This is a genomic window from Micromonospora nigra, assembly GCF_900091585.1.
GTDB classification, from domain to species: Bacteria; Actinomycetota; Actinomycetes; order Mycobacteriales; family Micromonosporaceae; genus Micromonospora; species Micromonospora nigra.
On record NZ_FMHT01000003.1, the window covers coordinates 805,394 to 863,064 of the forward strand.

Below are 57,671 nucleotides of genomic sequence, written 5' to 3' on the forward strand. Positions count from 1 at the left end.
CCGGCCCCGTCTTCGGTCCAGTCGTAGAGCATCTTCTCGTCGCTGGTCCGGCGGCGCAGCACGCCCCACCTGGCGAGCAGGGCAGCCGCGTCGCGCAGCAGGCGACGCTGCGGTTTCTGCTCCGGGTCGTAGCCGGTGACGGTGACCCCGGGCGCGGAGGTCAAGTCCCGGACCATGTCGGACAGCCGCTGCAGCGTCACCGTCCCGGAGATCTCCTCGCAGCATGCGGCTAGGCAGCAGACGAGCGAGAGCAGCCGTCGGCCAGGTGCGTCCGCAGGGCGGGGTGGGGCCGTAACGGTCCCGGCGATCGGAACCCGGATCAGGCGTACGGCCCGGCCGACCCGCTGGATCCGGTACCCGGCCCGACGGGCGTGCTCGGTGATCTGCCGCTGGTGGCGCAGGACATGTCGGTGCAGGACCCGGTTCGTGGCCGGAGTAACCAGCGGCTGGGCGAGCAGGCCGAGGAACGCCTGCTGCGCCTCCCGCACGGACGCGGAGGTAGATGTGTTCACGGCCGGCTCCCGGCTGGGGTGATGTGCAGGACGATGTCGGGGTGTACCAGCCGGCCGTCCGGCGTGTGCACGACCGCGGCCGGCGCACCGTCCTCCGGCGGGTCGGCGCGCAGGAGCCACCGGGCGTCCCCGGTGGTCGCAGATCGCCGGCCGGTGCCGTCCGGTTGGGCGGCGGCAACCGCGCCGAGCAGGACCAGCAGCATTTGCAGCTCGTCGAGGGTCAGATCCCGCCACTGCGACAGCCGCTGCCCGGAGCGGGCGAGAATTGCCGATTCGGTGATCGCGGCCTGCGCGGCAGCCCGTGCGGCCCGTTCGCGGGCAGCGCGTTTCGCGCCGGTCCGGTCGGGAATCCGCGCTGCGATCCCGGTCGTTGCTTTCGGGCCCTGCTTGCGCAGGCGGGCCTCCACGGGGACCGGATCGGCATCCCAGAACGACACCGCGCCGGGGTTGCCCGCCGGTGGGTCCCCCGCGCCCGGCAGATGCCGGGCGGAGAATATCCCGGTCGAGCTGCACCACAGCCGCCAGGCGGCGTCGTCGTCCGCGGTCGATTCCAGGCGGGTGGCCAGATCGATGAGTTCAGCTCGGCGAGAGACGTGCCCCCCGACGGCGGCCAAGGTCCGCTGCCCGCGCAACAGCGGCCCGATCGTGTCGCGCATCTGTCGGCGTAGTTTGCGGGCCTGGCAGTCCGGTCCGTCGAACCAGCGGCGCAGCGTCTCTAGGGTGAGCAGGTGAGCGTTGACGAGCGCTTCGATCGCTGGCTCGTCCGCGTTCGCGCCGAGGGTGTGCACAGCGATGCGCCGCCACGCCGGTATCGGCAGCAACGCGAGCTTCGCCGCGAGATTGGTGATCGCTTCTGAATGCGTGTCGACGCCGGCGCCCCACATATCAACATAACGGCGCAGGGTCTCCTGGACCGTGGTGATCTTCTCCAGTGTCGGCGGGCCAGCGAGCGCACCGGCGAGCCGCGCCTGCCACCCTGCGGCGGCCTTCACCATTGCCTGGTGCGTCGTCGCGATCACGGACCAGGCAGCCGCCGCCCCCGCCGGATCCGCCTCTGCGCTTTCGTACAGCAGGGACAGGTTGGCCATCAGGATCCCGGGGGCAAGGGTTGCAGCGGCGGCTGCGGCGGTGTCGTCGCCGAGGGACGTGATCGCCCGGTGTAGTTCGGCGACGGTCTCGGTCAGCTGGTACCGGTCCCGGTCGAGAACGAACTCCGCGTCCCGGACCGCTTTGTCCTGGAACCGGTAGACGACACCCCATCGTTCGAGACGGCCCATCCGATCCTTCAGCTTGAACGCCGGGTCGTCGAGGAGCCCCGGATCGACACCCAGCACCTGCAGACGGCGGCGCAGCAGCTCGGGCAGCTCAGTAGCCGCGACCCCGGTCAGGGTGTGCTCCTGCTCGGCGAGCAGCACATCGACGATCAGCCGGTACTGGGCCGAGAACCGGCTCGTCAGATAGCTGGCCTGCAACAACCCGCCGGGCAGCCCGGCCAGCTGCCACAGATCCGGGCCGTCAGCCGACCGTTCCTCATCGTCGTCGAGCTCTGCGCCGTCCGGCCGCACACACATCCCTTCCCACACCACATCGCAGGGCTCGCGCTCGGGCTAGCCACGGGACGCGCTTGCCAGGCCGAACACGGGCCGCGACGCGATCATAAGGTTGCGCACCGTCACATCCGGCTCGACAAGCGTCCGGCGACCTACGCGAGCATCGTCAACTGATCACTCGTAGCACCAGCCGGACCGCTGACCAGTGCAGCATCCCCGCGCTCGAGGTTTTGTCGGGTCACCGACACTCGCAACTTGAACAAAGCGCGGGACACTTGGCGTTCCTCACGGCCCGGAGACGCGGTCCGCAGCGGCGGGGATCGTTGTTTGGTGGTAGTGGCTTGACCAACCGGAGTCGTTAAAGCCCTGGTAGCTGAGCTTGACCGGGAGTAACAGGCGTAGACAAAGTGTCCTCAGTCGATTGCTTGGGTTTCGACGGCCACGGTGGAGCCGGTGGCTGTCTTACGGACGTAGAGGCGGGATGGAATCCGCCGACGTAGTTCCGCGACGTGGCTGACCAGTCCGACGGTACGGCCACCTGAGCGCAGGCCGTCGAGGGCGTCGAGTACCTGGTCGAGTGCCTCTTGGTCGAGAGTCCCGAAGCCTTCGTCGACGAAGAGGCTGCCGAGTTGGGTGCCGCCAGCCTCAGCCAGGACGACATCGCTGAGGCCGAGCGCCAGGCACAGCGAGACCAGAAAGGTTTCCCCGCCGGAGAGGGTGGCCGGGCGGCGTTCCTGGCCGGTCCAGGCGTCGACGACGGACAAGCCGAGCCCATTGCGGCCGGCGCGGCGGCCGGTGTCCGACTCGGTGACATGGCGCAGCAGGTAGCGGTTGTGGGTGACCTGCCCGAGTCGGGTGTTCGCCGCCGTGACGACGTGCCGGAACCGGTGGGTCAGCACATAGGTGGAGAGGGTCATCCGGGTACCGCTGTCGCTGCTCTTGCCCTCGACGAGTTGGGCGAGGCGGTTGGCGATCTCGTACTCAGCGCGGATGGGTCTCCACTGAGCGAGGGCGTTGACCAGATCCGGGCCTAGCTGCTTCAGCCGGTCGTGTTGCTCGACGGCGAGGCCATGCTGGGCGTGCAGCTCCGTGGCCCGCAGTCGGGCGGCTTGGTAGGTCTGTTCGCTGCCCTCAACGTCCGGTGATGGTTGGTGTGCGGCGGCGAGCAGGGTGGGGTCCTGTGCTCGTCCTGCGGCCTGGTGGTACTCGCCGTCGAAAGCGTCGATACGCTTCTGCAGGTCGACGATCTCGGGGTCGGTCAGGGCTGCGGCCCGCGCTGCCACGGTGTCGGCGAACTCCGACAGGTGCAGGTGGTGCTGCGCCTCCCTGTGGGCGTCGGCGAGTTCCCTTCCTGCCTGTAGCCACTGCCCCAGGTTGGTCGCTGCGGTCCTGACCTCGGCGATTTCCCCGGTCAGGCGGGTCACCCGCACCCGCAGGGTCTTGTCCTGGCCGCGGACGGCGTCGATGGTCTCGTCGAGTTCGGTGATCTGCGCGGTCAGGGCGGCCTGCTGGGCGTTCGCCACCGCTTCGTCGCGGCCGATGTCGGCGGCTTCGCGGTGCTGATCGGCCAGCATCACGTCGAGGGTTTCCAGGTGGGTGCCGAGTTCGTCGGCCAGTTTCGTCGCCTCGGTCGCCGCCCGCACCGCCTTGCGTGCCTCGGTGACCGTCGACTTCGCATGGGCTGCGGTCAGGTCACCGACCGTCTCGGTGACTTCGTTGAGCTGGGCGTTGATGCGCTCGACGGTGATCTCGGCGCTGCGACGTTCGTCGAGCAGTTCGCCCGCCTCCGTCTTGGCGTGGTCCTCGTCGGCGGCGGAGACGGCGTCGGCGGCTGCCTGCGCGGGTTCGGGGTGTTCCGGGGAGCCACAGACCCCGCAGGGCTGACCGGGCCGCAGTTCACCGGCGAGCTCCGCGGCCATGCCGGCCAGCCGACGCTGCCGTACGTCGAGGTGCCGGGCCTCGGCGGCTTGGTGGCGGTCGACGGCAGTACGCCGTTCCTCCTCGGCGGTCGCAAGCTGCGCGGTGAGGTCGTCGCGGCGCTTGCACGCCTTGGCCTGCTTCTGCGCCTCGTCCAGCCGCAGCTCGGCGGCCTCCCGGTCGGCGGCCACCGCCAGGGCCTGCTCGCGCCGGCCAGTGATTTCGGCATGCTCGACCGGCAGCTCGACCAGGCGGGCGTTGACCTTCTCGCTCCGGCTGGCCAGATCTTCGAGCTTCTTGCCGACCGCCGTCCGCTGCCCTCGCAGCGTGGTCCGTCGCGCCTCGCTGTCGATCGCGGCCTCGGCGGCACGCAGCTGCGTGGTGCGGGTCTGTTCCGCCCGGGTCAGCGCGTCGACGTCGAGGTCGGCCACGTCGACGGCGTCCCCACCGTCCGGGACAGTCAGCGCAATACGGTCCGGCAGCACCGCCACGTCAGCGGGCAGCGAGGCGAGGTGTTCGATCGTCGTGCGGCGGAGCAGGTCGAGGTCGGTGTGCCGCCGGTCGACCTGGTCGAGGTACGGCTTCAGCGTCGCTGCCGCGCGGGCGGAGTCGAGCTGGCGCTTCCAGCGGTCACGCTCCGGCTTGCGTGTCGTCAGCTCATCGCGCTGCTGCACCGCCGCCTGATACTCCCGTTGCTGCCCGGCGAGGGTCGCGGCGGCCTGCCGAACCTGGTCGAGGCGCTGCTCCTCCGCCGTACCAACGGCCATGTTCTGGGCCAGGGCCTCCGCCAGGTCAGCGGCCCGGTTTCGGTGCACGGCGGCCCAGGCGTCCAGCTCACTCAAGGTGTCAGGCTTGTCGAGATCGGCGGGCACCTCGACCTTGACCACCTCGGCGAAGCGCTGCGTCAGGTCGCGGATCGTGCCGAGGGCCGCGCGTTCCTGCTGGCCGAGTTGCGTCCGGTGCTCCGCCAGCCATCCCTCGGCGCGGGTGAAGATCTCGATGTCGAAGAGGCGCCGCAGGAGCCCCTGACGGTCGTCGGCAGACGCCTGCAGGAACCTGGCGAACCCGCCCTGGGGCAGCAGGACCACCTGGCAGAACTGCTGGACGTCAAGGCCGGTCTCCGCCCTGATCAGGTCGGCGGCTTCCCGGTGGTCCCTGGTGACGAACTCGGTCCGGTCCGGGAGCTGTTCGACGATCTCGATAAGGGCCTGTTGCCGGGTGGTCCCGCTGCCGCGTCTACGGGGACGCATCCACTCCGGGCTGCGGCTGATCAACAGCCGTCGGTTGGTCAGGGTGACGTCCAGTTCGACCCGGGGGCCGACACCAACGGCGGCATGCTGCGAGTGCAGCGACTTGGCATCGTCCCGGAAACCGGGCACGGACCCGTACAGGGCGAAGCAGATCCCGTCCAGGATCGTGGTCTTCCCCGCGCCGGTATCCCCGTGGATCAGGAACAGGCCGTCGGCCGTGAGCGCCTCGAAGTCCACGCTCACCGTGTGAGGAAACGGCCCGAAGGCGGTCATGGTCAGCCGGTGCAGTCGCATCAGCGGGCCACCTCCACCCGGCGCAGCTCGTCGAAGGTCCGCTGCAGCAGCGCGACCTCGTCGTTGTCCGCCGGCCGACCACGCACCTCGGTCACGAAGTCAAGCGCCACCTCCACCGGTGACAGCCGATCCAAATCGGCGAGATCCCGGCCGCCCACCTCGACGGCCAGGCTCGGCACCACGAGCTTCAGCAGATGTGGGAACCGACGCTTGAGCCGCTCGTGCGGCGACAACGGACGCACCGCATCGGTCAACGTCGCCTCGACCCAACACTGCTCATACGCGCTGTAGGCAGGGCTGTTCAACAATCCCTCCACGGTGCCGGTGAGCCGGGCCATCCGCCTCGGCACCGGAGCAGGAACCTCCTCCACACCGCGCAGCCCGTCGACGCCAAAATCCACCAGATAGGACGACTTGACGTGCGCGGCCTCGGAAAAGCTGAACGCCAGCGGTGAACCGCTGTACCGCAACCCGTCGGCCAGACGCTGACGCCCGTGCAAGTGACCCAACGCCACATAGTCGACGCCCTCGAACACCGCACCGGGCACATGCTGCACCCCACCCACGCTGATGTCCCGCTCAGTGTCACAACCCTGACCGCCGGACACGAAGGCGTGCGCCATGACAACGGACCGATAGCCGGGACGAAGGGCCAGATCCGACCGAACCCTACCCATCGCGGCACGCAGCGCCGCCGCGTGACTCCGATCCTCGACCCCCCAGGCGGCCACCGCCGACGCCGGTTCGAGGAACGGCACCGGGTAGCAAGCGACCTTCGCGTCCTCATCCTCCAGCAGCACCGGCGTACCCACCGCACCCGTGCCCACCCGCACGTGCACACCGGCCCGCTCCAGCAACCGGGAACTGACACCCAACCGCGCCGGCGAATCATGGTTCCCGGCGATGACGACCACCTGGGTTCCCGCCTCCAGCACGAGCCGGGTCTGCGCCTGATCCCACAGACCGACCGCGTCCGGCGGCGGCACCGCCCGGTCGTAGAGATCACCCGCGATGAGCACCGCATCGACCCGCTCGCTCCGAGCGCATTCGACGAGGTGGTCGATGAACGCCTGATGCGCGTCGTGCAGGCTGATGCCGTGCAGATGGCGGCCCAGATGCCAGTCCGAGGTGTGAAGAAAACGCACGAGCCGAGACGCTAGAACATCCATTGACCGCAGCACATCACCCCAGCCGACCACACTTCCAGACGAAGATCGGGTGTGTCCCGGCAGTCCGTACGGGAAACCTTTGCTATGGCATGGCTGGAGGACCGGCGGGGCAGTCCACTTGGCACCGTCGGCGCCACTGGCCTTGGAGGGCCCCGTGCCATACCACCACAGCCGACCCGTCGCACTGTCTCACACTTCGGCGGGGACACCTCGGGTGAAGGGTCGCCCGGTGTAGACCATGCGGTGAGCTACCCCCACTTCGGTGGAGAGAGGACTCCAGCAAGTTCGGGCGGGGATACCGACACACGGCCGACACTGGCACCGCGCCAGGCGAGTAATAGCCTTACCCCTCCTCCGCGCCGACGGGTGTGGTGAGTGGCCGAGTCCAACAAACCACTACATCGTTGTCCATCCATACCGAGGGCTGACCGTAAGCCTCGGTATGGGAGGTCCTGATGCAGTACACGCCGGAACTCGACGGCCCTGACCTGCTCGGCTGGTGGATACGGCAGTCGCCCCGGCGGGGCCGCCCCCGGACGCGGTACCAGGCAACATCAAAGCCGCTGGGTATCCCATTCGCGTTCTACGGCCGGATGTCGACGCGGGAGTTCCAGGACCGGTTGTCGTCGGCGCGGTGGCAACGCGACTTCGCCGAGGACGTGATCGACGGCCGGGGCGTAATCGTCGCCGAGTTCTTCGACGTCGGCGAGTCCCGTCAGGTGCCCTGGACGCGCCGCCCGCAAGCCGCACGGCTACTGGCAGCTCTCGCGGACCCTGGCCGGGGGTTCGACGCGGTGGTCGTGGGCGAGTTCGAGCGAGCGTTCTACGGCAACCAGTTCCGCGACCTCGCGCCGCTGTTCAACCTGTACGGCGTGCAGCTGTGGCTGCCCGAACTCAACGGACCGGTCGACGCCAGCAACGAGTTCCACCTGTCGCTGCTGGCCCTGCTCGGCGTGCACTCGAAACGAGAGGTCCAACGCTCTCGGTTTCGGGCCAAGGCGGCGATGCGCGCCCAGGTGGTCGAGCAAGGCCGGCATCTCGGTGGCCGACCGCCCTACGGCTACCGGCTGGCCGACGCGGGCCCGCACCCGAACCGGGCACACGCCAAATGGGGACGCATGGCCCACCGGCTGGAACCTGACCCGTCCACTGCACCGCATGTGCACTGGATGTTCGCCCAGCGCCTCGCCGGCCGCAGCATCGCCGGAATCGCCCGCGACCTCAACGATCGGCAGGTGCCCTGCCCGTCCCGCGTCGATCCCGGCCGCAACCCGCACCGCAGCGGCACGGGATGGACGCTACGCACGGTGGCGGCGATCCTCGCCAACCCTCGCTACACCGGCCGGCAGGTCTGGAACCGGCAGCACACCGACCGCGGCCCACTCGACGCCGCCGATGATCTCCTCGGCCAGTCGGAGGCACGCCGCTGGAACCTGATGCAGCAATGGGTGATTTCCCGGGACATCGCGCATCCGCCGCTGGTCAGCGAGCACGACTTCGTCGCCGCCCAACAGGCCAACGCCCTGCTCGCACCGGCCGACGGCGCGAGCGGGCGCTACCTGCTCACCGGGCTGATCCGCTGCCAGGAATGCGGACGGATCCTTGACGCCCACTGGGTCAATAAGCACGCCGCCTACCGCTGCCGCCACGGCCACCGCACCGCCTCAACAGGTGACGCGCCCCGGCCGCGCAACGTCTACATCCACGAAGCCAAAGCGATCACACAACTCGCCGAATGGATCGGCATCCCGGCCGCCGACCCCCACACGGTCACCGACGCGCTACTCGAACACGAGCTCCACGTCACCTGCGCGATCGGCGGGACACTGACCATCACAAAGATCTCCGACGCGGCCACCGCGCATCGACTACCCGCGATCCCGCACCAGCGCAGGACAGCAGAAACCCCCACCGAGACGCTCCATCTACCGTGAAGACCATCCGTGGGGGTTAACGTGTCCGAGGGGGGACTTGAACCCCCACGCCCTATACGGGCACTAGCACCTCAAGCTAGCGCGTCTGCCATTCCGCCACCCGGACCTACACAACGAGCCTACCGCGCTGACCAGAGGTGTTCACACAGCCGCCTGGCCGCCCGGCGGGCCGCACGGGGAGTTACTGTACACGCCGCTCGTGGATCATGCACATCGGCGTGGCCGCCCGTGCGGGGACTGCCGTGAGCGAACTCTGGGTGGCGTGGGCACGCCGTCACCCGGCAGCATGGCCGGGTGCCCCATCCCGCGCCCCTCGCCGCCGTCCAGCACCGCGCTCTCGCCCTGCGGGCTGCCGGTGATCTGACCGCCGCCCGCGAACTGCTCACCGCGGCCGTGGAGAACGCCCAGCCGCCGTTCGGCACAGATCATCCGGACATGTTGAGCACCGCACACCTGCTGGCCCGGCTGCACCGGGAGGCCGACGATCCGATGGCGGCCCGGCGGGTGCTGGAGGAGGCGTTCGCGGCGGGCGAACGCCGCTGGCCGCACGCGGATCCGTTGATGTTGGCCCTCGCCTTCGAACTGGGCACGGTCGCCGACGAACTGGGCAACCGGCACGAGGCCCGCCGCAACTACACGCGCGTGGCCACCGCCGGGCCCGCCGTGCTGGGCGTCGAGCATCCCGCGGTACGCACGGCGCGGCAGTACCTGGTTGACGCCGCTCCCCCGTTGCCGACCGCCCCCGCTACGCCCGAGCCGCCGACCACGCCACTGCGGCCGGCCTTCGACGAGCCGACGATGTCGCTGGCCGCCCTGTCGACGGCGTGGCTGCCACACGACGCCTCGACGGCGGCCGACCAGGTCACCGCCGGTTTCCGGACGGCTCCCGCCGTGCCCCCGCCCGCCCCGCAGGGCATCGCGCCCACCCCACCGCAGAACACCGGCCCCACCCCACCGCAGCGCGGTCCGCTCACCCCCGCCGCTGCGCCCGGCCCGCTGCCACCCCCACACGCCACCCCCATGGCACCGCCGGCCACGGCACCGCCGCCCCTGGCACCGCCGCCCGTCGCACCGCCGCCCGGCATGACGACGCCCGCCACCGCTCCGGAGCCTCCCACCCGTGTGTCACAGGCTCCACCGCCCGCGCCGTACCCCGCCGAGGCGGGCCCGGCACCGGGTTGGGCCCGGCCGACCATCCAGGTGCAGCAGATCGGCCCCCTGCTCGACGACGAGTTGGCACTCTCCGGGCCGCCCACCACCGCTCTCCCCGCCTCCGGCCCGGCCACGGCCAATGATGTGGAGCCGCCGTCGGCAAGCTCCGCGGTGTCGACGACCGCGCCGCACCAGCCGGTGTCCGGGCCACCGATCTCTGGGCCACCGATCTCCGGGCCACCGGTCAGCGGCCCGTCGGCGCCGCCGCCGCCGTCCAGCCTGCCTGCATCCCCGCCTCCACCACCGGTCGTCGGGCCGCCCGGAGATCCGTCGCCCGGTCACCCGTCACCCGGCTACCCGTCACCCGGCTATCCGTCGCCCGGAGCGCCGGTGCGCACACCGCCCGGTCCTCCTCCGAAGAGCGCACCACCGTCCTACGAGGGCGAGTCGCCGTCCTACGGAAGCGAACCGACGGCGGCACTTTCCTGGCCGCACCCGCACCCGCAGCCGGGCCAGCAGCCGGCAGGTCCGGCGTACCCGCAGGGCGGCGCGCAGCCGTGGGCCGCCCCCACCTCCCAGTGGGGTGCGCCGCAGCAGGTGTCGGGGGTTCCCGGGCACCCGAACGCGGCGTACCCGATGTCTGCGCCGCCGGCCCCGGGCGGTGGCCGCAACCGCATCGTGTTGGTCCTCGCGCTGGTGGCGGTGGCTCTCGCGGTCGTGATCGCGGCGGCGGTGGGCGGGATGATGCTCAGCCGGAGTTCAGCTGCGCCAGCGGACCCGGGGGCGTCGGCGTCGCCGGCGCGGACCGGGCCGCCGCCGACGGACCTGCGGCTGCGGGACGAGTCGTCCACGATCACGTTGACGTGGAGCGACCCGTCGGGCGGGGCGGTGCCGCACATGGTGGCCGGGGGCCGGGCCGGGCAGGCTCTCGGAGTGCTGGCCACCGTGGATCCGGGGCGTACCAGTTACACGGTCAACGGGCTGAACTCGCGGGTGGACTACTGCTTCACGGTGCTCGCGGTGCACTCCACGGACAGCTTCGCGACGTCCAGTCAGGTGTGTACCACCCGACAGTGACCGCGACACGCGGCGCGACACGCACGCTGAGTGTCCACAGCGGGACACTGCGGGTTCCGGTGGCCTCCGACCGGGCCATATGATGTCACCCGGCTCGGGGCAGGGGGCGCCGCACGCGGCGCGACCTGCCGGAACTGACGGGGAGGCGGCCGGCTGTGGCGACCATCGACGAGGCCGTGTCCACCGGCACGGTGCGACCCCGCCCGCGGTGGCGCGGTGGTCTGGTGACCGTGGGGACGGTGCTGGCACTGCTGGCCGCGCTGGGGCTGACGGTGCTGGGGTTGGGTTCGGCCGACAACGCGGTGGCCAGCTTCGACGCGAGCTCGTGGCTGTGGAGCAGTGCGCGCAGCGAGCTGGCCCGGGTCAACGGGGTGACCGGCCGGGTGGACACCCGGGTGGAGGTGCCCGACGCGCGGCGGCATTCGATGCAGGTGACGCAGACCGACCGGCTGCTGGTGGTGCGGGACCTGAACTCGGGTCGGATCAGCACGCTGGACCTGGCGACCCTACAGATAACCGCGACCACCCGCACCACCCCGGGGCTGGGAGTGAGCGTGGCCTTGCACGAGGACGCCGCGTTCGTGATCGACGCGGTGCAGGGCATCGTCCGTCAGCTCGACCCGCGGTCGCTGGTGCCGGTCGGTGAGCCGGTCCAGTACCCGCCGGGGATCACCGGGGGTTCCTTCGACGGCGAGGGTCGGCTGTGGATCGCGGTGCCCGCCGAGGGCACCGTCTCGGCGATCACGCCGGCGGTGCTGCCGTCGGCGCCCGCGTCGGCGGCGCCGCCCGGTGGCGGGGTGAGCCCGAAGCGGGTCGAGACGCACGACGTGGCCGACGCGAGTCACGAGCTGATGGTCTCCACCCTGGATGACGGTGTCGCGGTGCTGGACCGCACGGCGGGGTCGCTGGTGACGGTCGTGCGGGGCGAGGTGACGCGGACGAAGCTGCCGTTGGCCGCGCCGGGCAGCCTGCCGGCCCGCACCAGCGGCGCGATGGTGCCGGTGACGGTCAACAGTGAGCGTCGGGTGCATGTGGTGGGTGGCGATCAGGTGCGCACGTTCACGGTGCCGGGCACCGGGGACCGGCTGACCCCGACGGTGGCGTGGAAGGAGCGGTTCTACTGCGCCGACGAGGCCACCGGCGCGGTGTACGCGTTCGACGCGGCCGGTCAGCTCGTGGAGACGGTGCGGGGGCGGGGGGCGGGTCCGCTGGAGTTGGAGGTGCGGGAGAACCACCTGTTCATCAACGCCCCGGACGCCTCGACGGCGCGGGTGGTCGACGACGCCCACCGGGTGCGGGTGGTCGACAAGTACGCCAACGACGTGCTGGGTGGTGATCCGCCGGCTCCGGAGCCACCGCCGCCGCCGAAGAAGCCCGAGGTGAGCCGGCCGAGCGTGCCACGCAGCGTGACCGCGTCCGCCGGTGACACGCAGGCGAGGGTGAGTTGGCAGCCGGCGGCGGCGAACGGCGCGGCGATCGTCCGGTACGTGGTGGAGGGTGCCGGGCAGCGCCTGGAGGTGGGCGCCAACCAGCGGTCGGTGACCGTGAAGGAGCTGACCAACGGGGAGACGTACCGGTTCGCGGTGCACGCGGTGAACGCCAGGGGTGCGGGGCCGAAGCGGTCCAGCAATCCGGTGGTCCCGACGGCGGAGGTGCCCGACCCGCCGGCCAGTGTGACGGCGCAGGCGCGCCCGGACGGCACGGTGCGGGTGTCCTGGGCGCGGGCCGACGGTCAGGGCAACACGATCGCGCGGTACACGGTGACCGCGACGTCGGCGGGCAGCAACGCTCCGGTCGGCGAGTCGCGCCGCACCGAGCTGGTGATCCCGGCCGGTGAGCTGGAGTACGGCACCCAGTACGCGTTCACGGTGGTGGCGGTGAGCCGGCGGGGTGCCGGGTCGGAGGCGTCGCCGGTGAGCAACACGGTGGTGCCGTACGCGCCGCCGGGGCCCCCGCAGCAGGTGCGGGCGAGCACGGTGGCGGACCGGCCGGGCACGGTGGCGGTGCAGTGGGCACCGGCGCAGGCCAACGGCCGGCAGGTCACGACGTACCTGGTCGAGGCGGCGGGGCGGCGCGCCGAGGTGACGGACACGCGGGCGACCGTCGACGGGCTGGGCGACGGGCAGAACGTCGCCGTGTCGGTGCGGGCGGTCAACGAGGCGGGTGAGGGGCCGACGGCGACCGCCACGGCCCGGACGGTGGCCGCGCCGCGGGTGACGGTGACGGGTTCGTCGGCGACCGCGACGGCGGTCACGGTGACGGTGACGGTGGACGCCGGGGGTGGGCAGGCCACCTGCACGTTGAGCACGCCGGGTGAGACGGCGAAGTCGGGGGCGTGCACCAGCCTCACGGTGAGCGGGTTGGCGCCGGGCACGAGGTACCCGTTCACGGTGACGGCGAGCAACGCCGCCGGGACGGGCACGGCGACGCGTACCCAGGCCACCGACGCGTTGTACGGTGTGGCGACGTGCGTCAACGGTTCGGAGGGCGCGGAGCGCACCTACTGTGACAAGGACGTCGACGGGCGTAACGGCAACGAGATCTTCTCGGTGGCCCGGCAGGACAACGACCGGCAGGTGGGCTGGGCGAAGCCCGGCACCCGGTTGAAGGCCTACTGCAGGCAGCGGGGCGAAGAGGTGTACGCCTACGTGTACAACAACGACAAGAAGAGCACCTGGTGGGTGCGGGTCGAGTACCGCGGACGCAACTACATCCCCTGGGCCTGGCTCAACCTGGAGGGTGGCGACGACATCGGCGTCCTGCCCACCTGCTGATCCGTCTGAGGAGCACCACCGTGAACAGCCACGAACCGCTCACCCAGCAGGAGGTGCAGGGTTTCGCCGCCCTGGCCGCCCGGCTGGCGGAGAACGTCAACGCGGTGGTGCTCGGCAAGCCGCACGTGGTCAGGCTGGCCCTGACCGCCCTGTTCGCGCAGGGGCACGTGCTGCTGGAGGACGTGCCGGGTGTCGGTAAGACCACCCTGGCGCGGGCGATCGCGGCGACGGTGAAGGGGCAGTGGCGGCGGATCCAGTTCACGCCGGACCTGCTGCCCTCCGACGTGTCCGGGGTGACCATCTTCAACCAGGCCAGCCGGGGGTTCGAGTTCCATCCCGGTCCGGTGTTCGCCAACATCGTGATCGCCGACGAGATCAACCGGGCGTCGCCGAAGACCCAGTCGGCGTTGTTGGAGGTCATGGAGGAACGCACGGTCACGGTGGACGGGGTACGCCATTCGGTGCCGCAGCCGTTCCTGGTGGTGGCCACGCAGAACCCGGTGGAGATGGACGGCACGTACCGGCTGCCGGAGGCGCAGCTCGACCGGTTCCTGGTGAAGTTGTCCGTGGGCTATCCCGACGAGTCGGTGGAGGTGGAGGTGCTGCGCGGGGCGACGGTCCGCTCCCCGGACTCGCTGTCGGCGGTCACCGACACCGCCACCGTCGGGGAGATGGTGCGGATGGCCCGCCGGGTGCACATCGCCGAACCGCTCTACGCGTACGCGGTGCGCCTGGCCGCGGCGACGCGCGTCCACAAGCAGGTCCGCGTCGGGGTGTCGCCCCGGGGTGGGATCGCGCTGACCCGGGCGGCGTGCGCGTACGCGCTGATCGACGGGCGGGGCTGGATCATGCCGGAGGACCTGAAGACCCTCGCCGAGCCGGTGTTCGCGCACCGCCTGCTGCTCACCCCCGACGCCCAGGTACGCGGGATCACCGCCGCCGAGGTGCTGCGCCAGGCGGTGGCCTCGGTGCCGGTGCCGCTGCCGTCGGGCCAGCCGGCCCCCGTCCACCCCTGACCCGGGTCGGCGTGGGAATCACGGCCCGGGGCGTCGGTCTGCTCGTCGCCGCCGCGGTTCTGCTGGGGGCGGGGGTGCGGTTCGCGTACCCGGAGTTGGTGGTGCTGGGTGCGGCGGCCGGCGGCGCTGTCGGCTACGCCGTGCTGGCCGCGGCCCGGCGACCCCGCCTGGTGGTGCGCCGCACGGCCGACCCGGACCGGGTGGCCCGGGGCGAGCCGGCGGCGATGTCGGTGACCGTCGCCAACGTGGGGCGGCTGCCCGTGGCGAGTCTGCTCGCCGAGGACCGCTGCGGGGGGCGCACCGTGCCGGTGCCGCTGCTGCGGTTGCGTTCCGGCGCGGACACCACCGTCGGCTACGACGTGCCGACGGACCGGCGGGGGGTGGTGCCGGTCGGGCCGCTGCGGATCACCCGCCGGGATCCGTTGGGCCTGGTGGTGCTGTCCCGCGCGTACGGCGAGGCCGTGCCGGTGTGGGTGCATCCGAGGGTGCACCCGCTGCGGGCGGTGCCCACCGGGGCGGGACGCAGCCTGGAGGGCCGCGTCGACGCCGTGGCGCACGGGTCGATCACGTTCGACTCGCTGCGTGAGTACGTCGTCGGGGACGAGCTGCGTCGGGTGCACTGGCGTACCAGCGCCCGGGTGGGTGAGCTGATGGTGCGGGAGAACGTCGACACCAGCCTGCCCCGGATCGTGGTGCTGCTGGACAATCGGGCCGCCGCCCACCCGCAACTCCGGGACGGGGTGGCCGAGTCGTTCGAGGCGGCGTGCGAGGCCGCCGCGTCGGTGGTCACCGCCGCGTACCGGGAGGACCTTGCGGTGCTGCTGCTGACCACCGCTCCGCTGGACGCGACGGGGGCGGCGGGGCCGCTGGACCTGCTGGCAGCGGTGCGGCCCGACGGCGGGGGCGGCGTGGCGGCGGCCACCGCACGGCTGCGCCGCGACCGGCTCGGCGACACGCTGGTCTTCCTGACCGGGCCGGGTGGCCGCGACGACCTGGGGCACGTGGGCGCGCTGCGGTCGGCGTACCCGTCGGTGGTGGTGGGGGTCCTCGGCGCGGCGGAGCCGACGCCGGCCGGCACGGCGGGCCTGGTGGTGCTCGACGCGGCCGACGGGGCCGCGTTCGCCGCCGAGTGGGACGGGGTGCGGCGGTGGTGAGGCCGCGCGCGGCGGTGGTGCCCGCCGTGCTGGTGGTGATGACCGCGCTGGCCGGGCTCGCGTTGGGCCGGGTGTACGCCACGGCGGTGCTGCCCTTGCTGGTGGCCGGCGCGGCGGCCGGGTCGGTGGCGGTCAGCGTGGCCGTGCGGCGGCTGCCGTCGTGGCTGGTCGCGCCGGTGTCGGTGGCCACGCTCACCGGTTACACGCTGTGGGCGCTGCGGTTCACCGCCGACCGGGCCGACCTGCCCGGCGGCCTCGGCGCGGTGAGCCTCGACGCGGCCCGCAACGCCGTCCCCCGCCTGTTGACCGCGATGATTCCGGTGGAGCCCACTCCCGACACGGTGCTGCTGCCGGTGGTGGCCGCCTGGCTGGCCGGGCTGACCGCCGCCGAGGTGGCCCTGCGGGCGGGCCGGGTGCTGCTGGGTTACCTGCCGCCGGTGCTGCTGTATGCCGGTGCGCTGTACGTGGTGGGCCCCAACGCCGGTCCGGCGATCGGGCCGACGGTGGCCCTGGTCGCGGCGGCGGCCGTCGGTCTGGTCGCCTCGGCCCGCCCGCCCGGCGACGCGGACCCGACCGTGGCGCTGCCGCCGTCGGCGCGGGCGGGTGTGCGGGCCCGCCTCGCCGCAGGCACCGCCGCCGGTGTCGCGGTGGTGGTCGGGCTCGCCGCGCTGCTCGGGCCGGCGGTCGCGGCGCTGGTCGACGGGCGGCCCACCGACCCCCGACGGTACGTCGAGCCGCCCCAGGTGGAGTCGCTGGACGAGAACCCGCTGATCCGGATCTCCGGTTGGGCGTTGCATCCGGAGCAGACGCTGCTGGAGGTGGCGACCCCGGGCGGGGCGGCGGAGGGCACGCCGATCCGGTTGGCGGTGCTCAGCGACTACGACGGGGTGACGTGGCGGGTGGGCGCGACCTACCGCAACGCGGGGCGGATCCTGCCGGCGACGCCACCGTCCCCCGACGCCACGGTCGAGACCGTCCGTCAGGACATCACCGTCGCCGATCTGAGTGGACGGCTGCTGCCCGCCGTCGCCACCCCCCGGGAGGTCACCGGCGCGCGGGTGGCGTACGACCCGGCGACGGGCACCCTGATCCGGCCGGAGGGGCTGACGCCGGGGCTGCGCTACCGCGTGACCTCGGCGCGGGAGCGCCCCGACGTCAACCTGCTGTCCACGGCGAACGTGCCCGCCGGGGAGGAGGTGGCGCGGGTGTTGCAGGTGCCCGAGGGGGTGCCGGAGCAGCTGCGCCGGCTCGCCGCGCAGCTCGCCGAGGACAACGGTGCCCCGTACGCGCGGGCCACCGCGGTCGCCGACTGGCTCGCCGAGCACTACCGCCTGGTCGCGGACGCGCCGAGCGGCCACGCGTACCCGAATCTGACGTTCTTCCTGTTCGGTCCCCGAAACGCCGGCGGTCAACGGGGCACGTCCGAGCAGTTCGCGGCGGCGTTCGCGGTGCTTGGCCGACTCGCCGGGCTGCCCACCCGGGTGGTGGTCGGGTTCACCTCCCCCGGCACCGGGCCGGTGCGGGCGGGCGACGCGTACGCCTGGCCGGAGGTGCTGTTCGAGGGGTTGGGATGGGTGGCGTTCGACCCGCTGCCCCGACCCGACGAGCAGCCCCGCCCGGTGGAGGAGGACTTCCGGCCGCCGCCGGAGCAGCCGCCACCGTCGGAGGCCCCGGAGCCCACCGTGGAGCCGACGGAGTCGGCGGCCCCGCCGGTGGCCGGCCGGGCCACGGCCGCCTCCCGGGGCGTCCCCACTCCCCTGCTGGTGGCCCTCGCGGGCGGGGTGCTGCTGATCCTCGTCGGGGCGGTGTTGGGTGCCCTGTTCGGGCTGCGCCGGGCCCGCACCCGGGCCCGCCTGTGCTCCGGTGACCCCGGCGAGCGCATCGCCGGGGCCTGGCGGGAGCTGACCGACGGGCTGCGCCTGGCCGGACGGCCGGTCGGTGACGACCTGGCAGCCTCCGAGGTGGCGGCGCACGCTCGCGCGGCCCTGCGGGACGCACGCACAGTCCCCACCGACCGCACAGTCCCCACCGCCCGCACCGGGCCGGACCGCCGGGTCGACGGTGAACCGCCGCCGGCGGCGGACCCGACGGCACCGGTAGGTCAGCAGGCCGCCGACCGGTGGGGGCCGTCCGCCGCTGCGACCGGCCTCGTCACGGTCGTCGCACCGGTGGTCACGGATCCGGCGCTGACGGCCGTCGACGAGCTGGCCCGGCTGGTCAACCAGGTCACCTTCGCTCCCGGCACCGCCACCGCCGGCCAGGCCGACGCCGCCGCCGACGCGGTCACCGCCTACACCGCGGCGCTGCGGGCCGCCCGGCCGGCCTGGCGGCGGCTGCTGTGGTCGGTGCATCCGGGCCCGTTACGTCGCCGCTGACCGGAGGTCGCGAGGGTGGATCTGCTGCGCCGCGTCGGTGACCTCGCCGGCCGGCGGTGGCCCGCATGCGGTGGGCAGCGGGGCCGTGAACGCGGGTGACAGTCGGGTCGAGACGCGGCCGCCCGGCCCGTCCCCGACGCGGACCGGGGTGGCCGGGACACCCGTTGGTGCCCCCGGCCACCCCGGCGTGTTCCGAGTGGCTTCAGAAGAGCCAGGTCGGCACCTCCGGCTCCGCCCGCAGCGGAACCATCGTCGTCGGGGCGAGCCCGACCTCCGGGGCCGCCGCCCGGCTGCGGGCGCTGTCCGAGGTGGTGCCCGGCGGCGGGGCGGCGGCGCACCGCGTACCTGCGGCCGGCAGGACGACGTCGACCAGGTACCGGTCGATCGCCTCGTCGGCACAGGCCACCCGGCCGTACACGATGTGTCCCCAACCCTCGTAGGTCAGCAGTTCGGCGCGGTTGCCGAACTGGGCGGCGGCGCCCAGCGCCCAGTTGTAGCCGGTGGCCGGGTCGTGCAGCGAGTTCACGAACAGCAACGTCGTGTCGTTGGTCGCCTCGATCGGGCGCTGCGGGTTGGTGACGGGGTTCGGGAAGCCCAGGCAGATCGCCCCCACCGACGCCCGGGGCGGGTCCGGCAGGTCCGGCGCGGCGCGCTGAGCGTCAGCGGCGATCGCACTCCACTCGGTGAAGTCGCGGGCGGCGAGGTTCCAGTCCTGGCAGAGGACCGCCTGGTACGCGAAGGGTACGACCACCGGTTCGTCCGGGGCCGACTGAATCCGGGCCGACTGATCCCGGGCCGGCTGCCGCTGCGCCGCTGCCGCTGCCGCCGGGCTCGACGGGCGGCCGGCGTCGAGGCGTTCCAGTTCGCTGGCGATGCCGAGCCAGTAGGGCTGGTAGTTGAGGTTACGCAGGACGAAGTTGACCAGATCCGGCTGCGTGATCCGGTAGCTCGGGTCGTCCGGGTCCGGCAGTTCGCCTCGTCCGGCGCGGTCGAGCAGCCGCTGCCAGAACTGGCGGATGTCCCGACCGTGCAGGGCGCACCGGGGCAGCCGGGCACAGCCGGACACGAACTCGTTGAACGAGTCCTGCCCGGTGGCCGCCTGGGTGACCGCGAAGCCACGGGCGTCCTGGCTGTGGTCCATCGTGCTGTCGGCGACGACGGCCCGCACCCGGTTCGGGTACAGCTCCGCATACTGCTGGGCCATCAGCGTGCCGTACGACATGCCGAGAAAGGTCAGCTTCTCGTCGCCGACCGCCGCTCGAATGGCGTCGATGTCGCGGACCACGTGCAACGTGTCGACGTGGTCGAAGACCGGACCGGTGCGACTGCGACAGTCGACGGCCAACTCGCGGGAGGCGGTGACCATTTCGTCGAATGCCGCCGGGGTGTTGATCGGCCCGGACGGCAGGTTGCCGATCGCGTCCAGTGAACACATCACCGGTGCGCTGCGGGCCACGCCGCGCGGGTCGAATCCGAGGATGTCGAAGTGGCGACGAAGGTCCTCGCTGTAGGCGTTCCACAAGGCCGCGTCGACGCCCGAACCACCCGGCCCGCCCGGGTTGACCACCAGCGAACCGCGCCGCGCCTGCGGGTCGGTGGCTGGCCGCTTGGCCAGCGCCAACCCGATGGTGGGTCCGTCCGGGTCGGCCCAGTCGACCGGCACGTCCAGAGTGGCGCACAGGGCGGTGGCGTCCTGTGCGCAGGGCGCCCACTGCACCGCCCCGCCCGGTGCCGCCGCCTGCGCGGCCGGCGGGGCGAGTGACACCAACGTCAATCCCACCGCCGCAGCGGCAACCAGTTGCCGGATCAGTTTTCTGCGCATGTTCCCTCTTCCCGGTGCTGTCCGGCTGTTGCCGGCGGTGCCGACGTTAGCGAATCCGGAATGCGTCCGTGGTTACGGGAACATGTCATCGACAATGCCTGCGGGAATGCGGATGGAATTGACCGGCAGGTTCACCGGCAGAACCGCCGGCACTTCATTTGTGCCGGTTCTGACGAATGGTGGGGCCGCCGACCGGCAGAGGGCTCGCACCGAATCTGCCGGTTGCCTTCGCCGCAGCCGGAAGGACCGGCTGTCAAGATGGCCCAGATCACAGACACCGATGCGGCCGGGCCGGGGCCATTCGCCACCGAGGGCCGACGTCCGGCTCCGGGAGAACGTCCGGCCGACAGAGGTTCAGTGCGGGCGCGGCGACGCCCCCGCCCGCAGCCGACGGACGAGCTTACGCAGGCCCGACTGCCAACCGTCGGGATCCTCGGCGCGACGGCGGGCGTAGTCGGCCACCTCCGGGTGCGGCAGGATCAGGAATCGCTCCTCGGCCATGCCGGCGACGGTCACGTCGGCCACCTGGTCGGCGGTGAGCACCGCCCCGGACGCGGCGATCACCTGGGCGCCCAGATGCCCGGCGGCCAGGCCGTCGGCGAGCATCGGGGTGTCCACCCCCTGCGGGCACAGGGCACTGACCCGGATGCCCTGGTCACGGTAGGTGATCGACAGCCACTCGGCGAAACCGACCGCAGCGTGTTTGGTGGCGGTGTACGCGGCGTCTCCGACGGCGGTGAGCACCCCCGCCGCCGAACAGGTGTGCAGCAGGTAACCGGAGCCGCGTTCCACCATCGCCGGCAGCACGGCCCGGGCGGCGTACACGTGCGACAGCACGTTGACCCGCCACGCCCGGTCCCAGCCGGCGTCGTCGACCTCCACTCCCCCGCCGGTGGTCACCCCCGCGTTGGCGCAGAACACGTCGATCCGGCCGTACCGCCGCTCGGTGTCGGCGACCAGCGCGCGGACCTGCTCCTCGTCGGTGACGTCCAGGCCGACGGCGCTGGCGGCCGGGCCGATGCCGGCGGCCACCGCGCGGGCCGCGTCGACGTCGAGGTCGGCGAGCACCAGCGCCTCGGCGCCCTCGGCGGCGAACCGGCGGGCCAGCGCTGCCCCGATGCCACCGGCCCCGCCGGTGATGACCACGACCCGGCCGGTGAGGTTCACGCGGCCCGCCCGGCGTCCGGGCCGAGTCGGGCGATGAGCGTGCTCAGGGCGGCCGCCCCGCCGGCGGCCAACTCGGGGGTGGGCAGCAGCGCCACCACGGGCACGTCCACGCCCGCGTCGGCGTACCGGCGCACCTGCTCCCGACACTGCTCGGGCGGGCCGTGCAGCACGAGCGCGTCGACGACCTCGTCGGGTACGGCCGCGGCGGCACCGCGCCGGTCACCGGCGGCCCACGCGTCCCACATCGGGGCGAGCGTCTCGTCGCGGCCCAGCCAGCGGTGGAACTCGGCGTACGCCGGCACCGTGAGATAGCTGGTGATGAGCCGGCGGCCGAGTTTGCGGGCGTACCCGGCGTCCTCGGTGGGGCAGACGAAGATCCGTGCGACGACGTCGAACTGGGGCCGCCGTTCGCCCAGTTCGGCGACGGCGCGGGGGACGTCGTCGGCGGCGAGCCAGTTGAGGATCACGCCGTCGGCCTCGGCGGCGGCCAGGCGGAGCATGCCGGGTCGCAGGGCGGCCAGCAGCAACGGCGGCGGCACGGCCGGGGGCCGCTCCAGGGTGAACCGGCGCACGGCGAAGGTGTCGAAGGCCCCGTCGACGGTCTCGCCGCGCAGCGCCGCGCGCAGGAACCGCAGCACGTCGCGGGTACGCCGGAACGGCTGGGTGAACTCCACGGCGTTCCAGTCACCGACCACCACCGGCGAGGAGGCCCCGAGGCCGAGGGCGAACCGGCCGGGGGCGGCGTCGGCGAGCGCGGCTGCGCTCATCGCCAGCAGACCCGGCCCCCGGGTGAACACCGGGGTGATCGCGGTGCCCAGCCGCAGCGACGGCTGCCAGGCCGCGGCGAGCGCCAGCGGGGTGAAGGCGTCGGCCCCGTTGACCTCGGCGGACCAGACGTCGGTGAAGCCGGCGTCGGTCAGGGCCGCGTAGACCGCAGCGTGGTCGGCAAGCGGGATCCCGCCCAGTGGCACCGTCATTCCCCATCGCGTCATCGGTCGATGGTGCCCGCCGACCGGGGCGCGGAGCAAGATCCCTGACGGGTCGGACTGCCGGCGGTTGTCCTGGTGGTGAACGGGTCCGCCCGGCGGAGGCGCTGTCCCGGCACGCCGACGGTCCTGCCGTCGCCCCCCCGCTTCGACCCATGTCGATACTGTGGGAGGCGACGCGCTAGCCTGCCTGTCGTGACATTCTCGCTCGTCGCCCGTTCCGCCGACGGGATGCTGCACGGCGTGGCCGTGGCCAGCAAGTTCCTGGCCGCCGGCGCACTCGTCCCGGCCGCCGAGGCCGAGGTCGGCGCCCTCGCCACCCAGGCGCACCTGAACCTGGCCTACCGGCCGCAGGGGCTCACCCTCCTGCGCACCGGCGTGGCCGCTGTCGACGTGGTGGCCGGCCTGGTCGCCGCCGACCCTGACCGGGAGCACCGCCAGCTCGGGGTGATCGGCGCCACCGGGTCGGGCGCCACATTCACCGGTGCGCGCTGCCACGGCTGGGCGGGCGGGCAGGCCGGCGACGGCTGGGCGGCGCAGGGCAACATCCTCGCCGGCCCGCAGGTGGTCGACGCACTACGCGACACCTGGCTCGGCGGGGTCGACCTGCCGTTCGCCGACCGGCTGCTGGCCGCGCTGCGCGCCGGTGAGGCGGCCGGGGGTGACCGGCGGGGCCGGCAGAGCGCGGGGCTGCTGGTGGTCAAGCGCGGCGGCGGCTACGGCGGCACCGGCGACGTGCTGGTGGACCTGCGGGTCGACGACCACCCCGACCCGGTGACCGAGTTGGCCCGGCTGCTGGCGGTCCACACGCTGTTGTTCAGCCGACCCGACCCGGCCACTCTGCTGGACCTGCACGGCGCGGTGGCAGCCGAGGTCGCGACGTTGCTGACCGCCCTGGGCCACCCCGCGGACCCGACCGCCCCCGAGGAGGCGCTGGTGTCCTGGGCCGGCCTGGAGAACCTGGAGGAACGCCTGGTGCCGGGCCGCATCGACCCGGTCGTCCTGCACCACCTGCGCACCGCGGCCCCCCACGTCCCCACTCCCCGCTCCGCCCCCTGAGCCTCCGCGCCCGCCGTGGGTCAGGGGGCGAAGAACAGGGGCGGAAAGGCGGCCCGGGACCGGGCGGCGCGGGCGGCGGGGGTCAGCTCCGCGCGGCCGGTCAGCGCCTGGACCAGCGCGACGTCGTCCCCGTCCAGCTCGGCCGGCACCGGGCGGCCGCCGGTGAGCAGGTCGACGACGACCCGTGCCGCACCCGGGGTCAGCCACGGCGGCCGCTCCAGCGCCGCCGCCAGGTCGAGGCCGTGCACCGCGACCTCCACCACCCGGGTACGGAGGAACTCCGCGACCGTCATCGCGTCACCGTGCCGGGTCCGCACGACCCGGTCGGGCGGCACCGCGTCCAGGGCGGTGTCGGTGGACCGCCACGCCCGCTCGAAGCCCTCGGTCGTCGCCCGCCCGCTGTCGTGCACCCGCGCCGCCTCCCGGCGGCCGTCCTCGACCCGGGCCGCGTCCACCTCCGCAGTGAACTTGGCCGCGCCGAAGTAACCGGCGGCGTCGACCAGCCCGACGGCGGGGGCCGGCACGACGGCGGGGGCCGGCACGACGGCGGGGGCCGGCACGACGGCGGGGGCCGGCACGACGGCGGGGGCCGGCACGACGGCGGGGGCCGGCACGACGGCGGGGGCCGGCACGGCCAGCATCCCGGCCAGCCGGCCGGCGCCGGTGCGTACGTGGGCCAGCAACTGCGCCACGGTCCACGGTCGGCAGGCGGTGGGCCGTCCCAGGGCGGCCCGGTCGAGCGTGCCCAGCACCTCGGTCAGCCGGGTGCACTCGTCGACGAACGCAGCGCGTACCGCTCGCACGGTCAGCCCTGGTAACGAGGTACGACGCGGTGCACCGCGACCAGCACCAGGGCCATCACCACACCCATCGTGCCGGCGATGCCGGCGGCGCTGCCGGCGTAGCCGACGAACAGCGGTCGGCGGGCCAGCTGGTCGGGTGGGACGGCCCGCAGGTCCACCAGCCAGGCCAGCGCGATTCCGCAGGCCACGATGGCGAGCAGCCCGCCGATGCCGAGCACCGCCGCGGCCACCCGGTGCGCGTCGGCGGATTCGATCTGGGCCTGTTCGCGCTGGGTGACGAGCAGCAGCAGCCCGGCCAGCGCCGCCCAGACGCCGACCACCAGGAACGCGGCCACCGCGTCGCTGGGCCGGTGCCAGCCGGCCGACAGGGTCGCGACGCCGGCCACCGCGGCGTAGCCGGCGCCGATGAACGCGCCCAGCGCCCGCACCCGGCGCGGCAGGACGAGCACCAGCGCGACCGCCACGGACGCGGCGACGGTGGTGTGACCGCTGGGCAGGCTGTTGCCCACGTACACCCGCTCGGGGTCGATGCCGTAGTCGGGGCGGGTGAGGCCGTACTTGAGCAGCTGGGTGGTGACGTTGGCTCCGGCGATGAGCATGGTGGCGGTGACGGCCAGGGCGATCCGGCCCCGGATCAGCGCGATGAAGCCGATCACACCGGTCGCGGCCAGCAGCGACACCACGGACATCGCGTTGAGGATGTGGTCGACCGGCTCGTCGATGTGGTCCTGGCCGATCCGGTTGCCGGTCAGGGCCACCGTGTCGATCCACTGGCCGACCTCGACGTGCAGGGCACCACGCCACACGGCCAGGAAGCCCGCTGTCTGGACCATGGCCAGGACGACCAACCAGACCGCGGTTCCACCCCTCGCCGTCGTGCGCACCCGCACACCGTAGCGGCACGCCCGGCCCACACGGGCGGTGGGCCACCGGCGTCGGCGGGCTACTTTGGGCCCGGAGCGGAGGAGGTCGCGGTGACGAGCACACCCGAGCGGGAACCCGGTACGGCAGCGGCGAGGGCGACGGCGGCCCACGACGGCCCCGGCCCCGTCCCGGCGGACCGGCCGGAATCGCTCGCGGACCTGCTCGGTGGTCGGCGTGGCGCGGTCGACGCCACCCTGCCGCCGGTGGCCTTCGCCGTCGGCTGGCTGGTCACGGGCCAGTCCGTCTGGGGCGGCGTCATCGCGGCGCTGGCGACCGGGGCGGGGGTGGCCGGCTGGCGGCTGCGTCGCGGGGACCGGCCGAGGTCGGTGCTGGTGGGCCTGCTGGCCGTGTGCGTGGCCGCGCTGGTGGTGCTGCGCACCGGCCGCGCCGAGGACTTCTTCCTGCTCCAACTGCTGGCCAACGCGGCGAGCACGCTGGCCTGGGTGGTCAGCGTGGTGGTCCGCTGGCCGCTGCTCGGTGTCGTGGTGGGCGCCGTGCTGGGACAGCGGGCGCGGTGGCGGCGGGATCCGGCGCTGCTGCGTGCGTACACCAGAGGCAGTTGGGTCTGGGTGGCCACGTACGTGCTGCGGGTCGCGGTGTTCCTGCCCCTGTACCTCAGCGGCCAGGTGCTCGCACTGACCGTGGCCCGGGTGGCGTTGTCCTGGCCGCTGGTGGCGGCTGTGCTGGCGGTCAGCTGGGTGGTGGTGCGCCGGTCGCTGCCCGACGGGCATCCCGGTCTGCGGCACCCGCTGCCGGGGCTCGCGCCGCAGGGGCGAGAAACCGGAAAGTGAGCGGCCGGAGAAGCGCGCGGCCGGAGAACGTGAGGGAGAGGCCGCCACGGGGGGAGCGGCCTCTCCGGTGACGTACGTTACTCCGTCACGAGCGTTCGTGTGAGCCCACGCGGGCCACAATTTTCGTCACTTCCGCCCCCGGGACCGGGGTCCCGACGGGTGGGGGCGGGCCGAGCCGTCCGCTGCGTCGGCCGAACGGTCGACCCGCCCCCGGCCTGACCGTGGGTGTCAGGCCGTCTGCCGGCCGGGCCCGTGTTCCCCCGGGGCCCGGCCGGGCTCCGGGTGGGCGTCCGCGACGCCCACCCGGAGAGGTCGGATCAGTCGTTCGGGAACAGCTTGCCGTAGTCGGCGTACGCCATCGCGACGTCCGCCTGCGCCCAGAACCGGTGGTAGTTGAACTCCGGCTCCGGTCCGCCGTCCAGGTACGCCTGCACCTTCGGCCAGGCGGGGTCGTTCTTGTAGAACGAGCGGATGTCGACGAAGCTCTTGCCGGGGGCGATGACGTCACCGTTGGGCATCTCGCCGGTCCAGCCCTGCGGGACGTAGAGGCCCTGGCCGGTGGACGCGTCGTAGACGTCGTCGAAGCGCCGGTAGTCGCCCCGCTTCTCCGTCGTCGAGACGCCCTGGGCGTCGCTGGCCGCGTGCAGCGCGTCCAGCAGGCCCTTGGCCGTGTTCTTGGCGGTCACGTTGCCCGACTTCGCGGCGTACATGGTCAGGATCCGGGCGTACGCGGCGGCGACGCCGACGTCCTGGCCCTTCACCGTCACCTCGACGTGCAGGTTGGTGTTGGGCTGCGGGTTGCTCGGGTTCCAGGTGGTCGGCTGGCCGGTCCACTTCATGTCCGACGGGATCGACCAGTTGGCGCCCAGCGTGGTGTTCGAGATCGCCCACGGCACCCACTTGTCGAGCAGCGCCTTGGCCTTGGCGTTGCCGGTCACCATGTACAGCTCGGCGATGCGCTGCATCGACCAGGCCTGCATGCCGAACCACTGGTTCGACGGCGGGTCGTTGTAGACCGGGTCGACGTCGTAGTACATGCCGTAGAAGGTGGACGTTCCGGCCGGCGGCTGGCCGTAGTGGCCGCCCCAGCTGTTGGTCGCACCGCCGGCGATGCCACCCTCGGCGGACTGGAGCCAGGTGTAGAACTCCAGCTGCCGCTCGAAGCTCTTCTCCCAGTCGGCGACGGCGGTCGGCGACTTCGGCTTGAGCTCGTCGACGTTGGTCAGCGCCCAGGCCGCGAACGGGTTCTGGTAGCCGAAGTGGTTGTGGCTGGAGCCGATGCGCCACGACCAGTTCTGGTTCGGCTCGTACGCGCCGCCCCAGGCGTAGTACCAGGACATCAGGTAGTGCGCCGAGTCCTTGCCCTGCCCGGCGGGGCAGGTCGTCGGGCCGACACAGTTGCCGATCTTCTTGAAGTACTTGTCGAACATGGCGTACCGCAGGTAGTCACCCATCTTCGCGGCCTTGGCCACGGTGGCCGCCACGTCGGCCGCCTTGTTCTGCTCCTTGGCCCAGGTCAGGGCCCAGTACGCGGCCTGCACGGCCCGGGCGTCGGCGTCCGGGGCGTTGGTGTACTTCCACTGCTTGGCCGGGGTGCCCGACTCCTTGATGAACAGGTCCAGGTAGCCGCTGGGGCCACCGTGGGCGAAGGTGTCGCAGGACGGCTGCGGCACGGTCTCCCACACCGACTCCTGGGTGCCCCGCTGGAAGGTGTTGATGTAGGCGGGCCGGGTGGTGCCGTCGCCGCAGCGGCCGAAGCCGTAGGTGTTGTCCACGTCCAGCAGCCAGTGCATGCCGTAGATCTCACCGGTGCCGTAGGTCGACCGCAGCTCGTTGCGCAGCGGGTCCTGGCCGACGGGCACGTTGGGCTGCAACGTCGACGGGTACTGGCTGGGCAGGTCGTTCTCGGCGGCGTACTGGGCGTCACCGGCCGCACCGGCGGTGGGCTGGTCCTGCGTGGACGGGATGATGTACTTCTCCATCACCGTCCAGGCGTTGTTGAACGGGGCCCAGTTCTGGGTGACCCGGCCGTAGTAGGCCTCCAGCCAGAGCCAGAAGCTGAACGCCTCGGAGGTGGTCTGGTGGCCGTGGTCGGGCGCCTCGACGATCAGCGTCTCGATGGAGTGGTACGGGACGCCCTCGGGGCTGAAGTAGCCCGAGTTCTTGATCTTGCCGTACTGGGTGAGGAAGCGCTCGACGTACTCGCCGTCGCCGCCGGTGGTGTCGTTGTCGACCTCCGTGACGGTGATCGCCAGCGGCGCGAACCCGGTCGCGGACGCCGTGACGGTGGCGGTGCCACCGACGGTGTCGCTGTCCTCGGCCGCCGAGACGGTCGTGTTGACGCCGGTGCTCCAGTTGCTCGGGGTCAGCGTCAGCGAGGCCGGCGCGACGGTGACGTCGGTGTCGCCGGTGCGGGCCAGCGTCACCGCGACGTTGGCCGTGGGCGCCTTGCTCAGCTTCACGTTGACCGTGGAGCTGCCGCCCTCGGGCACGGCCACCGCCGACGGGGTGGCCACCAGGACCGGGCCGGAGGCCGCGGTCACGGTGAACGCCTTCTGCGCGGTCGCGGTCAGGTTCGCGTTGTCGTACGCCTTGGCCTGCACCGTGTAGTCGCCGGCCGGCAGGTCTTCCAGGGTGTACGCGTACGGCGCGGTGGTGTCGGTGTTGACCAGCAGCCCGTTGCGGTAGAACTCCACCTTGCTGACGGTGCCGTCGGGGTCGCTGGCCGAGGCGGTCAGCGGCACGTCGGCCGGTGCCTCGAACGGGCCCGCGGGTACGTCCAGGCTGACCGTCGGCGGCTGCTGGGGCGCGCCGCCGCAGGTGACCCCGTTGACCGAGAACGACGTCGGCTTCGGGTTGCTGCCCGTGTACGAGCCGTTGAAGCCGATGCTGGTGGAGGCACCGGTGCCGAGGTTGCCGTTCCAGGCCTCGTTGGTCGCGGTGACCTCGTTGCCGGTCTGGCTCCACTTGGCCGACCAGCCCTGTGTGACGCGCTGGTTGCCGGGGAAGGCGAACTTCAGCGTCCACCCGGTGACCGGGTCGCCGAGGTTCTTGATGGTGACGTTGGCGGTGAAGCCGCTGCCCCAGTCGTTGGTCGCGTAGACCACGTCGCAGGCCGGGGCGGCCTGCGCAGCGCCCGCCGGCAGCGTGATCCCGCCGACCGCCAGGGCGGTCGCGGCGATCATCGCCAGGCGGCGACGTCTGGCCAGATCTCTCATGTGCGTGGTGTCTCCTCGGACCGGGCCGGGGTTCTGGCCCCGGCGGGGGCGCCTCGTGGTTCGTGGGGGGTGAAGACGCCCGTGGATGCTGGTCACCCGGGGGTCAGCGGGCGCGCGGATGACGCTGCGCCGCTGGTGGGGACGCCGTACCGGGTGTTCCGGATGCCCTCGGCGGCCCGCGTTCACGCGGTCTGGCTCCACGTCGCGGATCGACAGTGTGGCATGGAAGCGCTCCCACCAGCAAGAAGGCGGGAGCGTCGAAACAGGAGCTTGTTTCGATCTCGTTTTGGGGCTTTCACAAACCCGTGACGGGCGTTACAGTCGCAACAACGTCGATGGGAGCGCTTCCATCGACGGATGTTCCAAGAAGAAGATCGCTCCAGGTCGGTCCGCCGGCCCGGAGCCGAGACCACAGGCTGACGGCGGGCCAGCCCGGACGCCGCCGCCAGCCACCACCCCACACAGTGGAGGGAGGTGGATCCTCAAGCCACTCGCGTGGCCCGGCTCCCGCGCGACACGCACGACTGGGACGCGAATCCGTCCGTGCGTGTGACGCATCAGGTGGGGACGGGGGTTGCCCTCCCCGTCCCCACACTAAACCCCCGTACACGATGGGAAAAGAGGCCGACGGGACCCGCCACACCCCGTCCGCGTGCCCCGCCCGCGCCGCACACCGCCCCGCCACCCCGCCGGGGCACCCGCCGGCCCCGCCCCCGCGGCCGACCGGCACCCGGTCACGCACCCGACCGGCGTACGCGGCATCACGTTCCCCCACCCCCCGCACCCACCGCCGCACCTCACAGCGGTCCAGGCCACGGTGGGCGGGAGACGCCGCTACCCTACCTGGGAGCGCTCCCGACTCCCCGGCGGTGGCACGCATCCACGAGGAGAACCGATGTCGCTACTCACCCGACGCCGCCTGCTGCGCCGTGCCGCCCTCTCGGCCACCGCCGCCACCCCGGCCGCCGCCGCGCTGGGCGCCGTCACCACCACCGCGCTCGCCGGCTGCGACGACACCGCCGAGACCCGGGACCGCACCGACCCCGCCGAGGGCCCGGCGGGCGGACTGCGCTTCCCCACCGGCTTCGGCTGGGGCGCGGCCACGTCCGCCTACCAGATCGAGGGCGCCACGAAGGAGGACGGCCGGGGCGAGTCGATCTGGGACACCTTCAGCCGCACCCCCGGCCGGACCCGCAACGGCGACACCGGCGACGTCGCGGCCGACCACTACCACCGCTACGCCGAGGACCTCGACCTGATGCGCGACCTGGGGCTGCGAAGCTACCGGTTCTCCATCTCCTGGCCGCGCATCCAGGCCGACGGCACCGGCGCACCCAACCAGCGCGGACTCGACTTCTACCGGCGTCTCGCCGACGGGCTGCACGAGCGCGGCATCTCCCCGATGGCCACCCTGTTCCACTGGGACCTGCCGCAGGCCCTGCAGGACATCGGCGGCTGGGAGTCGCGGGACGTGGCCCACCGGTTCGCCGACTACGCCGACGCCGTGTTCCGCGCCCTCGGCGACCGCATCCCCGTCTGGCTGACCATCAACGAACCCAAGACCGTGGTGCAGAACGGCTACCTCGAGGGCCACCACGCCCCCGGACGGCAGGACCCCGACGCCGCCTACCTGGTCGCCCACCATCTCCAACTCGCCCACGGCCTGGCCGTACGGGCGCTGCGCGCCACCGGCGGCACCGGCCGCATCGGCCCCGCCTTCAACCTGCACCCCTGTTACCCGGCCGACGACACCCCCGCCGCCGCCGAGGCCGCCCGCCTCTACGACGGCTACGAGAACCGGCTCTACCTCGACTCGGCCCTCAAGGGCAGCTACCCGGCCGACGTGCTGGCCGATCTCGGACCCGGCAGCCGGATGGCACGCGGCATCCGCGACGGCGACCTGGAGCTGATCTCCGCCCCCGTCGACCTGGTCGCCGTGCAGTACTACACCCCGATCTACGTCACCGCCGACGGCGGCACCACCCGGCGCTGGCCCACCTCCGAGGCGCAGTGGCAGCAGATCTACCCCGACGGCATGTACGACATCCTCACCCGGGTCACCCGCGACTACGGGCCGGTGCCGCTCACCATCACCGAGAACGGCCTGCCCACACCCGACGTCCTGGCCGACGACGGCACGGTCGACGACGCCGGCCGGGTCAGCTTCCTGCGCGAGCACCTCGCCGCCGTGCACCGCGCGATCAGCGACGGTGTGCCCCTGGAGAGCTACCACGTCTGGTCGCTGCTGGACAACTTCGAGTGGGCCGAGGGGTACGACCAGCGCTGGGGCCTGATCTACGTGGACTACCCCACCCAGCGCCGGGTGCCCAAGCGCAGCGCCCACTGGTATCGGCAGGTCATCGCCGCCAACGCACTCTGATCCCTGCTCCCTGATCGCGGCGGCGGCCCCGGCACCGGGCCGCCGCCGCCGGGGTTCCTGCCCTGCCGCCCTCCCGCCGGCCCCGCCGTCGACCGGTCAGCGGGGCAGGGCCTGCTGCAGCTCCGTCCGCAACGCCGGGGTGAGCATCTCCCCCGCCTGCTTGGCCAGCCGCGCCATCTCGTAGCCCACCACTCCGATGTCGGCGTCCGCGCCGGCGAGGGTGGCCAGGATCGAACCGTCGCGCACCTGCATGACCAGGAAGTAGCCGCGCCCCATCTCCACCACCGTCTGCTTCACCACGTCGCCGTCGAACATCTGCGCCGCGCCCGCGGTGATGCTCATCAGGCCCGACGTGACCGCCGCGAGCTTGTCGGCGTGGTCGCGGGGCAGATTGTCGGAGATGGCCACCAGCAGCCCGTCGGAGGAGACCACCACCGCGTGCGCCACCCCCGGTACCCGCTGCGCGAACGCGCTGACCAGCCAGCTGATGTCGCGGGCCTCCTGACTCAACGCCATGATCTTTCGTCCCCCTTCGCCCATGCACCGGGCGGCATGGGAATCTCCGTGGTCTCCTCGGCCTCGGCCCGCCGGACCCCGCTGTAGAGCCGCGACAGCATCCCGCCCACGGCCTCCGGGTCGGGCTCGTGGCGCATCGGCGGCTGGTCGGGCCGGGCCGGTTGGGTCACCGCCGACAACTGCGCCATCGGCACCCGCAGCGGCAGCCCCCGCTCGCTCGTACCCCCGGTCACCGGCACAGCCGGCGGTGCGGGCGCACCCGCGCCGGCGGAGAGGGCGGACGGGCCCGGGCCCTCCCGCGACCACCAGCCGCCGCCCGGGGTCGGTGCCGGGGCCAGCACGTCCTCGGCCCGCACCGGCACCGGATGCTCCTGCCGTGGCACGGTCCCTCCCGGGCGGCGGCCGGCGACCGGCAGCTCGGCGGGGGCGGCGGTGACCGTGGTCAACCGGCGGGCCGCCACCGGCGCGTCCCGCTCCGGCGGCGGCGCCGGAGCCAGCATCGTGTCGGGCAGCCGGAGCCGGGCCACCAGCCCGCCCGGGCCGCCGTGCAGCCGCACCTGCACCCCCAGCCGGGCCGCGAGGTGGCTGACCACGAACAGACCCATCCGCTCCACGGTGGCGACGTCGGCGGCCGGTGGCTCGGCCAACACCCCGTTGGCCGCGGCCAGCGCGGCCGGGCTCATGCCGATGCCCTGGTCGACGATGTCGACCACCGCGCCGGCACCGTCACCCTGCGCGGTCACCGACACGGTGGTGTCCGGCCGGGAGAAGGCGGTGGCGTTCTCCAGCAACTCGGCGAGCAGGTGGACCAGCTCGCCGACGGCGTGCCCGACGATGTGCAGGTCGGCGACCGACTCGTGGCGGATCCGCTGGTACTGCTCGATCTCGGCGCTGGCCGCCAGCAGCACGGCACCCAGACCGACCGGGCGGTTCCACCGGCGGGTCGACTCGCTGCCGGCCAGCACCAGCAGGCTCTCGTCGTTACGGCGCATCCGGGCGGCCAGATGGTCCAGCTTGAACAGGTTCTCGAGCTGGTCGGGGTCGCCTTCCTCACGCTCCAGGTCGTCGAGCAGTTCGAGCTGCCGCTCCACCAGCACCTGGCTGCGTCGGGCGAGGTTGACGAACATGGCGTTGACGTTGCGCCGCATGGTCGCCTGCTCGACGGCCACGCTCACCGCGCTGCGGTGCACCGCCACGAACGCCTCGGCCAGCTCGCCGACCTCGTCGAGGGACCGCACGACGGCCGGCGCGACGTCGATCGTGGGCACCCCGCCGGTGACGGTACGCAGCCGGTCAAGGGCCTCCGGCAGCTCGATCTGGGCGATCCGCAGCGCCTGGGAACGCAGCAGCCGCATCGACCGGGCCATCGACCGGCCGACCAGCACCGAGATCAGCAGCGCGACCAGCAGCACCACCAGGATCACGCCGACGACCAGCAGGGTTCGGCGCAACTGGGTGTCGCTGGCGTCCTCGGCCTGCGCCACCGACGCCGCGTGCACCTGCGTCTCGAACCCGCGCAGCAGCTCGTGCCGTTCCTCGCTGGCCGCCCACCACTGCGGCGCCGGCAACACCTGCGGGCCGGCCGAGCCCTGGGGCAGGGTGCGCTCCTCCAGCCGGGTCGCCGCCAGGAACGCCGGGGCGAGGCTGATCGCGTCGTAACCGCGCACCTGGGCGTTGGTGGCGGCCACCCGGAACGCGCCAAGGGTGGTCAACTGCCGGGCCCGCAGGTCGGCCAGCTGCGCCGGATCGTCGCCCTCGTACCGGCCGGCGCGGGCCGCGGCGTACAACTCCCCGCGGATGCGGGACGACAACTCCTTGGCGCGGGCGAACTGCACGTAGCGCAGCACCGCGTCGCTGAGCTCCGGCCGCTCCGGGCCGGGCGAGGGCTCGGCGAGCAGGTTGAGCAGGGAATCCACCGCCCGGTGATAGGTGCCCAGGATGGTCTCGCTGTTGAGCACCACCGTGGAGATCACCGTACGGATGTAGACGATCTGCTGGTACGCCTGCGCGGCCACCGAGTACGTCGCCCGCCAGGCGGCGTCCGCGTCGGCCAACGGCTCGGCCGCCCGCGCCAACGCCCGCGACGACTCGTCGGTCGCGTCGTGGTACGACCGCAGGGCGGCCAGCGCCGCCTCGGTGTCCCCGGAGGCCCGCAGCACGGCCAGCTCACCGGCGGTGCGGTCGCGTTCCTGCTGGATCCGGTGCACCAGCGCGGTGATCTCCCGGCCCACGGCGACCTGCGCGGCGAAGTCGCCCAGGGTCGACGCCCGGCCCACCAGCGCCTGGGTCTGCACCCCCGCCACGACCAGGAACGCCAGGGAGGGGATGACCAGCACCGTGGCCAGCTTGGTGCGCATCCGCCAGTCCTGCAGGCGCAGCGGGGAACGCCGCCGGTGTGGCACCACCCGGACGTCGAACCGGCGTCGACGGTGGTTCGACACCGCCGCCGCGTTCGCCGGGTCCGGCCCTGTGCCCACGCCTGCCTCCTCGTCCCACGCGTCCGCCGTCGACCCGGGGGAGCGCAGTCCATCCAACCAGGCCAGGGGCCTCTGTCAACGGCTCGGCCTGAGGAGGGGTTCAGGAAGGGTACGGCCGACCGCCACCGGCTGACGTGGTCGGCGAGGGATGATCATCCGTCCGGCCGATGCCGCCGAGCGCCACCGCGTCGTCCACCCGGCCCGACGCCAACAGCGCCGCCCCGGTCGCCCCGATCTCCGGGTTGCGTTGGTGAGCCACCGTCCTCGGGGCCAGCCGCGCCGCGAACGCCTGCCGCCACCACGGGGAGGCCGCCACCGCGCCGCCGCCCAGCACGACCTCCACCGTCCGGTCGACGGTGTGCTCCAGCAACGCCAGGTCGTCGGCGACCAGCTCGCACAGGCCCGCCATCAGCCCGGCCAGGATCTCCACCGAGGACGTGCCGAAGCCGAGCCCGCGCAGCTCCCCCGAGCCCGCCGGCGCCCGGCCCGGGGGCCGGTCCCCACCGAAGCGGACGTTGGCCGGACGGCCGCCGCCGGGCGGGATCTGCGCCAGCGCCGCGTCCAGCGCGGCCCCCGAGGGCAGCCGCAGCTCACGGTTGGCCCACGCGAACAGGTTCCCCCCAGAGGAGTACGCCGCCCCGGTCACCACGTGGTCGTGGTCGACCCGGTAGCGCCACAGCTGGTGCGGCAGCGGGGGCAGCGGCGCGTGCGCCGGCATGCGTTGCAGCAGGCGTACGGCCGCGGAGGTGCCGACGGTGACGGCGGCGTGGCCGGCGTCCACGCAGCCGGACCCCACGTTGGAGGCGGCACCGTCGCCGACGGGCGTGGCCCAGCCAGCCCCGGCCAGGTCGGGCCAGCGGCGCGCGGGCCCGGGGCGCAGCCGGCCCCGCCAGCCCGCCGGGGCCAGCTCCGGCAGCTCCCCCGGCTCGACGCCGGCCAGGGCGCGCGCCTCCTCGTCCCAGCCCAACGTGCTCAGGTCGAGCATGCCGGTGCCGGACGCCTGGGAGACGGACATGGGTGCCTGGGTGAGCAGTTCGGCGAAGACGTACTCGACCAGACCGGTGAAGCGGGCCACCGTCGAGCCGGCCCGGTCGCGCAGCCACGGCAGGCGCACCGACCAGTAGCAGCGGTGCCACCAGGCGCCGGTGCGCTGGTGGAAGGCGGCGGCGTCGGCCGGACCGGTCACCCCGGCCGGCGGCTCGGGCCGGGTGTCCAGCCAGGTCAGCACGGGGCCCAACGGCTCACCGGCGGCGTCCAGCGGCAGCACGGAGTGCCACTGGGCGCTGGTGGCGACCAGTTCGACACCCCGCAGGTGGCCGGCGGCGGACAACTCGTCCAGGCACTCGACGAAGCAGGCCAGGTAACGGCGGGCGTCGAGGGTGCCGGCCCCGTCGTCGCCGACGGTGAGTCTCACCCTGCGTCGGGCCAGCGCACCCGGCAGCGGACGGGCGTCGGCGTCCAGCACGAGTCCGCGTACCGACGAGGTGCCCAGGTCCAGCGCGAGAATGTTCATCGTCGGTCAAGTTACCCGGCGACGCGCGGCGACGCCGTCGGACGGCCCCCCCGATCGGCTTCCCGGCCCGGCGACGACGGCGTAGGGTGGATTCATGCCCGCGCACCTGTCCTGCTGGTGGCCCGCCGACCCGGCGGCCACCTTCCGCGCGTAGCTTCCCCACGCGGCCGCCCGACGAGGCGGCCGCCGGTCTCTTCCGGTTCCCCGGGCCGCCCCACCGGCGGCCTCCGGCACCGAGGAGACCCGATGACCCACCTGAGCGCCCTTATCGCCGCCGCCGTCACCGGCGCGGACCCCGGACCGTTCGCCCTGGTCCGCCGCGAGGGCGCCGACCACCTGGACCTGTTCACCGGTCCCGTGACCACCGTCGGTCGGCTCGCCGACATCCCGCTGCCCGGGGGCGGGTCCGGCCCCCGCACGCTGGCGCTGGTGCCCTACCGGCAGGTCGCCGAGCGCGGCTTCGCCTGTGTGGACGACGGCGTGCCGCTGGAGTGCCTGCGTGTCGAGCGGCACGAACGGGTGAAGTTCGCCGATGCGCTGGCCGCGCTGCCCGACACGCCCGTGCGGGCCGTCGAGGCCGCCTTCGACGTCGACGACGACAGCTACGCCGCCACGGTCGGCCGGGTGCTCACCGAGGAGATCGGCCGGGGCGAGGGCGCGAACTTCGTGATCCACCGCACCCTGCACGCCGCCGTGCAGGGCCCGCCGCTGCTGGCGGCGCTGGCCGCGGTGCGCTCGCTGCTGCTGCGCGAGCGGGGCGCGTACTGGACGTTCGTGGTGCACACGGGCCCGCGGACGCTGGTCGGGGCCAGCCCGGAGCGGCACGTCAGCGTCGACGACGGGCTGGTCATGATGAACCCGATCAGCGGCACCTTCCGCCACGGCGACGCCGGCGCCGACCCGGATCGGCTGCTGCGCTTCCTCGCCGACCCGAAGGAGGTCGAGGAGCTGTACATGGTGCTCGACGAGGAGCTGAAGATGATGGCGGGCGTCGCCGAACGCGGCGGGCAGGTCGTCGGGCCGTACCTCAAGGAGATGTCGCACCTGACCCACACCGAGTACCTGTTGGCCGGGCGCGGCACCAGGGACGTGCGGGAGGTGCTGCGCGAGACGATGTTCGCGCCCACGGTGACCGGCAGCCCGATGGAGAACGCCTGCCGGGTGATCGCCCGGCACGAGCACACCGGCCGCCGCTACTACGCGGGGGTGCTGGCGCTGCTGGGCCACGACGACGCCGGCCGGCAGACCCTGGACGCGCCCATCCTGATCCGCACCGCCGAGATCTCCCCCGACGGGCGGTTGCGGGTGCCGGTCGGCGCGACGCTGGTGCGCCACTCCACCGCCGCCGGGGAGGTCGCCGAGACCCACGCCAAGGCCGCCGGGGTGCTCGCCGCGCTGGGTCTGGGCCCGCAGGCCGCCGCGCCCGCCGCCGGGTCCGCGTCGCGCCTGGCCGACGATCCTCGGGTACGCGCCGCGCTGGCCGCCCGCAACGCGCCCCTGGCCCGGTTCTGGCTGGACCAGCGCGACCCGGACGCGACGGCGCTGCCGGGGCTGGACGGGCGGCGGGCACTGATCGTGGACGGCGAGGACACCTTCACCGGCATGCTGGCCCATCAGCTCGGTGCCCTGGGCCTCGCGGTGACCGTACGGCCGTGGCACGTGGCCGGGCCGGTCGACGGGTACGACCTGGTGGTCGTCGGTCCGGGGCCGGGCGATCCGGGCGGGGACGAGCCGAAGATGGTGGCGCTGCGCAAGCTGTTGGCCCGGCTGCTGGCCGACGGCCGTCCCACCCTGGCGGTGTGCCTGGGCCACCAGCTGCTCGCCGGGCTGCTCGGCCTGCCGCTGCACCGCCGCGACGCGCCCTACCAGGGGCTCCAGCGGGAGGTCGAGGTGTTCGGCCGGCCCCGCCGCGTCGGGTTCTACTCCACCTTCACGGCCCGCGCGGACGCCGACCGGCGCGGCAGCGCGTACGGCGAGGTGGAGCTGGCCCGCGACGCGACCGACGGCGCGGTACACGCGCTGCGTGGGCGCGGCTTCGCCGGTGTGCAGTTCCACCCCGAGTCGGTGCTCAGCCCGGACGGGCTGGACGTGCTGGCCGACCTGGTGACCGGGCTGCTGCCGGCGGCGGCCGGCGAACTGTCCGCGACGGGCCGCGCATAGTCGCGACGATCGGGGGTAGCGCAGCCGGTGACCGGCGGTCCGGACGGGTCGAGAGCCCCCGCCCGGGCCGCCGGTCGCCGCACGGTCAGCGCGCCATGCCCTGGGTGAGGGCACGGCCGATCTGCACCGCCCGCTTGACGGTCAGCGCCGTGGCGGCCAGCGCCTTGTGGTCCGGGGGGATCTCCCCGTTGTTGCTGGTGTGCGACGCGCCGTACGGGTTGCCGGCGACGAACTGGCTCGGGTCGGTGTAACCGGGGGTGACCACGATGCCACCCCAGTGGTAGAAGACCGTGAACAGCGACAGCAGCGTCGACTCCTGCCCGCCGTGCTCGGTGGCGGTGGAGGTGAACCCCGCGTACACCTTGTTCGCCAGCGCGCCGTTGGCCCACAGCGGACCGGTGGTGTCGATGAACTGCTTGAGCTGGGCGGCGATCATTCCGTACCGGGTCGGCGAGCCGAAGACGACGACGTCGGCCCAGGACAGGTCGTCCGGCTCGGCCTCCATGACGTCCTGTGTCTCCAGGCGGTGGGCCTGCCAGCCGCTGTTGGAACGGATCGCCTCGTCGGGCGCCAGTTCCCGGACCTTGCGCAGCCGCACCTCGGCGCCCGCCTCGCCGGCGGCCTCGCAGGCCGCCTGGGCCATCTGGTACGTGATGCCGGTCGCGCTGTAGTAGATCACCGCGACCTTGATCGGGTCAGCCATCGGATGTGGTCCTCCTCGTCTGGGTCAGCTCCGGCGACTACCCGATAGTTGTCGCGGCAAACACCGCCGCTGCCGGCCCGGCCTGATCGACGGGCCGGCGACTCAAGTTTTCTGCAAGTTCGGTCGCGGGTCCGTGCCGGCGGCCCCGGACCGGGAGATCCTGGTGCCACCGCCGCCGACGGCAGCCGCCGGCATCGGTGGCCTGAACGGGGGATCGCGCTCCGCCGGCAACGACGCTGGCGCAGCGCGATCAGGGGAGCCGCTCGCCCGCACTCACCGGTCGCGGGCGTCCCGCAGGTCGTCGACCCGTTCCTGGAGGCGGTCCACGGCGTCCTCGTTGTTGACGAAGGTGGTCATCCCGGCGGCCAGGGCCAGGCCGAGCAGCACGGCCAGGGCGCTGAGCACGAGGCCACCGATCGCCACCAGCCGACCGGTGACACCCGGCCGGCCGGCCATCCTGAAGCCGAGGATGCCCAGGATCACCCCGATGATGCCGAGCACCAGCCCGATCCAGGCCAGGATCGCGGTCAGCACGCTGAGCAGGCCGGCCACCCCGAAGACCAGCGCGAACGCGGCGGCGGCGCTGGTCTTGGCACGCGTCGGCGTCGACGGGACGGGACGGGCCGGTGTGCCGGCTCCCGGGACCGGTTCGTGGGATGCGGCCATCTCGGTCCTCCGTGCGGGCGTGGGTGGGTGGGTGCTCCGGTTGCCGCCGCTTCCCCACCCGCGCCGTGTTCATGCCTGCCCGGGTCGTCGGTGGCGACTTCCGGCCGGGTTGTCGGTGGCAGCTCCTAGGCTGGCCCCACCCGCCCCGGCAAGGAGGCCAGATGCCCGTCGCCCTCACCGCAGCCGAGGCACTCGCGCTGCGGATGACCAGCCTGCTGCTGCGCCCGCACCCGGTTGCCCCACCCGACACCGTGGCCGGCGTGGTGGAGTGGTTCGGCGCGATGCAGTCGCAGGACGCGGCGAGCGGCGAGTGGTCGCTGGGCGTGCGCCTGCCGGGGCGCACCCGTGCCGACGTGCAGGTCGCGCTGGAGCGGCGTGAGGCGCTGCGCACCTGGCCGATGCGGGGCACCATCCACCTCGTGCCGCCCCGCGACGCCCGGTGGATGGTGGAGCTGACCGGGGTGCGGGCGCTGGCGGGTGCCGCCCGTCGCCGCGAGTTCCTCGGCTTGTCGGAGGTGGACGCCGACCGGGCGGTCGACGTGCTCGGCACCGCCCTGGCCGGCGGTGGCCGGCTCACCCGGGCGCAGTGCGTGGCGGCGCTGGTCGCCGCCGGCATCGACGGCGCCGGTCAGCGTGCGTACCACCTGTTGTGGTACGCGAGTCAGACCGGCGTGACCTGCCTGGCCCCGAACGTCGGCACGGAGCAGACGTTCGTCCTGCTCGACGAGTGGGCCCCCGACCAGCGCCACCCCGAGCGCGACGAGGCCCTGGCCACGCTGGCGGTGCGCTACTTCCGCAGCCACGGCCCCACCACCCGGCAGGACTTCGCCGGCTGGACGGGCCTGACGGCGGCCGACGCGAAGCGGGCCGTCGCCGCCGCGGGGGCCGCCCTGGCGGCCGTCGAGATCGACGGCGTCGAGGGGTGGCTCGACCCGGCCCTGCTGGACGCGCCCCGCCAGCCCGTCGACGAGGTGTGGACGCTGCCCGGGTTCGACGAGTACCTCCTCGGCTTCAAGGACCGCGCGCTCATGCTCGACCCGGCACACAAGCAGGCCATCATTCCCGGCGGCAACGGCGTCTTCCAGGCCACCGTGGTCCGCGCCGGGCGGGTGGTCGGCACGTGGAGACGCACCCTCGCCAAGACCCGGGTGACGGTGGCCGTGCACCCGCTGGTCGACCTCGACGCGGCCACCCGCACCCGGGTCGAGCAGGCCGTGGCCCGGTACGCCGACTTCGTCGGCCTGCCGCCCCGACTCCAGTGGCATCCGCAGCGCTGAACCTCCGGCGACGCGGGTCCACGGACGCCCGCCGGGCGTCACCGACCGGTTCACAGACGCCCGCCGGGCGTCGCGACCCGCGTCGCGGCGAGCGAACCGGCGGACGTCCGCCTACGCTCGACCGATGGACGTCACCTTCTTCTTCGACCCGTCCTGCCCCTGGTCCTGGCGCACCTCACGCTGGCTGGTCGCCGTGGCCGACGCCCGCGGCCTGCGCATCGAGTGGCGGGCGTTCAGCCTGTGCATCCTCTCCGGCGGCGACTTCCCGCCCGAGTACGCGGAGGGCCTGGCCGGCTCCGAGCGGGCCCTGCGGCTGGTGGAGGCGCTGCGTGCCGAGGGTCGGCACGACGACGCCGGCCACTTCTACACCAGCCTGGGCGCGAGCACCCACGACGAGGGCAACCCGCTGTCGCCGAAGCTGGTCGACACGGCCGTGGAGGCGGCCGGCCTGGTCGACGCGGCGGCGGCGCTCGACGATCCCCGCTGGGACGAGGCGGTACGCGAGTCGCACGCCCTGGCGTACGCCTCGGCCGGGCCGGACATCGGCTCGCCCGTGCTGATGGTGCCCGGTGTCGACCGGGGCGTGCACGGGCCGATCCTCACCGAGGTGCCCGACACCGACGACGCCCTGACCCTCTGGGACAGCCTCCTCCCCCTGCTCCGGCTGGGCACCTTCCACGAGCTCAAGCGGGGCCGCCACTGACCCTCGAACGACGGTCGCCGCGCCGGGCGCGCGGGCGCCGGGTCCGCCCCGCGTCCCATCCAGTGAGCGGCGGAGCTACCCACGCGGGGCCAGGTGGACTAGCGTTTCCCTAACTCCGCAGCCAGCGCGTACGCCGCCGCCGTCGATACGCCTCCGGCCGACCCCAGCCCGCCCGATCGGTTGGTTCTCGCGGGAACATTCCTTCGCCGGTTCACCGCTTGGGCAGGATCGTCCCCAACGAGGAGGTGTCGTCGTGGTGCAGGACACCCGCGCTCTCGCCCTGATGTTCGAGGTGAGCGGCCTGCCACCGGTCAAGACCGAGGCGTTGTCCATCTTCGCTGCCGGGCATCGGCAGGCGACAAGGGTCCGCGCCCTGCTCCAGGCGGCCTGCACCGCGGCCCAGCGCACCGGGTGGACGCCGCTGGGCGGGCCGGTCGAGGTCGACCTGACCCTGCGCTGCCCGCCGGGGCACCGCACCTCCGACGCCAGCACCCTGCTCGGCGGGGTGTGTGCGGTGTTGCAGGACAAGAAGCGGGTGGCCACCATCGGGCTGGCCCACCTCGGGGTCCTGGTCGACGTCGCCCTCTACGAGGACGACCGGCAGATCCGCCGGTTGTCCTACCGCGAGGAGCCGGCGGAGGAGTACTCGTACCAGGTGCGGGTCGCCGCCGTACCGAACGTGGTTTGACCGACGGCCGCGGCCGGGTATCGCGGACGCCGACGAAGGGAGCGCCGATGTCGGAGCCACACGTCACGCTGGACCCTCGTGATCCGGTGCAGGAGAAGCTGCGCGGACCGCTGGAGGACCAGTTGACCTCGGCGTTGCAGGCCGCCGCCGACCGGGTGCGGGCCAGCTACGCGGACGAGCCGGTGGAGCAGGTGTGCCAGCGGCTGCTCGACGAGACCCGCTCCGGCCTGCACCCGGACATCGCCGCCGGTTTCCGGCCCGACATGGACGAGTTCTGCCGGGTGGCGGTTGCCATCGTGCGCGGCGAGGTTTCCTGAGCCCGGCGGCACCCCGGCCGCTGCCGGTCGGGCTCGGTGCAGGTGGGTCACCGGTGGTCGGGTTCTGTCCGCGGGCACGAGTCAGGACCGGGTCCGCAACTTCCCGGTCCTGACTCCTTGCCGTCCGGGGTCGCAGCGGGCATCACCCGACGAACCGCGGGCGTGGCGCGGTGGCCACGCCGGCTCGACTCGACCCGGGGGCCCGCCCGCACTCAGCTCCACGGTGCCCGACCACCGGACACGCGCCTCCAGCCCACCCCGAGGGGCCTCGGGCGCTGACCCAGGCTAGGCGCTTTCCCGCAGGCCGGACAAGGGATGTGGCCGTCCGCGAACGGTGATTGACGTCAAGGTCAAAAAGCGGCACGTCCGCGTAACACAGCCATGGCCGGGTGCGCTGTTCGACAACGACCGAGGGTCAGGAGAAGCCGGTGAGAACCGGGCTCGGGGAGCCGGTGAGTCGCGGCGGGCGGCGGGTCAGAAGTGCCGCAGCAGGTCCGGGAACGCGGCCAGGTGCAGGATCCCGGGGTCGGTGGGATCCAGCTCGTCGTGCTCCAGCACCCAGGTGTTGTCGTTGGGGATGAACACGGCGTTCATCCCGGCCGCCCGGGCGGGCAGAATGTCCGAGCGCGGCGAGTTGCCGATCATCCAGCCGGCGGCGGGGGCGAACCCGTACTCCCGGCTCAGCCACCGGTACGTCCCGACGTCCTTCTCCGGCACGATGTGCGCCGCACGGAAGTGGTGCAGCAGCCCGCAGGCGTCGAGCTTGCGCTGCTGCTCCTCCGCATCGCCCTTGGTGAGCAGCAACAGCTCGTGCCGGTCCGCCAACTCGTCGAGGGCGTCCGCCACGCCGGGCATCAGTTCCACCTGGTGCTCCACCAGTGCGGTGGCGAGCCGGCCGATCTCACGACGCTCCGCGTCAGTGGCGGGCCGACGACGCAACCGTTCCAGGCACTCACCGAGGCTGCGCAGGAAGACCTTGCTGCCGTAGCCGTGCGCGACCGCGTTGGCCCGCTCGATGTCGTCGAGCACCGCCCGGATCTCCGCCCGGTCGAGGGTGGGGTGGGCGAGCCACTCCAGGAAGTCGTCGATCACCCGCTCGAAGACAAGGTTGTTCTCCCACAGCGTGTCGTCGGCGTCGAACACGAGCACCCGCCCCGGCTCGATCGCCAGCCCCTCGTCTGCCACCCGGCGACTGTAGGGGACGGCCCGGCAGCCCGACGAGTGATTATGGGCTGCTTTCCCCGCCGCCACGGGCGCAGCCGCCCGGCCGCCTCACGGCGGGCCGAACAGTCGCTCCCCGAGCATCCGTTCCCGCTGCTCCTGCGCCTCCGGGCGCAGCCGTCCGCCGCGGGTCAGCATCACCAGCCCGTGCAGCAGGCTCCAGCCCAGCTCGGCCAGGGTGTCGGCGTCCCGCCCGGCGCACAGGGGGGCCAGGGCCGCCCGCAGTTCGTCGGAGGTGGCCGCGATCGTCTCGGGGACCCGCTCCGCGCCAAGGGTCAGGTCGGGAGTGTGGGCGAACATGGCGTCGTACACCTCGGGGTTGGCGTACGCGAAGTCGAGGTATGCCGCCATCACCGCGGACCAGGCCCGGTGCTCCCCGTCGGCGGCCGACCGGGCGGCCACCAGTGCGGCGGCCAGATCGGCGAAGCCGCCCACCGCGACCGCCGCGACCACCGCCTCCCGGTCGGCGAACCGCCGGTAGAGGGCACCGAGGTCGACCTCGGCGTGCTCGGCAAGCCGTCGGGCGGTCACCGCCGCCCAGCCCTCGGTCTCGGCCAACTGCCGGGCGGTGGCGACGACCGCGTCCCCGTCCCACCCGGCGGCCGGTTCGTCTGCTCCGGACACGCATCCGACGCTAGTTCGGTTCACTGAGGGTGATGCCTACGCGACGGATTGCCGACTGAGCGATGGTCGCCCGGCGGAGGTGGTGTACGACCTGCCCACGATGAGCGTCTGGTGACTGGCCGAGGAGGCCGTGTCCACGCTCGGCCAGGCTGCGCGTCTACGGCGCGGTGTCACGTGCGGAGCTGAACTCGTCGTGGATGGGGATGCGGTCCGGTGGGGACGCGCCGGTCTTGCGGGGATCGGGGCCGATCGGTGTGAGTTCCGCATGGCCACCCTTGGCGCCTCGGCGTCGCCGCATCACGGCGGCGCCGGCCGCTCCTGCGACGGCCACCGCTGCCGTCAAGGGCCACATCGCGTGGCGGCGCGCCCGGGGCAGCCACCGCTTCTTCGGAACTTTCCTCGCTCTCATGCCTCCAGTATCACCGTCCGAGATGTCCCATGAGCCGGAATTTGTCTGCGTGACTGGAATGGTCACGCCGGGGCGTCGACAACCAGCGCCGCGCTGCATGCCGACGCCCCCGGCTTCCAGACGAAGCCGCGACGGCGATGGACGGGTGAGGGCCACGAACTACACCCTTCGCGGTGCGTCTCGGGCGTCATCCCGGACCTGACCGGCTTGCTCCCTGCCGGTGTCGCGTATCGCTGCGGCGCTCTCTGCGGCGGTGGACCGCAGCGCTTCTGACGCCTGCTGCGCGGGCTCGCGGAGGTTGTCCTGCACCTGGTGCATCACATTGGCGGCCTGTTGCTTGACCTGGCCGGAGTGCTCCTTCAGCTGGTGTTGTGCCCGTTCGGCGAGATCGCGTTCCTTCCTGCTCGGCGGGATGAGCGAGGCGGCGAGCAGACCGGCTCCGAAGGCGATGAGGCCCGCGGCAAGCGGATTGCCCTGGGCTCGCTCACGGGATGCCTCAGCCAGTGCCTGGGCACGGTGCCCTGCGGCGGACACCGCGTCCGACGCCTGGTGTGCCGCACCCGTGACGGCGTTCGCACCACGATGTGCCATGCCGGAAACCGTGTCCGAGGCCTCGTGTGCCGCACCTGTCGCTTGCTCCACACCATGGTGGGCCGCATCGGAGACCCGGTGCGCGGCCGCGGAGCTTTGATAGACGGTGCTGTCCTTCGTGTGTCTGGCGGTGCCCATGACCTTGTCGACGGCATGGCTCACCCGGCCGCGGGCGCGGGTCGCCTGGTCCGAGGCGATGCGGCGCGGGTTGGCCTTGTAGGCGATGGCGTCGACGTCGTCGCTCAGCTCGGCTCTGGTGGTCTCGATATCGCGCCGGATCCTGTCCGGATCGTTCGACATGATGGCTCTCCCTCGTGTCAGCGGCCCCTGACCGCGTCCGGTATGTCGCGCGCCGTCTCTCTGGTGCGCGTCAGCACGTCGACCTCGCGCATCTGCGTGCGGGCTCGCGAGGCGAGCACGCCGCAGACCACGGCCCACAGGACGGCCACGATCAACGCCGCCCACCCCTGGTCCATCACGTTGGACAGGCCCCACCACAGCGCATGCGACACGAACAGCAGGGTGAGCAGCGCCGCGATCGCGGCGGCGGCGAACAGGCCCGCCGCAGTACCGGCGGTGCGTGCTTCCACACGCAGTTCGGCCTTCGCCAGGTCGACCTCCTGCCGCATGAGCAGCGAGAAGTTGCGACTGGCGTCGGAGAGCAGTTCACCGAAGGAGGCCTGGGTCTTGTCCGGGCCGCCGGGGGCGCTGGCGGGTGAGGTGCTCACGGGCCCACCTCGGTGCCGGTCGGGCCGTGCCGCACCGTGGTGGCCGTGGTCGGAGACGGCACCGCGGTGGCCGTGGTCGGAGACGGCGGCGCGTGAAGCGGCGTCACCACCGGCACGCCCGGCTGCCCTGCGGGCACTTCTCCGGATACCCGTCCGGCTCCGTGACCGCCGTGACCGCCGTGGCCTTCGTGACCGTCGTGTCCCGAGCCAGAACCGAGGGCGCGAGTCAGTCGGCCGGCGAGCAGTCCGGCTATGGCCGCGCCCGCGAGAAACGTTCCGGGGTGCCGGCTGGCGTACTCGCGCACCTCCCGGACCAGGTCGCCGGGTTGTCGAGCGTCGAGCCAGCCGGCGGCCTGCTCGGCGACGTCCGCGCCTCGGCGGACCACCTGCGAACCCGGTCCACCGTGATCGCTGTCAGCCATCGACCGCAACTCCGTGCCCAGCGCGCGCAGACTGTCGGCAGCGCGCTTCTGTTGCTGCTGGGCCTGCGACCGGGCCTTCGATGAGGCTTCCCGTACCAGGCCGGACGCCTGTTGCCGGGTCTCCGAGGCAAGGTGCTTGCCCTGCTCGGCTGCCTCGTGCGCGACGCCTTCGCCGGCTTGGACCGCCTCGTGCCCCACCCGAGTGGCCGCCTCGCGGGCCCGGTGTGCGGTACCACCGCCTGACGCGGACGGCGGAGAGCCAGTCTCCCTGTGCGATGTCATCCGTGTCCCCTCTCTAGCCCGCCCCCAGCAGAGGGCGGGCCGGTCGCTTACCCGGAAGGAGGCGTTGAACACGCTGCCCCGGTACGCGCAGGCGCCATCCGGGCGTGCGGCGGCCGGGACGACGGCTTGGACAATCGGCGATCCGGCCCGGAAGCCCCTGCCGCCCGCATCGCACAGCTCAGTGGGCGGCGGCCGGAGTCCGCGTGTCGAGTTCGGGAATCCGCACGGCCTTGACCAGCAGCCACGCGATGAACGCCAGTTCCGCGACCGCCGGGAGGGTCATCGCGAACGGTGAGATGGCGGCGCCGAAGTCGGGGGCGAGCAGTCGCGCGAACACGTCCACGAGGTGACCGAGGCATCCGATCACCAGCAGGCCGCCCAACACGGCGGGAAAGTAGCCCGACCTGACGACCAGGTAGCCCAGCGGGAGCAGCCACAGGCCGAAGTACGTCTGGGCGATGAGGAACCCGTCGTGCTGCAGGTCGGCGAACAGCACCGCCAACTGGTCGGCGGCTGCCGGACCGAAGGCGTCCGCGTAGCCCTGGCCGGTGACGATCGTCAGGGCCGCCTGCTGGTTGAGCAGGTTCAGGCTCTGGATCGCCACGCTGACCGCCACGAAGGTGACCATCACGGCAGCCACCAGCTGGTTGACATGTTTGAGCAGGAGATACAGGGCCACGGCGGTCGACAGGAAGGCCGTGGCCCCCAGCAACTCGCTGACGAGACCGATGCGGAACAGGGTGGCCGAGGTGGCGATGTTGTCGGCCGTGACCGCCGCGTTCCCTGGCTCGACGATGCGGGTGTTCACCAGCCCGGCGAAGATGGTGAACACGGCGACGACCAGGTACAGGGCCCCCGCGATCCTCGCGAGTGTCCTCGGGGCGGTCACGGTTTGCCCCCTGCCCATGACGTGCGGGGCTACCGTGGATCCGCCGCTCACGCCGGACCACCGGCGTGCGCGAGGGCCGACGGGGTCAGCCGGCCGACGATCGCCGGGGCCTCCCGGACGAGGGCGTCGTTCTCGACCGCCTCGACCATGAAGCGGGCGTAGTCCACCCGCGGGGTCAGATTGCTCGCGAGGACGGGGTCACCCACGTGCCGGCTCCACACCGGCAGGCCCTGACTCTCGCTCTCCACCAGGTCGCTGCCACGAACGACCGTCCAGTTGGTGTTGCTGGCGAAGATCCTTCGGCACGCCTCCACCTGGTCGTCCACATCCACGAACCGGGCCAGCTTGGCCAGCCGCCCGAACACCGCCACGGAGACCCTGAACGTGCGGGTGTACACGTCCTTCCCGTCGCGGGTGATGTGCCAGCCGCAGGAGAACACCAGACGGGCGCCCGGACGGGCGTGGTCGAGCACAGCCTGGGCGGTGCCGGAGGCGTACCGCTTCACCCCCCACGGCACCAGCACGGTGAGCACGGCGTCGCACCCGTTCACCGCCCGCGCGATGACCGCAGGGGCGTCGGTCGGTCCGGGAACCACCGTGATCCGTCCCTCGTACCCGGCGAGCTTGTGCACGCTCTGCTCCCGGCACACACCGACAACGTCGTACCCCCGGTCCAGGGCGTGCTGCACCATGTAACGCCCCAGCTTCCCGGACGCACCGACGATGCACACCCGCTTCCCCGTGCCCGGCTTTCCGACCTCGTCCACACCGTTCCGTTCCACGCTCGCTCCTCAGCATCGCATCTCAACCTTACGCCGTAAGGTATAGCCTTGCACTGTAAGGTTGTCAATCCGCCCCCACCAGCAGGAGGATCTCGTGGCCACGGAGCCAGCCGGCACGCCTGCGCCCCGGCGCAACTCGCTGAGTAAGGAGATGGTGCTGCGCGCAGCGGTCGCGCTGGCGGACGAGGCCGGCACCGGTGCGCCGAGCATGCGGAAGCTCGCCGAGCGGCTCGGCGTCGAGGCCATGTCGCTGTACCACCACTTCCGCAACAAGGACCTGATCCTCGACGGCATGGTCGACCTCGTCTTCAGCGAGATCGAGCTCCCGTCGGACGACGTCGAGTGGCGGATCGCGATGCGACGCCGGGCAGTATCGACGCGCGGTACGCTGCGCCGGCACCCGTGGGCGATCAGCCTGATGGACTCCCGGGCCAACCCCGGCCAGGCGACGCTGCGCCACCACGACGCGGTGATCGGCTGCCTACGGTCGGGCGGCTTCTCCATCGCCGGCGCGGCACACGCCGTCTCGGTGCTGGACAGCTACATCTACGGGTTCACGCTGCAGGAGCTCAGCCTGCCCTTCACGTCGACCGACGGCGTGGAGGACGTGGCGGGCTCGATTCTCGAGCGGATGCCCCGCGACGAACTCCCGCACCTCACCGAGATGATCGTCCATCGCGCCCTGAAGCCTGGTTACACGTACACGGCGGAGTTCGAGGTCGGGCTCGACCTGATCCTCGATGGACTGCATCGACAGCGCGAAACGTGGCGGTGACCCTCCCTGCGGGCTTGCGCACAGACCGGCGCGGCCCCCGGTCGAGTCAGCCCACGCGCGCGTCCGATGCGCGATCGCGGATTACCGGAGTGCCCGCGCCGACAGCCGCCGAGACCGCCCCGATGCTCGTCGGCGAACGCCAGGAAGCGGGAGACGGGTGGGGATCGGCAGCGTCGGTGACGCCGCGGAGGTGGTCGCCACCGGGCAGGGCGCGGCCGTCAATCGGCAAAGGCGAGGTCGTGCTCGGCCAGCGCGGCCGCCAGGATGCGGACCGCCTTCGGCCCCACCCCGTGCAGGGCCAGGAGGTCGCGGCGGCTGTGGGCAGCGACCTGAGCAAGCGTCATGATGCCGGCTTCGAGCAGAGCGCTGTTGGCCGGTCGCCCGATGGGCGGCAGGTCCCCGATCTGTGCGGGCACACGGCGAGTACTCACGCGATCACGATAGCCCGGTCTCCCGGTCTGTGTTCGGTGCCTTCGGCGGCGAATGCGACACTACGCGGCGAATCTCGTCGCGGTCCTTCGACGACCGCCGCCTCGGAGTGGGCGTACCCACCCGCACCACGGGAGGCCGGCGGAAGGCGGGGACGGTACGCCGCACCACCACCTCGCAATCACCTGGGATTCACCTGCGTCCGGAACGAACCGGACGGCCGTATTTCTCGTGTTGAGGGTCAGGGTCGCGGAATCACAGTCATGGAGGCACGATGCCCACGGTTCGCACTGGTCCGGTCGTCGGACTGATCGTGCAGGTCGTCCTGTTGGCGGTGCTCGCCACAACGGTGGGCCTCGGGGTGGCGGGTTGGTTGGCGGGCCTGGGGTACGGAATCGTCCTGTGCGCCCTGCTCAGCCGGGGCCTGCGTCGTTCGGGTGCGGGGAGTCTCGGCCCGGCCGACCGGGTGACTTTGGGCCGGGCGATCCTCGTCGGGTGCGTGACGGCCCTGGCGGCGGACTCGTTCGACCAGTCGGCGCCGATCGCGTTGATGGTGACGCTCACCGCCGTGGCGCTGGCGCTCGACGCGGTGGACGGCTACACGGCCCGCCGCACCGGAACCTCCAGCGAGTTGGGCGCACGCTTCGACATGGAGATCGACTCCTTCCTCGTGCTGGTGCTCTGTGTCCACGTGGCACAGTCGGCGGGGAGCTGGGTGCTGGCGATCGGCGCGATGCGGTACGCCTTCGTCGCCGCCAGCTGGGTGCTGCCGTGGATGCGTGGCTCGTTGCCGGGGCGCTACTGGCGTAAGGTCGTCGCGGCGGTCCAGGGGGTCATGTTGACGGTGGCGATGGCCGGGGTGCTGCCCGGTCCGCTGGCGGTCGCCGTGCTGGTGCTGGCGCTGGCGCTGCTCGTCGAGTCGTTCGGCCGCGATGTCCGCTGGCTGTGGGCGACGCGCCGCACGTCGGCCGGTGCCGCCGCGCCGGCCCGTCCGACCGGGGTGGAGATCCCGATTCACCCGAGCGTGCACCCGAGCATCGACGTCACCGGCGAGCTGGTCATGGAGGCACCGGTGGGGTGGCGCGACCAGCCGAGGATCACCGTGGCCCGGGACGGCGGCGTCCGGGTCTGAGACGCCCGGCCCGCCGCACGACCACGATCCGAGGGTCCCGGCCCCGCCAAAGAACCACGATCGACGGAAGGATGCCCAGGTTGTCGCTCACGACGCGGGTGCGCCGGCTACCGGCCCAGGCACGGAGGCTGGTGCGGGACACCCCGCCGGCCGACCGAGACCTCGACCGGACGCCGGATGGAGCCGAGGGTGACGATCCCGGCGGGAGGACCTGGCGTCGCGTCCGGAGCCGGCTGGCGACCCTGCTGGCCGCGTTGCTCGTGCTGCTCGCGCTCACCGCGCCGTACGACTTCGGTCGTCTCTCGCCGGCCGCCTTCGTGCGGATACCCCTGGAGGCGCTGCTGCTCCTCGCGCTGCTCCTCGCGCTGCCCCCGGCCGCCAGGCGGGCGACGGCGGCGCTCGCCGGTGTGGCCCTCGGCCTGTTGGGCCTGCTCAAGCTACTCGACCTGGGGTTCTCCGCATCGCTCGGCCGGGCGTTCGACCTGGTGCTCGACTGGGCGCTGCTCGACGAGGCGTTCGGTTTCGTCGACGAGTCCTACGGCCGCTCCGCCGCGATCGGCAGCGCGGTCGCGCTGGCGCTGGTCGCCGGCGTACTACCCGTTCTGGTCACGGTGTCGGTGCTGCGGCTGAGCCGCCTGGTCGTCCGGCACCACACCGGCACCACCCGGGCCGTCGCGGCGCTGGTGGTCGTCTGGGTGGCGTGCGCCGCTTTCGGCGTCCAGGTGGCTCCGGGCGTGCCGGTCGCCGACACCTCGGCGACCACCCTGGTCAACGGGCACGGCTTCCAGGTGCGGCTGCGCCTGGAAGACCGCAGGACGTTCGCCACCACGGTCGACGCCGACCCGTTCCGGGACACACCGGGCGACCAACTGCTCACGGCGCTGCGCGGCAAGGACGTGGTCGTCGCCTTCGTGGAGAGCTACGGCCGGGACGCCGTCGAGGATCCGGAGTTCGCTCCGCAGATCGGTGCGCTCCTCGACGCCGGAACCGACCGGCTGAGCGCGGCAGGCTACTCGGCGCAGAGTGGCTTCCTCACCTCACCGACGATCGGCGGTGGCAGCTGGTTGGCCCATGCCACGCTGCTCTCCGGCCTGTGGATCGACAACGACCAGCGCCACCGCACCCTGCTGGCGAGCGACCGGATGACCCTGGGCGGTGCCTTCCGGCGGGCGAACTGGCAGACCGTGGGCGTGATGCCGGCGGTCACCAGGGCATGGCCGGAGGGCTCCTTCTACGGCTACGACCGGTTCTACGACGCCAGGACGCTCGCCTACCAGGGCCCGGAGTTCAGCTTCGGCACGATGCCCGACCAGTACACCCTGTCCAGCTGGCGGCGCCTTGAGCAGGCGCTACCGGCAGGCCCTCCCGTGATGACCGAACTCGCGCTCGTGTCGAGCCACTCCCCCTGGACACCCGTGCCGCCGCTGCTCGACTGGGCCGATCTCGGTGACGGCGGGATCTTCCACGATCACGCCGGGAACGCGACGGACGAGAAGCGCCGCAGCGCCGGCCGGATCAAGGCGGACTACCGGCGGTCCGTCGAGTACACGCTGAGCACGCTCATCTCCTACGTCGAGACCTACGGCGACGACGACCTCGTGTTCGTCTTCCTCGGCGACCACCAGCCGGCCCCGGTCGTCACCGGCCAGAACGCCAGCCACGACGTGCCGATCACGATCATCACCCGGGACCGGGCGGTGCTGGACCGGATCTCCGGTTGGGGCTGGCAGGACGGGCTGAAGCCCGGCCCGCAGGCCCCGGTCTGGCGCATGGACGCCTTCCGGGACCGGTTCCTGACCGCCTTCGGCCCGCGATAGCGCACCTTCAACCACTTCACGAACGGGGACCACAGGTCGATGACGGACACCGTCGCCGCCAGGATCGCGGCGCTCCAGGACGATCCTGCCACCGCGTCCCTGCGCCGGTCGCTCGACGTGTACTACGGCGACCCGGAACGCGACGCGCGGATGGACGCGTTCTACGCCCGCCTGGTCGCGCCCGGGGATCTCGTCTTCGACATCGGTTCCCACGTGGGTGACCACGTCGGCAGCTTCCGCCGGCTCGGAGCGCGGGTCGTGGCCGTGGAGCCGCAGCCGCTCTGCCTGCGCGCCCTGCGCGCGATCTACGCCGGAGACGACCAGGTGACGCTGGTCGAGGCAGCCTGCGGCGCGGTCGCCGGGAGCGTACGGTTCCATGTCAACTCCGCCAATCCGACCGTGTCGACCGCGTCCTCCCACTTCGTGCGGGCTGCCGTCGGCGCGGGCGGCTGGGAGGGCGAGGTGTGGGACTCGGAGATCGAGGTCCCGGTCGTGACCGTCGACGCGCTGGTGGAGCAGTACGGGGTGCCGGCCTTCGCGAAGATCGACGTGGAGGGTTTCGAGGACGCGGTGCTGGCCGGACTGAGCCGTCCGCTGCCCGCCCTCTCGTTCGAGTTCACCACGATCGCGCGCGAGGTCGCGCTGCGGTGTCTCGACCGACTGACCGCGCTCGGCTTCGACGGGTTCGACGTCGCGCTGGGCGACGACAAGTCGATGACGTTCGAGTCCTGGGTGCCCGCACACGAGATGGCGGCCCACCTGGTCACGCTGCCCCACGAGGCCAACTCCGGTGACGTGTACTGCGTGTCCCGGAGCGGTTCGGACCGCTCCGGGGGCGGCGCAGGGTGATGCGACGGCCAGCGACGCGGCGTTCGCCAGGGGCCAGCGGCGCGAGGTGTTCGGCCAGGGTCAGCGGCGCATGGTGAGGATGAGGTCGGCGACCAGCGCCGTCCAGCCGGTCTGGTGCCAGGCGCCCAGCCCCGCGCCGTTGTCGCCGTGGAAGTACTCCGGAAACGCGATCAGGTCCCGCCAGTCCGGGTGGGTCTGGAACAGCTGCGCCGCCCCGTAGATCGGCCGGCGACCCCAGCCGTCGCGGGTGAACAGCGAGATCAGCCGGGCGGACAGGTCGTCGGCGATCTCGTCGAGGGTCCGCTTCACCCCCGAGCGGGTCGGGTACTCGATCTGGAGGTCGTCGCCGTAGAAGGCCGCGTAGTCACGCAGCGCGCTGATCAGCAGGAAGTTGGTCGGCATCCAGATCGGGCCGCGCCAGTTGGAGTTGCCCCCGAACAGGCCGCTGGTCGACTCGGCCGGCTCGTACCCGACCGCGAACTCCTGCCCGCCCAGGGTCACCGCGAACGGCTTGTCCAGGTGAGCCCGCGACAGGGTGCGCAACCCGTACTCGGAGAGGAACTCGTCGGTGTCGAGCATCCGGGCCAGCAGCCGGACCACCTGCTCGGGGCCGACCATGGACAGCAGGCGCTGCTGCCGCCCGTCCGGGCCGATGCGGCGCACCCCGATCACGTCGGCGTACTCGGGACGGTTGGTCAGGAACCAGCGCAGCCGGGCACCCAGTTCCGGCAGCAGGTGCAGCGTCCGCGCCGTGAGCCGGGTGACCGCGGCCAGCGGCAGCAGCCCCACCACCGAGCGGACCTTCAGCGGCACCTTGCTGCCGTCGGCCAGCCGCAGCACGTCGTAGAAGAAGGCGTCCTCGGCGTCCCACAGGCCCTGGGAGTACGCGGCGGCGGCGATGTACGCGAAGTGCTCGAAGAACTTCGTCGCGGTGTCCACCCAGGTGCGGTCGTGCTCGGCCAGCACGATCGCGATGTCCAGCAGGTTGAGCGCGTACATGGCCATCCAGCCGGTGCCGTCGGACTGCTCCAGCACCCCGGCCACGGGCAGGGCCGCCGACCGGTCGAACGGGCCCACGTTGTCCAGCCCGAGGAAGCCGCCCTCGAAGACGTTGTTGCCGCCGGTGTCCTTGCGGTTGACCCACCAGGTGAAGTTCATCATCAGCTTGTGCATGATCCGGGCCAGGAACTCGTGGTCCTGGCTGCCGTCGATCTCGAACACCTTCAGCGCCGCCCAGGCGTGCACCGGCGGGTTCACGTCGCCGAACGCCCACTCGTACGCCGGGATCTGCCCGTTGGGGTGCAGATACCACTCGCGGAGCAGGAGCAGCAGCTGCTCCTTGGCGAAGGTCGGATCGACCCGCGCGAGGCTGACGCAGTGGAAGGCCAGGTCCCAGGCCGCGTACCAGGGATACTCCCACGGGTCCGGCATGGAGATCACGTCGAAGCTGGTCATGTGCCACCAGGCGCTGTTGCGTCCGTGCCGCCGGCCGGCGGGCGGCGGGGTGGAGCCGGGATCACCTTCCAGCCACCGCTTGACGTCGAAGTGGTAGAACTGCTTGCCCCACATCAGCCCGGCGATGGCCTGCCGGGCGACGAGGGCCTCGTCAGGGCCGGCCGCCTCGGGGATCACCCCGGCGAAGAACCGGTTGGCCTCCGCGCGGCGGGCCCACACCACCGCCTCGAAGCCGTCGCCGAGATCCGCCGGCGGCACGTCGCCACCGCCGGGGGGCGGCGCGGTCCGCGTCAGCCGCAGCCGGATCTGCCGCTGCCCGCCCGCCGGCACGTCGAACACGTAGTGCAGCGCACCCTTGGTGCCCTCCCCCGCCGGGTTGACCGTGTCGGCGCCGTTCACGACGTGGTCGTTGATGCCGTCCTTCGGGTGAGCCGAGCGGCCCGGCAGCCCCCACAGCCGCTCGGCGTTCGTGTCGTTGTCGCACAGCAGCGGCGTCGGGTCGCCGTCGCCGTCGAGCACGACCTGCCCGAGCACCCAGTGCTCACCGACAAGCCGGGCGCCCTCGCCGACCAGCCGGGGCACCCGGTCACCCCCGGGCAGCCCCCACGCCCACGTGTTGCGGAACCACAGGTGCGGCAGCACGTGCAGCCGCTCGGTGTCCGCGCCCCGGTTGGCGACGGTGACCACGATGCACATGTCGGTCGGGCCGGCCTTGGCGTAGTCGACGGTCACCGCCCAGTACCGGTCGTCGTCGAAGATGCCGGTGTCGACCAGCTCGTACTCGGTGTCGTCCCGGCCCCGCAGGCCGTTGACACCGACGAGTTCGTCGTACGGGAAGGCGGCCTGCGGGTAGTGGTAGCGCCAGCGCATCCACGAGTGGGTGGGCGTGGAGTCCTCGTACCACCAGTAGTCCTTGGCGTCCTCGCCGTGGTTGCCGCCGTCGCCGCCGAGGCCGAACATCCGCTCCTTGAGGATGGGATCGCGCCCGTTCCACAGCGCGAGGGCGAAGCAGAAGGTCTGCCGGTCGTCACAGACGCCCGCCATGCCGTCCTCGGACCACCGGTAGGCTCGGGACCGCGCGTGGTCGTGGGGGAAGTAGTCCCACGCCGTGCCGTGTTCGCTGTAGTCCTCCCGCACCGTCCCCCACGCCCGCTCGGACAGATAGGGACCCCATGCGCGCCAGTCCTGCTCCCCGGCGTCGGCCTGGGCGAGCCGGAGCCGCTCGGCGTCGGGAGTCGGGTCGGTGGGCGAGCCGTCAGTGATCACGTGGACATCTTCGACGCCGCCGGGGTACTTCACCACAGCGGCCATTCTCGTCGTGGCGTGTTGCACCTCGCCGCAGGTGGAGGAAAGTTGATCGACATTCGCTTCGGTCCGCAGGTGTGCGGAGCGCTGACCAGCGGCGCGACCCGCGAATGGGTGGTCGCTGACGGTCTCGGCGGGTATGCCATGGGCACCGTCGCCGGGCTGCGCACCCGCCGCTACCACGGTCTGCTGGTGGTGCCCGGAGAAACTCCGGCGTCCCGCACAGTGGGACTGGTGAGCCTGGATCCGGCGGTGCTGCTGCCCTCCGGGGCGCGGATCCGCCTCGGCGCGCACGAGTGGGCGTCCGGTGACGTCGACCCGCGCGGCTTCGAGTTGCTGGAACGGTTCGACCTGACCGACGGGCTGCCCCGCTGGCGGTGGCGCATCGGTGACGTGGTGATCGAGCGGGAGATCGCCATGCGGTACGGCCGGTCCTGCGTGGCGGTGGTGCACCGGCTCGTCGGCGGCCCCCCGGTGCGGCTGGAACTGAGCGCGGCCTGCACCTGGCGGGACGCGCACGGCGAACGCCGCGCCGACGGCCCCGCCCTGCGGATGGACCGGGTCGACGGCGGCGCGGTGATTGACGGGGCGTTCCGTCTGGCCGGGCCGGACTGGGCCCCGGAGGGGCACTGGTGGCGGGGCGTGCACCACCGGGAGGAGGCCGCGCGCGGCCTGCACCCGAGCGAGGACCTGTGGTATGCGGGCCGGTTCGCGGGCGCGTTGGACCGGCCGGGCGACACGGTGTCCGTCCTGGCCTGGGCCGGGGACCTGGCCGAGGAGCCGCCACCGGCGACCGAGGTGGTGGCGGCGGCCCGACGACGCAACCGGCAGGTGGTGGCGGCGGCGAAGCCCGCCGACGACGTCGAGGCGACCCTGACCCTGGCCGCCGACGCGTTCGTGGTCGACACGCCGCGCGGACCGGACGTGGTCGCCGGCTACCCGTGGTTCGGCGCCTGGTCCCGCGACACGATGATCTCGTACGAGGGGCTGTTCCTGTGCACGGGCCGAGCCGACGAGGGCCGGGCGCTGCTGCGCGCGTACGCGGCGACGCTGTCGGAGGGGATGCTCGCCAACACCGCCGACACGGGTCGGGTGGAGTACAACACCGTCGACGGCACGCTGTGGTTCCTGCACGCCGTCAGCCGCCACGTCACCGTCACCGGTGACACCGACCTCGGCGACGAGCTGCTGCCCGCCCTGCGGGCCGTGGTCGAGGCGCACACCGCCGGCACCCGCTACGGCATCGGCGTCGACCCGGCCGACGGGCTGCTCGCGCAGGGCGCGCCGGGAGTGGCGCTGACCTGGATGGACGCCCGCGTGTACGGGGTGCCGGTCACCCCGCGCACCGGCAAGCCCGTCGAGGTGAACGCCCTGTGGATCAACGGGTTGGCGGGCCTGGCCGAGCTGTCGGAGCTGGCCGGGCAGGACGCGACCGGGCTGCACCGCCTGCACGGGCAGGCGCTCGGCTCCTTCCGGGACCGTTTCCCGTCGGCCGTCGGCTGGCTGCACGACGTGGTGGACGCGCCCGCACCCGCGTACCCGCTGGGCGGTGCGCCGCACCACGACGACGACCTGCTGCGACCCAACCAGCTCCTGGCCTGGTCGCTGCCGTACGCG

The 57,671-nt window shown here is 72.8% G+C and carries 43 protein-coding genes and 1 tRNA gene (2 of these 44 running past the window's edge); 19 read left to right on the forward strand and 25 right to left on the reverse strand.

Annotated elements, in window-relative coordinates; genetic code table 11:
- The 4 genes from GA0070616_RS03005 to GA0070616_RS03020 form a co-directional block, all read right to left on the reverse strand.
- On the reverse strand, positions 1-512 hold the start of the coding sequence (locus GA0070616_RS03005; RefSeq protein ID WP_091075839.1) for a TIGR02678 family protein. Its footprint begins 655 nt before the window's first position; 512 of the gene's 1,167 nt are visible here — the first part of the coding sequence; its start codon is at positions 510-512; its stop codon lies off the left edge, out of view.
- Positions 509-2,083, reverse strand: coding sequence for a DUF2397 domain-containing protein (locus GA0070616_RS03010; protein ID WP_091075843.1), 1,575 nt, complete (start codon positions 2,081-2,083; stop codon positions 509-511). Before GA0070616_RS03010 ends, GA0070616_RS03005 begins: the two co-directional genes overlap by 4 nt.
- Positions 2,084-2,475: 392 nt before the next feature.
- Positions 2,476-5,523 carry an AAA family ATPase gene (locus GA0070616_RS03015; protein WP_091075846.1) on the reverse strand — a complete coding sequence of 1,016 codons (3,048 nt, stop codon included), beginning with the start codon at positions 5,521-5,523 and terminating at the stop codon, positions 2,476-2,478.
- On the reverse strand, positions 5,523-6,692 hold the full coding sequence (locus tag GA0070616_RS03020; protein WP_217628177.1) for an exonuclease SbcCD subunit D: 1,170 nt from the start codon (positions 6,690-6,692) through the stop codon (positions 5,523-5,525). The genes GA0070616_RS03015 and GA0070616_RS03020 overlap by 1 nt, the downstream gene beginning before the upstream one ends.
- A 659-nt stretch (positions 6,693-7,351) precedes the next feature.
- Here GA0070616_RS03020 and GA0070616_RS03025 point away from each other — a divergent pair.
- Positions 7,352-8,626, forward strand: coding sequence for a recombinase family protein (locus GA0070616_RS03025; RefSeq protein WP_342672255.1), 1,275 nt, complete (start codon positions 7,352-7,354; stop codon positions 8,624-8,626).
- 22 nt (positions 8,627-8,648) lie between these two features.
- Here GA0070616_RS03025 and GA0070616_RS03030 read toward each other — a convergent pair.
- Positions 8,649-8,732: transfer RNA gene (locus tag GA0070616_RS03030), tRNA-Leu, on the reverse strand.
- Between the two features lie 188 nt (positions 8,733-8,920).
- On the opposite strand from GA0070616_RS03030, the gene GA0070616_RS29110 reads away from it, so the two are divergent.
- The 5 genes from GA0070616_RS29110 to GA0070616_RS03055 all read left to right on the forward strand — a co-directional run bounded on the left by GA0070616_RS29110 (position 8,921) and on the right by GA0070616_RS03055 (position 18,174).
- Positions 8,921-10,855 carry a fibronectin type III domain-containing protein gene (locus GA0070616_RS29110; protein WP_091075858.1) on the forward strand — a complete coding sequence of 645 codons (1,935 nt, stop codon included), beginning with the start codon at positions 8,921-8,923 and terminating at the stop codon, positions 10,853-10,855.
- Positions 10,856-11,010: 155 nt separating this feature from the next.
- On the forward strand, positions 11,011-13,629 hold the full coding sequence (locus GA0070616_RS03040; RefSeq protein ID WP_091075861.1) for a fibronectin type III domain-containing protein: 2,619 nt from the start codon (positions 11,011-11,013) through the stop codon (positions 13,627-13,629).
- Between the two features lie 20 nt (positions 13,630-13,649).
- Complete coding sequence (locus GA0070616_RS03045) at positions 13,650-14,645, forward strand: AAA family ATPase (protein ID WP_091075865.1); 996 nt, start codon at positions 13,650-13,652, stop codon at positions 14,643-14,645.
- Between the two features lie 11 nt (positions 14,646-14,656).
- On the forward strand, positions 14,657-15,799 hold the full coding sequence (locus GA0070616_RS03050; protein WP_091075869.1) for a DUF58 domain-containing protein: 1,143 nt from the start codon (positions 14,657-14,659) through the stop codon (positions 15,797-15,799).
- 38 nt (positions 15,800-15,837) lie between these two features.
- Positions 15,838-18,174: a transglutaminase domain-containing protein gene (locus GA0070616_RS03055; protein WP_091089733.1), complete on the forward strand. Its 2,337-nt coding sequence runs from the start codon at positions 15,838-15,840 to the stop codon at positions 18,172-18,174.
- A 202-nt stretch (positions 18,175-18,376) separates the two neighbouring features.
- Here GA0070616_RS03055 and GA0070616_RS03060 read toward each other — a convergent pair whose 3' ends face one another.
- From GA0070616_RS03060 to GA0070616_RS03070, 3 genes are all read right to left on the reverse strand, one after another.
- On the reverse strand, positions 18,377-19,996 hold the full coding sequence (locus tag GA0070616_RS03060; protein ID WP_091075872.1) for an alpha/beta hydrolase: 1,620 nt from the start codon (positions 19,994-19,996) through the stop codon (positions 18,377-18,379).
- 354 nt (positions 19,997-20,350) lie between these two features.
- On the reverse strand, positions 20,351-21,163 hold the full coding sequence (locus tag GA0070616_RS03065) for an SDR family oxidoreductase (protein ID WP_091075875.1): 813 nt from the start codon (positions 21,161-21,163) through the stop codon (positions 20,351-20,353).
- Positions 21,160-22,140, reverse strand: a complete 981-nt coding sequence (locus tag GA0070616_RS03070; protein WP_091075878.1) for an LLM class F420-dependent oxidoreductase — start codon at positions 22,138-22,140, stop codon at positions 21,160-21,162. The genes GA0070616_RS03065 and GA0070616_RS03070 overlap by 4 nt, the downstream gene beginning before the upstream one ends.
- Before the next feature lie 204 nt (positions 22,141-22,344).
- Between GA0070616_RS03070 and GA0070616_RS03075 the strand changes: the two genes are divergently transcribed.
- Positions 22,345-23,208 (forward strand): DUF1028 domain-containing protein, encoded by an 864-nt coding sequence (locus tag GA0070616_RS03075; protein ID WP_091075882.1) that lies wholly within the window; start codon positions 22,345-22,347, stop codon positions 23,206-23,208.
- 20 nt (positions 23,209-23,228) lie between these two features.
- On the opposite strand, the gene GA0070616_RS03080 is transcribed toward GA0070616_RS03075, so the two are convergent.
- A complete protein-coding gene (locus GA0070616_RS03080; RefSeq protein ID WP_425412919.1) occupies positions 23,229-24,011 on the reverse strand; it encodes a maleylpyruvate isomerase N-terminal domain-containing protein in 783 nt (260 codons plus the stop codon).
- A 2-nt stretch (positions 24,012-24,013) separates the two neighbouring features.
- Complete coding sequence (locus GA0070616_RS03085; RefSeq protein WP_091089741.1) at positions 24,014-24,901, reverse strand: phosphatase PAP2 family protein; 888 nt, start codon at positions 24,899-24,901, stop codon at positions 24,014-24,016.
- 192 nt (positions 24,902-25,093) lie between these two features.
- On the opposite strand from GA0070616_RS03085, the gene GA0070616_RS03090 reads away from it, so the two are divergent.
- A complete protein-coding gene (locus GA0070616_RS03090; protein WP_245712932.1) occupies positions 25,094-25,726 on the forward strand; it encodes a DUF3159 domain-containing protein in 633 nt (210 codons plus the stop codon).
- Between the two features lie 317 nt (positions 25,727-26,043).
- Here the strand turns inward: GA0070616_RS03090 and GA0070616_RS03095 are convergent, their stop codons facing one another.
- Positions 26,044-28,935, reverse strand: a complete 2,892-nt coding sequence (locus GA0070616_RS03095; protein ID WP_175440230.1) for a glycoside hydrolase family 48 protein — start codon at positions 28,933-28,935, stop codon at positions 26,044-26,046.
- A gap of 904 nt (positions 28,936-29,839) precedes the next feature.
- On the opposite strand from GA0070616_RS03095, the gene GA0070616_RS03100 reads away from it, so the two are divergent.
- Positions 29,840-31,324, forward strand: coding sequence for a GH1 family beta-glucosidase (locus tag GA0070616_RS03100; protein WP_091075892.1), 1,485 nt, complete (start codon positions 29,840-29,842; stop codon positions 31,322-31,324).
- Positions 31,325-31,420: 96 nt separating this feature from the next.
- On the opposite strand, the gene GA0070616_RS03105 is transcribed toward GA0070616_RS03100, so the two are convergent.
- The 3 genes from GA0070616_RS03105 to GA0070616_RS03115 all read right to left on the reverse strand — a co-directional run bounded on the left by GA0070616_RS03105 (position 31,421) and on the right by GA0070616_RS03115 (position 35,830).
- Positions 31,421-31,840, reverse strand: a complete 420-nt coding sequence (locus GA0070616_RS03105) for a roadblock/LC7 domain-containing protein (protein WP_245712635.1) — start codon at positions 31,838-31,840, stop codon at positions 31,421-31,423.
- Positions 31,831-34,317 carry a sensor histidine kinase gene (locus GA0070616_RS03110; RefSeq protein WP_091075895.1) on the reverse strand — a complete coding sequence of 829 codons (2,487 nt, stop codon included), beginning with the start codon at positions 34,315-34,317 and terminating at the stop codon, positions 31,831-31,833. The genes GA0070616_RS03105 and GA0070616_RS03110 overlap by 10 nt, the downstream gene beginning before the upstream one ends.
- A gap of 100 nt (positions 34,318-34,417) precedes the next feature.
- Positions 34,418-35,830 carry an FGGY family carbohydrate kinase gene (locus GA0070616_RS03115; protein WP_091075898.1) on the reverse strand — a complete coding sequence of 471 codons (1,413 nt, stop codon included), beginning with the start codon at positions 35,828-35,830 and terminating at the stop codon, positions 34,418-34,420.
- Between the two features lie 246 nt (positions 35,831-36,076).
- Here GA0070616_RS03115 and GA0070616_RS03120 point away from each other — a divergent pair, with 246 nt between their 5' ends.
- Positions 36,077-37,990, forward strand: coding sequence for a chorismate-binding protein (locus tag GA0070616_RS03120; protein WP_091075902.1), 1,914 nt, complete (start codon positions 36,077-36,079; stop codon positions 37,988-37,990).
- An 85-nt stretch (positions 37,991-38,075) separates the two neighbouring features.
- On the opposite strand, the gene wrbA is transcribed toward GA0070616_RS03120, so the two are convergent.
- Together wrbA and GA0070616_RS03130 are read right to left on the reverse strand one after the other, a co-directional pair.
- The gene (wrbA, locus tag GA0070616_RS03125) at positions 38,076-38,693 is read right to left on the reverse strand and encodes an NAD(P)H:quinone oxidoreductase (RefSeq protein ID WP_091075905.1); all 618 of its coding nucleotides are present in this window, start codon (positions 38,691-38,693) and stop codon (positions 38,076-38,078) included.
- A 273-nt stretch (positions 38,694-38,966) separates the two neighbouring features.
- Positions 38,967-39,359, reverse strand: coding sequence for a DUF4190 domain-containing protein (locus GA0070616_RS03130; RefSeq protein WP_091075908.1), 393 nt, complete (start codon positions 39,357-39,359; stop codon positions 38,967-38,969).
- 161 nt (positions 39,360-39,520) lie between these two features.
- Between GA0070616_RS03130 and GA0070616_RS03135 the strand changes: the two genes are divergently transcribed.
- The 4 genes from GA0070616_RS03135 (at position 39,521) to GA0070616_RS03150 (ending at position 42,344) form a co-directional block, all read left to right on the forward strand.
- Positions 39,521-40,636 carry a winged helix DNA-binding domain-containing protein gene (locus GA0070616_RS03135; RefSeq protein WP_245712636.1) on the forward strand — a complete coding sequence of 372 codons (1,116 nt, stop codon included), beginning with the start codon at positions 39,521-39,523 and terminating at the stop codon, positions 40,634-40,636.
- A 124-nt stretch (positions 40,637-40,760) separates the two neighbouring features.
- The gene (locus GA0070616_RS03140; protein ID WP_091075910.1) at positions 40,761-41,339 is read left to right on the forward strand and encodes a DsbA family protein; all 579 of its coding nucleotides are present in this window, start codon (positions 40,761-40,763) and stop codon (positions 41,337-41,339) included.
- Between the two features lie 256 nt (positions 41,340-41,595).
- On the forward strand, positions 41,596-42,027 hold the full coding sequence (locus GA0070616_RS03145) for a RusA family crossover junction endodeoxyribonuclease (protein ID WP_091089751.1): 432 nt from the start codon (positions 41,596-41,598) through the stop codon (positions 42,025-42,027).
- 47 nt (positions 42,028-42,074) lie between these two features.
- Positions 42,075-42,344: a hypothetical protein gene (locus tag GA0070616_RS03150; protein WP_091075913.1), complete on the forward strand. Its 270-nt coding sequence runs from the start codon at positions 42,075-42,077 to the stop codon at positions 42,342-42,344.
- A gap of 474 nt (positions 42,345-42,818) precedes the next feature.
- Here the strand turns inward: GA0070616_RS03150 and GA0070616_RS03155 are convergent, their stop codons facing one another.
- The 7 genes from GA0070616_RS03155 to GA0070616_RS03185 form a co-directional block, all read right to left on the reverse strand.
- Positions 42,819-43,493 (reverse strand): HAD family hydrolase, encoded by a 675-nt coding sequence (locus tag GA0070616_RS03155; protein WP_091089754.1) that lies wholly within the window; start codon positions 43,491-43,493, stop codon positions 42,819-42,821.
- Positions 43,494-43,616: 123 nt separating this feature from the next.
- Entirely contained in the window at positions 43,617-44,189 is a 573-nt protein-coding gene (locus GA0070616_RS03160; protein ID WP_091075917.1) for a TetR/AcrR family transcriptional regulator, read from the reverse strand.
- A gap of 568 nt (positions 44,190-44,757) precedes the next feature.
- Entirely contained in the window at positions 44,758-45,489 is a 732-nt protein-coding gene (locus tag GA0070616_RS03165; RefSeq protein WP_091075920.1) for a DUF3618 domain-containing protein, read from the reverse strand.
- A 17-nt stretch (positions 45,490-45,506) separates the two neighbouring features.
- Entirely contained in the window at positions 45,507-45,917 is a 411-nt protein-coding gene (locus tag GA0070616_RS03170; RefSeq protein ID WP_245712637.1) for a phage holin family protein, read from the reverse strand.
- Positions 45,914-46,537: a hypothetical protein gene (locus tag GA0070616_RS27450; protein WP_139128835.1), complete on the reverse strand. Its 624-nt coding sequence runs from the start codon at positions 46,535-46,537 to the stop codon at positions 45,914-45,916. The genes GA0070616_RS03170 and GA0070616_RS27450 overlap by 4 nt, the downstream gene beginning before the upstream one ends.
- 262 nt (positions 46,538-46,799) lie before the next feature.
- Positions 46,800-47,510, reverse strand: a complete 711-nt coding sequence (locus GA0070616_RS03180; protein ID WP_091075927.1) for a DUF4386 domain-containing protein — start codon at positions 47,508-47,510, stop codon at positions 46,800-46,802.
- 47 nt (positions 47,511-47,557) lie between these two features.
- The gene (locus tag GA0070616_RS03185) at positions 47,558-48,292 is read right to left on the reverse strand and encodes an NAD(P)-dependent oxidoreductase (protein WP_425412920.1); all 735 of its coding nucleotides are present in this window, start codon (positions 48,290-48,292) and stop codon (positions 47,558-47,560) included.
- A gap of 94 nt (positions 48,293-48,386) precedes the next feature.
- On the opposite strand from GA0070616_RS03185, the gene GA0070616_RS03190 reads away from it, so the two are divergent.
- Positions 48,387-49,067, forward strand: coding sequence for a TetR/AcrR family transcriptional regulator (locus GA0070616_RS03190; RefSeq protein ID WP_245712638.1), 681 nt, complete (start codon positions 48,387-48,389; stop codon positions 49,065-49,067).
- A gap of 218 nt (positions 49,068-49,285) precedes the next feature.
- On the opposite strand, the gene GA0070616_RS03195 is transcribed toward GA0070616_RS03190, so the two are convergent.
- Positions 49,286-49,498 (reverse strand): helix-hairpin-helix domain-containing protein, encoded by a 213-nt coding sequence (locus tag GA0070616_RS03195; protein WP_091075934.1) that lies wholly within the window; start codon positions 49,496-49,498, stop codon positions 49,286-49,288.
- 272 nt (positions 49,499-49,770) lie between these two features.
- On the opposite strand from GA0070616_RS03195, the gene GA0070616_RS03200 reads away from it, so the two are divergent.
- From GA0070616_RS03200 to GA0070616_RS03210, 3 genes are all read left to right on the forward strand, one after another.
- Entirely contained in the window at positions 49,771-50,628 is an 858-nt protein-coding gene (locus GA0070616_RS03200; RefSeq protein WP_091075938.1) for a CDP-alcohol phosphatidyltransferase family protein, read from the forward strand.
- An 80-nt stretch (positions 50,629-50,708) separates the two neighbouring features.
- Positions 50,709-52,445, forward strand: a complete 1,737-nt coding sequence (locus tag GA0070616_RS03205) for an alkaline phosphatase family protein (protein WP_139128836.1) — start codon at positions 50,709-50,711, stop codon at positions 52,443-52,445.
- Between the two features lie 39 nt (positions 52,446-52,484).
- Positions 52,485-53,294 (forward strand): FkbM family methyltransferase, encoded by an 810-nt coding sequence (locus GA0070616_RS03210; RefSeq protein ID WP_091075945.1) that lies wholly within the window; start codon positions 52,485-52,487, stop codon positions 53,292-53,294.
- Between the two features lie 60 nt (positions 53,295-53,354).
- Here the strand turns inward: GA0070616_RS03210 and GA0070616_RS03215 are convergent, their stop codons facing one another.
- On the reverse strand, positions 53,355-56,060 hold the full coding sequence (locus GA0070616_RS03215) for an MGH1-like glycoside hydrolase domain-containing protein (RefSeq protein WP_091075948.1): 2,706 nt from the start codon (positions 56,058-56,060) through the stop codon (positions 53,355-53,357).
- A gap of 42 nt (positions 56,061-56,102) precedes the next feature.
- On the opposite strand from GA0070616_RS03215, the gene GA0070616_RS03220 reads away from it, so the two are divergent.
- Positions 56,103-57,671, forward strand: partial view of an amylo-alpha-1,6-glucosidase gene (locus tag GA0070616_RS03220; RefSeq protein ID WP_091075951.1) — the 5' portion only. 372 nt of this gene lie beyond the right edge of the window; 1,569 of the gene's 1,941 nt are visible here — the first part of the coding sequence; it begins with the start codon at positions 56,103-56,105; its stop codon lies off the right edge, out of view.

Coding starts and splice junctions, on each gene's coding strand:
- GA0070616_RS03010 (WP_091075843.1), bottom strand. CDS start 2,083: ATGTGTGTGCGGCCGGACGGCGCAGAGCTCGACGACGATGAGGAACGG.
- GA0070616_RS03015 (WP_091075846.1), bottom strand. CDS start 5,523: ATGCGACTGCACCGGCTGACCATGACCGCCTTCGGGCCGTTTCCTCAC.
- GA0070616_RS03020 (WP_217628177.1), bottom strand. CDS start 6,692: ATGGATGTTCTAGCGTCTCGGCTCGTGCGTTTTCTTCACACCTCGGAC.
- GA0070616_RS03055 (WP_091089733.1), top strand. CDS start 15,838: ATGACCGCGCTGGCCGGGCTCGCGTTGGGCCGGGTGTACGCCACGGCG.
- GA0070616_RS03060 (WP_091075872.1), bottom strand. CDS start 19,996: ATGCGCAGAAAACTGATCCGGCAACTGGTTGCCGCTGCGGCGGTGGGA.
- GA0070616_RS03070 (WP_091075878.1), bottom strand. CDS start 22,140: ATGACGGTGCCACTGGGCGGGATCCCGCTTGCCGACCACGCTGCGGTC.
- GA0070616_RS03100 (WP_091075892.1), top strand. CDS start 29,840: ATGTCGCTACTCACCCGACGCCGCCTGCTGCGCCGTGCCGCCCTCTCG.
- GA0070616_RS03105 (WP_245712635.1), bottom strand. CDS start 31,840: ATGGCGTTGAGTCAGGAGGCCCGCGACATCAGCTGGCTGGTCAGCGCG.
- GA0070616_RS03115 (WP_091075898.1), bottom strand. CDS start 35,830: ATGAACATTCTCGCGCTGGACCTGGGCACCTCGTCGGTACGCGGACTC.
- GA0070616_RS03120 (WP_091075902.1), top strand. CDS start 36,077: ATGACCCACCTGAGCGCCCTTATCGCCGCCGCCGTCACCGGCGCGGAC.
- wrbA (WP_091075905.1), bottom strand. CDS start 38,693: ATGGCTGACCCGATCAAGGTCGCGGTGATCTACTACAGCGCGACCGGC.
- GA0070616_RS03130 (WP_091075908.1), bottom strand. CDS start 39,359: ATGGCCGCATCCCACGAACCGGTCCCGGGAGCCGGCACACCGGCCCGT.
- GA0070616_RS03135 (WP_245712636.1), top strand. CDS start 39,521: ATGCCCGTCGCCCTCACCGCAGCCGAGGCACTCGCGCTGCGGATGACC.
- GA0070616_RS03140 (WP_091075910.1), top strand. CDS start 40,761: ATGGACGTCACCTTCTTCTTCGACCCGTCCTGCCCCTGGTCCTGGCGC.
- GA0070616_RS03150 (WP_091075913.1), top strand. CDS start 42,075: ATGTCGGAGCCACACGTCACGCTGGACCCTCGTGATCCGGTGCAGGAG.
- GA0070616_RS03165 (WP_091075920.1), bottom strand. CDS start 45,489: ATGTCGAACGATCCGGACAGGATCCGGCGCGATATCGAGACCACCAGA.
- GA0070616_RS03200 (WP_091075938.1), top strand. CDS start 49,771: ATGCCCACGGTTCGCACTGGTCCGGTCGTCGGACTGATCGTGCAGGTC.
- GA0070616_RS03210 (WP_091075945.1), top strand. CDS start 52,485: ATGACGGACACCGTCGCCGCCAGGATCGCGGCGCTCCAGGACGATCCT.
- GA0070616_RS03215 (WP_091075948.1), bottom strand. CDS start 56,060: ATGGCCGCTGTGGTGAAGTACCCCGGCGGCGTCGAAGATGTCCACGTG.